Below are 56,840 nucleotides of genomic sequence, written 5' to 3' on the forward strand. Positions count from 1 at the left end.
ACCGATCTGGGCGGACATCGCGATCTCCGCGCCGGCGAGGTCGATCGAGGCGCAGGCGACGTCGATCTCGCGCTTGCGGATGACGTCGCGGATCGGGACGTGGTGGACGAGGACGTCGTACATCGACGTCTCGACCGTGTCGGGGTCGATGCCCTGGGACATGGTCAGGTTGCCCTGAGGATCCATGTCGATGCAGAGGACGCGGTTGCCCTTCTCGGCCAACGCGACGGCGAGGTTCAGGGTCGTCGTCGTCTTAGCGACGCCGCCCTTCTGATTGGCGAAGGCGATCACCTTCATGATGCTGCTGTCTCCCTCTGGGCGGAAGGCCGGAGTTGTGGGTCGAGTCCCATCGAGGCCGGTATTCGCAACGACCCGGCCGATTCCTCCCGGTTAGCATCGGCTGCGGATGGACCACCCGAACCTGATCCACTGGGATGACGTCGAGGTCGAGGAGGGCGTGGCGGGCGAGATCCGCGCGCGGGTCCGCGACCTCGGCAGCGCCGCCGGCTCGTTCCGCGCCGGCGTCGGGCTCTTCGAGCTGCCGCCCGGCGGCCGCGCCACGCCGGCCCACGTCCACGCCGACGAGGAGGAGCACCACTACGTGCTGGCGGGCGACGGCCGCTCCTGGCAGGACGGCCAGACCTACGCCATCGCCGAGGGCGACTGCCTGCTGCACCGCGTCCACGAGGAGGCGCACACGCTGATCGCCGGTCCCAACGGCCTGACGGTCCTGGCCTTCGGGCCGCGCGCGGAGTCCAACATCACGTGGCTTCCGCACGCGCAGGTGATGCGCGTCGGCCCGCGCTGGCTGCCGGCCGACGTCGAGTCGCCCTACGGCGCCGAGGCCGCCGCGGGCCCGCTCCCGCTCCCGGACGCCGACACGCCGCAGCGCCCGCCGACGATCACTGCGCTGGAGGACGTCCCGCCGTCCGAGGACCACCGCGGCAAGGTGCACCAGAAGACGCGCCGGATCGGCCGCATGCTCGGCGCCGAGACCACGGGCCTGCGCCACGTGCGGATCGCGCCCGACGCGCACGGCACGCCGCACCACTGCCACGGCGCAGAGGAGGAGCTGTTCGTCGTGCTCGGGGGCGCAGGCGACGTGCGCCTCGGCGACGACCGCTTCGCGGTCCGCCGCGGCTCGGTGATCGCGCGCCCGCCCGGCACCGGCGTCGCCCACTCCTTCATCGCGGGCGACCGCGGGCTCGAGCTGCTGACGTGGGGAACCAACGTGCCCAACGACATCGTGTACTACCCCGACAACGACAAGGTGTACTTGTGCGGCGTCGGGGTCATCGGCCGCATCGAGCAATGCGGCTATTGGGATGGCGAAGAGTGACGACCGGCGCTAAGCCGTTCGTCTAGACGCGGACGTCGACCCTTCCAGTCGTAGGGCCGCTGTCCGACGAAGGGGAAGAGGCGACGTCATCCCCGGATGTCGACTCCGGCTTCTTGCCGTCAGATGAATATGAGCCAGACGACTTCGCCGACTTGGCGACGGCGTCTGGAGAAGGCGCAGCATCCGACTCGCGGGTCGGATGGGCAAGGGCCTGCAGCAGCTCTGCGTCTGCGAACGGCTTGACAGGCCGGGCGAACGTCCGCGAAAGCAGGACTTCGGCCAGCGTCGGTGCTCCTTGCGGGATGCCGGGCGAAAAGGACATGGTCATCGCCGCATCGGCGTTTTTTCCATAGCCTTGAGCATGTCCACCCAACTCTGGACGCCAGTAGGGTCAAAGCCTCCGGATGCGGGATCTTTTAACCAAGCCGCTGGTCGTCGTGACCGGGAAGGGCGGCGTCGGCAAGTCGACCGTGGCGGCCGCGCTCGGGACCGCCGCGGCGGCGCGTGGGCTGCGCACGATCGTGGCCGAGGTCAGCGCGCGGGACGACGTCTCGCGGGCGTTCGCCCAAGACGGCGCCCACCCACCCTCCGCCGGCCCCCACCCGCCCTCCACCGGCACGTTCGTCGAACGCGACCTCGGCGACGGCCTGCACCACATCTCGATCGACCCCGAGTCCGCGCTGGAGGAGTACGTCAAGGACCAGCTGCCGCGCGGCGTCTCTGACGTCTTGGCCTCGTCGCGGATGTTCTCCTACCTCGTGGCCGCCACGCCGGGCCTGCGCGAGCTGCTGACGGTCGGCAAGGTCTGGGAGCTCGCCCAGCCGGACCGCCGCACGCCCGGCGCCCACCCCTACGACCTCGTGATCCTCGACGCGCCGGCGACCGGCCACGGCGTCGCGGTGCTCACCGCGCCCGGCACATTTGCCGACGCCGCCCGGATGGGCCCGATCGCGCGCCAAGGCGGGATCATCCACGCGATGGTCGCCGACCCAGAACAGACCGCAGTCATCGCGGTCTGCACCGCCGAGGAGATGCCGGTCAACGAGACGCTCGCGCTGCGCGACGCGCTGGACGATCAGCTGGGCCAGCCGCTGGCGGCGATCGTCGTAAACGGCGTGCTGCCGCAGCGCTTCCGCGGCGCGGAGGTCGCGACCCTCGAGACGGCGCCGCCGTCGCGGGCGGTCCGCGCCGCGCGCGCGGAGGCGGCCCGGGCGCGGGCGCACCGCTCCCAGCTGGCGCGGCTGCGACGGGCCGTCGGCGGGACACCGGTGCGGACGCTGCCGTTTGCCTTCTCGGCCGATGGGCTGGACGGGACGGCGATCGCGCGGCTCGGCGAGGAGCTGGTCCGATGAGCGACCTGGTCGATCGCCTCGCGGATCGCCGGGTGGTCATCTGCGCCGGTTCGGGCGGCGTGGGCAAGACCACCACCTCGGCCGCGATCGCGATGGGGCTGGCGGCGCAGGGCGCGCGGGTCTGCGTGGTGACGATCGATCCCGCACGGCGGCTGGCGGACGCCTTGGGCATCGAGCAGCTCGGGTCCGAGCCGCGGCGCGTGGATGATGCGCGCTTCGCCGGCCATGGCCTGGTGATGAACGGCCAGCTGTGGGCGATGATGCTCGACCCCAAGAAGACCTTCGACGAGCTGATCGCGCGGCTGGCGCCCGACGAGGCGACACGCGACGAGATCCTCGAGAACCGGATCTACCGCGAGCTGTCCAGCGCCGTGGCCGGGTCGCAGGAGTTCACCGCGGTCGCCAAGTTGTATGACCTGGAGCGCTCGGGTCGCTTCGACGTCATCGTGTTGGACACGCCGCCGTCACGCAACGCGCTGGACTTCCTCGACGCGCCCGACCGGCTGACCGGCTTCCTGGAAGGCCGCGCGCTGCGGGTGCTGTTGGCGCCGTCGGGGCTGGCGGCGCGGGTGGTCGGGCGGGGGACGTCGGTGGTCTTCAGCGTCCTGGGCCGGCTGACCGGCGTCGACCTGCTGAACGACCTGAAGGTCTTCTTCGCGGCGTTGTCGGTGGTCTTGGACGGCTTCCGCGAGCGTGCCAGCGGCGTCAAGGAGCTGCTCGCCGACCCGGCGACGACGTTCCTGATCGTGACCTCGCCCGAGCGCGAACCGGTCGCCGAGGCGGTCTTCTTCCGCGACAAGCTGCGCGAGGCGGGGATGCCCTTCGGCGGGCTGATCGTCAACCGCGTGCACCCGCTGGCCGCCGAGGAGCCGCCCGGGTCAGACGCCACAGCCGCCGTCCCCGGCCTGGAGCCCGCGCTGGCGCGCAAGGCCTTGAAGACGCTTGCGGAGTTCCGGGCGCTGGCCGCGCGCGACGCCGCGGCGATCGCCGGGCTGCGCGACGCGGTCGGCGACGACGATCCGATCCTCATCCCCCACCTCGACGGCGACGTCCACGACCTCGATGGGTTGGTGCTCGTACACCGCCACCTGTTCGCCACCGGCAAGGAGCGCGCGGAACTGCTGAACGAGGCGGCGTTCTGACCGGCGCGTCCCCCGATCCCCCGCTGGCCGTCATCGCGTGGCCCTTCGACCAGGGGATCCCAGACCACGGCATGGGCGCGGGCGCGTCGATGCTCGCCAGCGACATGGGCCTGCACGACGTGCTCGCCGATGCCGGCTGGGCGCCGACGCTGGAGCGCGTCGCGGCACCGGACCCGTCGCTCGGCGAGGTCGCGCGGACGTTCGACCTGCTGCGCGCGCACGCGGTCGCGGTCCGCGGGGCGGCATCGCGGGGCGCGTTCCCGCTCGTGCTCGCCGGCGGCTGCATCAGCGCCGCGGCGACGATCGCGGGCTGCGGCGCGCACGGCGTCGTCTGGCTCGACGCACACGCCGACTACGACACGCCTGAGAACAACCTCTCCGGCAACCTCGACGTGATGGCCTTGTCGATCGCGACCGGGCGCGCGTGGCAGGCCGCGGCCGCGACGATCCCTGGCTTCCGCGCCGTGCGCGAGGACGCCGTGGCGTTGTTGTACGCCAGGGACCTGGCGGACTACCAGCGCGACGCGGTAGCGGCCTCCGGGATCCACACCGACGCCGCCGCGCTGCCGCTGCTGGGTGACGACCTCTACCTCCACATCGACCTCGACGCGCTCGACGTCTCCGTCGGCCACGCCAACCGCTACGCCGCGCGCGGCGGCCCGTCGCTAGAAGAGCTGCTGGCGACGATCGACGCGACGTTCGCGTGCGCCACGGTCCGCGCCGTGGCCCTGACCGCCTACGAGCCGGAGTACGACCGCGGCCACCGCATCGGCGCCCTCGCGCGCGAGATCGCCGCGCACGTCGCGCGGCGGGCGCTCACCCAGCGAGGAACAGCTCGCGGCCGGAGCTGAGGTCGAGGCCCGCGGCAGTCGCGATCGCCTCGGGCGCCGTCGGTGCGTGGAACCAGCGCCCGTCCGGGAGGACACGCGCGAAGGACGTCTGCGAATGGCACGGCCCGGCATTCATGACGGCCAGCACACCGCCATCCGGGAGCCGGACCGGCCAGAGTTCGTAGGCGTCACCCGGCAACGCCATGTCCTTGACTTGTTCTCCCCACATTCGGATCGCTGACCGTACGCCGGTCCGTGGGGCGATTCCAGAGCCGAGCGGCCCAGGTTGAAGTTGTCCTACACGATGGTCCGCTGCCGCGCGTCCTCTTCGGCCAGCATCTCGTCGGCGACCGCGCGCAGGTCGGAGTCGAGGTGGCCGCAGAGCACGTCGCGCAGCAGCGCGCGCAGCCAGCCGGTCAGCTCGTCGACGAGCGGCAGCAACGCCTGGTCCTCGGGCGCGACGCCGGCGACGACCGAGCGCTCCAGCGCGACGAGGTGGGCGATCCGCTCGGTCACCTGCGCACGCGACTCGGGGATCGCGCAGAGCGCGGCGACGCGCCCGGGCAGACGACCGGTCTGCGGACCTTCGGGCTCCAGCAGCGCGCGCAGCGCGAGCAGGACGTCGGTCAGCGCATCGGACGCGCGCGGGCGCTCGTTGGCCAGCTCGAAGCGACCGAGCGCCCAGGCCAGCTCGCCGGAGCGCGGCGTGCGGCGGGCGATGAGGCTGAGGAACGCGCGCAGCTCGTCCTCCTGCTGGGCGGGCACGACGCAGACGCCGCGCGCCTGCGCGCCGGCCGCGATCGCGAACGGCTGCCACGGGTTGCCGCCGGTGCGCGTCCACGCCGTGCGCGCCAGGACGATCCCGGCCGTGTCGTAGAGGCGCAGGCCGGTCAGCAGGCGGCGCAGGCGGACCTGGGCGTGGCGCAGCGGGGCCTCGTCGCCGGGCGCGGCCTCCCAGGTCAACTTGGCCAGGACGACCTGGTGGCCGCCGTCGTCGGTGGCGCGGCGCGCCTCGGGCGGCGCCTCGCGATAGGCGTCGGCGCGAACGAGGCTGAGGCCGTCGCCGAGAGCGATCTCCTCGCTCGTCAGCGCCAGGCCCATGATCGGCGCGACGACCTCGGTCACCGCACGGCCCTCCATCACGAGCGACTCGAGCTCGTCGTAGGCGTAGGAGAGCCGGTCAGCGCTGAGCTGGAAGTCGGTGGACTCGTGGAAGATGCGCGTCAGGAAGTGGCGCAGGGCCTCCTCGGCACGGGCGCGCGGCTGGGCCGGGACCTGGACCTCGCCGCGGGCGACGAGGTAGGAGTCGAGACCGCCGCAAGCTGCGAGCGCGTGCACCGCGGGCAGGTAGGAGGCGAGGCGACCGAGGATCGACAAGCGCTCGTCGATGAACGACGCCGTCAGCGGGCGGTAGCAGTAGAGCGGGGCTTCCCGGCGGGTGCCGCCGAGCTCGACGACCTCGAACGGCACGTCGGCGCCGTCGGCGGTGTCGGCGGCGAGCTGGTGGGCGGCCTCCTCGGCGAAGGCGGCCAGCGCCGCGTGCAGCGAGCGGTTGCGCATGAGCCGTCGGTTCGCTGGTGAGGTCGTCTGTCCTGCGTGGCGCAAGGCGGCTTGCAGTCCGACCGAGGCGCGTGATGGAGGTTCCGGGCCGTTATGCCGTGCATGGCCGCGCCCAGAAGTGGGAGCCCCGCGCGGGCCGCCGAAGACCTGGAGCAGGATGTCCCGCCGTGTCGCTGTCGCGTTCCTGCTCGCCACGTTGATCGTGGTGTTGCCGGCGCGTGCCGATGCGGCTGGGACGTCATCAGCATCGGGCACCGGCGGTACTTCGTACTCGCCTAAGAGCTCGACACGCGGCGGCACCGCGGTACAGGCACAGGCGTCGGAACCGGCGCCTGTGCCGACCGCGACGGTCGATCCTGCTTCGGGGTTGGCAGTGGCGCCCGCGGGCGCTCCGGCCGAGGTCGTCGCGCTGATCGCCGCGGGCAATGTGATTGCCTCGACGCCGTATAAGTACGGCGGCGGCCACGGCGATTTCGAGGACACCGCCTACGACTGCTCGGGCAGCGTCTCCTACGCCTTGCACGGCGCGGGGCTGCTCGACGAGACCCTGGACTCCACCGCGCTCTCAAAGTGGGGCCTGGCGGGCGCGGGCGCGTGGATCACGATCTACGCCAACAAGACCCACACGTACTTGATCGTGGCGGGGCTGCGCTTCGACACCTCGGGCGCGAAGAAGGCCGGCTCGCGCTGGCAGGCCGCGCCGCGGTCCAGCAAGGGCTTCAAGGTCCGCCACCCCGCCGTCGCCGGACTGTAGGCTCGCGCCCGTAATGGGCCGCGTGCCACCGATGGATCCCGACGCACCGCGCTCACGGGTCTACCGCGCCTCCGAGGCGTTCGCGCAGACGCGTGGCGGTCGCTGGCTGGCGATCCACATCGCGCCGTCGCTCGACCGCGCGCTGAACCGCGCCACCGGCGGGAAGCTCGGCGCCTTCCCCGGCGCGCGCGTCGCCATCCTCACCGCGCCCGGCCGTCGCAGCGGCGAGCCGCGCACCACGCCGCTGCTGTACTTCACCGAAGGCGACACGGTGATCTTGATCGCCTCGTCCTACGGTCGCGAGAAGCACCCGGCGTGGTACTTCAACGCCGTGGCCGCCGAGACGGTGGACTTCCGCGTCGGGGCCCAGGGCGGCGAGTACCGCGTGGCCGAGATCGCCGACGACGCCGAGCGGGCGCGGCTGCTGGCGTGCGCCGCCGGGATCTTCTCCGGCTATCCGGGCTACCAGGAGCGCGCGGGCGCGGCCGGGCGGACGATCCCGGTCTTGGCGCTCACGCCGACGTCGCCCCGATGAGCGACGAGGCCTTGCGGACCGCGCGGACGTAGAGCGCGGAGGCCGAGGCCTTGGCGGTGCCGGAGCCGGTGCGCGGCGTCAGGCGGTAGAGGCCGGGCTTGGAGAGCGGCACCTTGGCGGTGAAGGCCGCCTTCTTGGGCGAGACCTTCTGGGTGCCGATCGTACGCCACTTGCCGTCCTTGCCCTGCTGCTCGATCTGGACGTGCACCGGCGCGAGCGGTCGGACGGTGCCGGAGACGGTCAGCGAGCGGCCGGCCTTGACGCGCGTCGTCTTCGCCTTGGCCAAGAGCAGCGGCGTGCAGCCGACGGCGACGCCGGAGGTCGCGCTCGTCCCGGAGCCGGTGACGGTCGCGCGGGCGCGGACCTTGCCGGCTGCGCGCCATGTGACCGGGACCGACCAGGCGCCATCGCCGTTGGTCTCTGTGCGCGCGACGGTGACCCAGCCGCTCGTGCCCTGCTTCTGGACCAGCACGCGCTGGCCGGCGATCCCGCTGCCGTCGCCGCGCTTCAACGTGCCGGTGACGGTCAGCTCGTCGCCGTAGACCACCGACTTGGTCGGTGCGTCCATCGCCAGCGCGGCCGCGCCCACCGGCGTCACCGCGGGCGCGATCTGCGCGGTGCGCACGCGGAGGTCCGGGAGCTGGGCGTACAACATGTTCCCCGGGCACTCGGTGGAGTCGCCGTCGCGGTGGCCGGAGATCCGCTGCAACGTGACCGGCGTGCCCGACTTGTAGCGGTTGGTCTCGCCGCCGGCGGAGGTGATGACGACCTGCCCGCTCACCGGCGCGCCATGCAGCGGCAGCTTCCAGGCGATCAGGCGCGCCATCGCGTTGAGTGCCGCGTCGGTCTGCCCCACGTCGGTGAACGTCCCGATGTTCGCGATGCCGGTCGAGTGCGCGTTGTAGCCCTGGGCCTGGGCGCCGATCACGGCCTGGTCGATCCCGCCCGCGCGGCCCTCGAAGATCTGCCCGAACTGATCGACCACGAAGTTGTAGCCCAAGTCGTTCCAGCCGTTGACGTCACGGTGGTACTTGGCCATCGACAACACGATCCCGGGCGAGTCGGCCGCGGTGTAGTTGTTGGCCGACACGGTGTGGTGGACGAACGCGACCTGCACGTCGCCGTAGGACGCCGCGGCGCGGGGCTTGACGCTGTCGCCGCCCCAGTCGGCGCGCGGGATGATCGCCGGCTGCGCGCCGGCCTGGGCCGCCTTCGCCTGCGCCGCGGCCGCTCGCGCGCCACGGCGCTTGGCCGCCGCAGGAACCGCCACGAAGTGCACGCGCAACGCGCCCTTCGGCTTTCCGCGCAGCTGCAGCTCGTCCGCCCCGCCGGCCCACACGGGGTCCGAGGCGTGCGCGCCGGTGCCGGAGTCCGGACGGTGGTCGTGCCCGGCCGCGAGCGGCACCCACGGCGACCACGCGCGACCGCTCTTGCGCACACGCACCTCCAGCGCGACGCCGGCCAGCCCGTCCTTGACGCCGAGCAGATCAAAGCGCCGCGGGGCGCGCAGGACGCCGGTGCGGCCGTCGGCACCGAACGCGTCGCGGGCGACGGTCAGCCCGAAACCCGAGGATGCCGAACGCGCCCACGCCGCAGGGACGGCACGGGAGGCAAGAGAGGACAGACCGGCGGCAGCACCCAGCGCGAGGGCACGCCGCCGCGTGAGCGACGGGGCGTCCACGCCTCCGAGGGTAACCGCGCGCCCCTCTCCTTCAAGGCTTGCAGGCTTCCGTGCCGACGGTCGCGAACGTCCCATCCAGAACCGGAACCCGGCACACGCGAGATCGATGCGAATGAGACCGCAAGTTCCGGGACACAAGGCCGTTGAAGCGACCAGATCTTCCCGAGAGCAGGACGACTAAGGGGTACGTCCAGCAGGTGGAGACGGCGACGGGTGCGGGCCCGTCGCCTGCCACCCGCGCTCTAGGCGATGGCGGCGATGACCGGCACGTCATCGGCGCCGGAGCCCGCGGCGACATCCGCGTCGCCGCACTGCCCACCGAGCCAGCGCTCGCCGTAGGCGCGCATGTCCTCGACGATCGGCAGCAGCGCCAGGCCCTTGGCCGTCAGCGCGTACTCGACCCGCGGCGGCACCTCGCCGAACGTCTGGCGCGCGACGATCCCCTCATCCTCGAGCGCGCGCAGCCGCAGCGACAACGTCCGCGGGCTGATCCCGCTCAACGACCGCTCCAGCTCACAAAACCGCGAGTGCCCCTCCGCGAGATCGCGGATCAGCAACAGCGTCCACTTCCCGCAGATGATGTCCGCCGTCTGGCAGACCGGACACGTGGGATCTACGGGCATCGGCCCATAACTATACCGACTGAAGCGCCCTTGCCGGTGCGGCTACCCGGCCGCTTCAGCGGGTCAAAGCCGCTAGTCGACGGCTACGCGAGTATTCGAATATTCGTCAACTCGCATGACGTGGTCGCATGCGCCGCAGCGACCCGGCCACCGGTGCCTGAACTCACCGGCGGCCAGGTGCGGCGCGGCTCAGGCGGGCTAGCCGCCGAGCAGGTTCCCCAGCGGGGAGTTGTTGGAGGTGGAGGGCGCGGCGGTGATGCGGCCTTCGGAGGGCTGGACGAGGACCCAGCCGGTGCCGGAGAAGGCCATCTGGACGGACTCGCCGGAGCTGCGGCCGATCAGGTTCTTCATCTTGAAGTCGGTCCGGACGGCGGTGCTGACGCCCTGGGACCAGGTGATAGCGGCCTGAGCGTCGGCGAAGGTCGGCGCGCTCGCCACGTTGAGCAGGACGGGCGGGCCGTCGCTGAGGATGGCGACCCAGCCGGTGCCTTGCAGCGAGGTGTTGTACAAGCCGCCGCCCATCATCGAGGAGGCGCCCTGGACGCGCTCGATGTTCCACTCGATGTCGGCGTCGAAGGCCAGCAGGTTGGGGCCGTTGACCGTGATCTTCTCGCCCTCCAGGTAGACCAGGTGGATGTCCTGGGCCTGGTCGGCCAGGAAGACCTCGCCGGAGCCGGAGATCTTCATCAGGTCCTGACCTTCGCCGGTGACCGCCTTCTTCAGCATCCGGCTCATGCCACCGGAGCCGGCGTGCTCGAAGCTCGCCTCGCCCTGGTAGGCGACCATCGACCCCAACTTGGCCTGGATGGTGTTGCCGGCGAGCGACACCTTCAGCAGCTTGGAGTTCTGAAGGGTGAAGCCCTCGGTGGACTGCGTCTCGTTGTACTGCGCCAGTGTCGTCTGCATCTCGCACGGCAGCGTCCCGGAACGCTGCCGCTGCGGCAAGGCGGTTAGCCGTACGTCGGACCCCAGATCGCCCCGCGCGCTAGCGCAGGACGCTGCCCTGCTGGGGCTCGGAGCGCTGGTCCTCGGCCTGCGTGAGGTCGTCCATCGTCGTGCCCTTGCGGCCGTCGGAGGCGACCAGCAGCTTGAAGTCGTGCGGCGAGGACGCGAAGTTCATCGCCTCGTCCATCGAGATCCGGCCGGCCTTCAGGTGGTGGAACAGCGCCTGGTCGAAGGTCTGCATGCCGTAGTAGCCGCCGTCGGCGATGACCTCGGGCAGCTTGCCGGTCTGCTGCGGGTCCATGATCATGTCCTTCACGCGGCCGGTCATGCGCAGGACCTCGCAGACCGCGACGCGGCCCTTGCCGTCGCTGGTCGGCACCAGGCGCTGGGAGACCGCGCCCTTCAGCGTGCCGGCGATCATCGCGCGCACCTGGTTGTGCATGTGCGGCGGGAAGAACTCGATCAGGCGGTTGACGGTCTCGGCGGCGTCCACGGTGTGGACGGTCGAGAAGACGAGGTGGCCGGTCTCCGCCGCGCTCAGCGCGGTCTGGACCGTCTCCTCGTCGCGCATCTCGCCGATCAGAATGACGTCCGGGTCCTGGCGCAGCACGCGGCGCAGGGCGGCCTTGAAGTTCTGGGTGTCCATGCCGACCTCGCGCTGGTTGATCACCGAGCGCTTGTCGACGTGCAGGAACTCGATCGGGTCCTCGACCGTCACGATGTGACGGGAGCGGGTCGAGTTGATGTGGTCGATCATCGACGCGAGCGTCGTCGACTTGCCGGAGCCCGTGGTGCCGGTCAGGAGCACGATGCCGCGCTCTTCCTCGGCCAGCTCGCGGATGACCGGCGGGAGGTCGAGCTCCTCGATCGTCTTGATGCCGTACGGGATCGCACGCATGACGATCGAGACGCTGCCGCGCTGGCGGAAGGCGTTGACGCGGAAGCGGGCCAGGCCGGCGACCGCGTACGCGAAGTCGCACTCGCCCTCGGAGTCGAACTCGTTGAGCTTGACCTGGTCGTCGCCCAGCATCATGCGGACGGCGCCATCGGTGTCTTCGGCCGACAGCGGCTCGGCGCCCGGGATCGGGACGAGGTCGCCGTCGACGCGGCAGAGCGGCTGCGACGGCACCTTGAGGTGCAAGTCGGAGCCGTGCAGCTCGATGAGCTTGGTCAGCGCACGATGAAGATCGAAGGACACGGTCTGGTGATCGGTCATCCCTCGATCGGGTGAAGGGCGCAGAGCGGTCCCTGGACGAAACGCCCAAAAGGTGTCCATAACGCCCGAAGGGCCCGCCAACTGTGGCGGGCCCTTCGGGCAGTGTTCGGGCGCGGTGCCTAGCGCGTGCTAGGCGACATCGCGGAGCTTCTGAGCCTCCGCGAGGGACTGCAGCTTCTTCAGCGACTGGTTCTCGATCTGGCGGATGCGCTCGCGCGTCACGTTGAACGTGCGGCCCACCTCGTCGAGCGTGCGGGGGTGCTCCCCGCCGAGGCCGTAGCGGAGCTCCAGGACGCGGCGCTCGCGGTAGGAGAGGTTCTCCAGAGCCTCGCGCAGCGCTTCCTTGGTGAGGATCTCCGCAGCCCGCTCGTACGGCGACTCGGCGCGCTCATCGGCGATGAACTGGCCGAACTCCGACTCCTCCTCGTCGCCGACCGGCTTCTCCAGCGAGACCGGCGCCTGGGCGGAGCGCTTGATCGAGTCGACCTCCTCCGGATCGATCCCCGTGACCTCGGCGATCTCCTCGGCGGTGGGCTCGCGGCCCAGCTCCGTGACGAGCTTGCGCTCGGCGCGGCCGATCTTGTTCAGCTTCTCCACGACGTGGACCGGGATGCGGATCGTGCGGGCCTTGTCGGCCAGGGCGCGCGCGATCGCCTGGCGGATCCACCAGGTCGCGTAGGTCGAGAACTTGAAGCCCTTGCGGTAGTCGAACTTCTCCGCCGCGCGGACCAGCCCGAGCGTGCCCTCCTGGATCAGGTCCAAGAACGGCAGGCCCTGGTTGCGGTAGTTCTTCGCGATCGAGACGACCAGGCGCAGGTTGGACTCCACCATCTTCTGCTTGGCGTCCAGATCGCCGCGCTCGATGCGCTTGGCGAGGTCGACCTCCTCCTGGGCGGTGAGGAGCCGGACCTTGCCGATGTCCTTGAGGAACAGCTGGAGGCTGTCCGTCGTCATGTCCGGACGCAGATCCAGGGCCTTGGCCTTGGTGCGCCGGCCGCCGCGCTTGTCGGGCGCGCGCTCAACCTCGTTGGCGGCGGTCGAAGCCGGGTCGATCTCCTCGACCAGCTCGATCTCGCTCTTCTCGAGGAAGCCGTGCAGATCCTCGACGTCAGATTCGTCCAGGTCGAGCTCTGAGACCGCCGTTGCGATCTCGGCAAAGGTCAGCACGCCCGTGACCTGGCCGCGAGCCAGAAGGCCCTTGATCTCCTCGAGTTCCTGCAGTTCAACTACTGACATCGACGTCCGTTCGGTTCACCGGCGAGGCGCCGCCGGCTGGGGATTATCGGGGTACGGAGGACGCGTATCGGAATACAGCCGGGCGTCAGCTATAGCGACGCTACTGTCCGAGCGTAGATCCAAGGGTAGTCGCTGTTTTCGGTTGCAGCAACGGAATGTGACCGCCATCACACAGTGACGGCGCTCCTATGGAGGATCTACGCGCGGAGTCCTCGTTCGTTTCGCGGTTTTGGTGTGTTCGCCGGAACATCGGCGTACTGGGTTGGCTCCTGGAGTCGCGGGAGCGCTCTATCAAACGGTGGACGAGCCGTGAACTTGCGCCCCTCTGCGTAGGATTGGCGCATGAGCCCCGCGGACCGCGACGTCCTGTCGAGCCTCCCGAGCAAGCGACCGACGCGGCGCAGCGCCAAGCGCGCCAGCGCGACGGGCGCCGAGCCGGCGGCCAAGAAGGCGACGCCCGCGAAGGCAAAGCCGAAGGCGCCGGCGGCCAAGAAGGCGACCGCGAAGGCGCCTGCCAAGGCCGCGGCGACGAGCAAGGCCGCGGCGAAGGCGACCGCCAAGCCGAAGGCGCCGGCCGCCAAGAAGGCGACCGCGAAGGCCCCGGCCAAGGCCGCTCCGGCACGCAAGGCGGCGGGCGCAGCGAAGGCCGCGGCGAAGCCGAAGGCTCCCGCCACCCCGCGCAAGCCGCGCGCGACCGCGTCGCGAAACGGCGCCAGTGCCGCCGCGCACGAGGCGCCGCAAAGCACGCCGCCCACCGCTCCGCCCCCGCCGCCGGCCGGCTGGGCGACGCCGCGCGACGAGCGGTCCGGCGCTGAGGGCGGCGACTTGATCGCCACCGCCATCCAGGCCGTCGGCGAGATCGCCCAGATCGGCCTGACCTACGGCGGCCAGGCGCTCAAGCAGGCGCTCTCGCGTCTGCCCAAGCCGTGAGAAGCCTCGCCTAGCGGCTCGCCTTCTCATTGCGCGAGCTCGCCAGGGGCTCCCTCGCGCGTGCGAAGGAACCCCCGGCGCACCGCTACTTCACCTTCTGAACGACCTTGCCGTGCTTGTCGAGCACGGTCAGCTTCAGCGTCTTCTGGCTCGTGATCGGGCCAGGGCGGAACGCGCGGTAGGCCAGCACGATCCGGCGGCTGTCGAGGTTCAGCGGCAGGATCAGCGTGAGCCGCCCGTCGCTGCGGGTCTTCAGGCCGGTCTTGCCGAGGCGGCGCAGCTTGCCGCCGACCAGGTGGTAGACGTCCAACCGCGCGCCCGTGACCGCCTTCTTGGCCTTCGTGCGCAGGATCCCGCGCACGACGACGCGGTTGCCGTAGTGGTTCGTGTAGCTCGTCTTGCCGTTCTTGACGAAGTACGCGGTCAGCCTGGCGTCCTTGCCAGTCGCGGGCGTGGTCGAGGCGCCGCCGACGCCGGTCGTCGAGTCGCCGGAGCCGGTCGACCCCGTCGCGCCCGGGACCGAGCCGTTGGCCTTCGGCAGCACGACCGGGCCGTAGACCGCGGTCGAGTTGCCGGCCGCGTCTTCGACGTCGATCTCGACCGAGTGCTCGGCCAGCGGGAGCTTGAGGACGTCGTAGTCGACCGTGCGGGTCGCTGACGCCGGGCACGGCGCGGGCGCCGCGAACTCGTAGGCGTCGTCGTTGGAGCCGTCGACGTCGGCGCAGGTTCCGCCGACCGGATCGACCGCGGCGACCTTGCCGTCCACGCGGATGACCGTGCGGTAGACGCCGCCACCCACGTCGCCCGCGACGTACGACAGCCTGATGCGGCCGGTCGACGCGCCGCTGTCGGCGACCGTCTTGGAGGCGATCGTCGGCGCCGCCGGATCGCGCAGGACGACATGCGGGTCGGTGATCGTCGCGCTCGGCGTGCCCAGCGCGGCGGCGCAGGTGTTCGGGTCATCAGCGCCGCAGCCGAACGAGAAGAGCACGGATGCCGCGTCCAGGCCGACCGCGTCGAACGGACCGGCGAGGTTGCCTGTGCACGTGTCGGTCGGGCCAGGGGCGCACGCCTCGAGCGTCTTGCCGTCCGCGCTGAGCGTGTAGGAGAACGTGCGGACCGTGCCGACGGGCATGCCGGTCGTGACGCGGCCGAGCGTCACGCGCGCGATGCGCGTGCCCGCGGGCGCGGTGAAGCGGTGGTAGGCGAATGTGCCGCCGTCCCACGGGCCGGGGCCGACGAGCGCGGCGGTCAGCCCACCGCTGGCCGCGCACGTGTCGGTCGCCGCTGAGCCGGTGTCCGCGTGGGCCTCCCAGCCCGCCGCGCACCCGCGCACCGTGTAGGTGTCCGCGGTCGCGCTCCCCGACGCGCCGAGGACGAGGGCCGTTGCCGCGAGGGCGACGGCCTTCCCTGCCTGCCTGATCAATGTTCCTCCGAAAATCTGGGTGGTGATGAGCCGGAAATGCCGCATCGTCGGCCTCCGGCAGCGCCCGTGCTTCGAGCCAGGCGGCAGCATTCCTGCGAACGCGGGTTCGCCGAATCGCCCGTACGTTGTTATGCTCCCGCGCCGTCAGCCGAGTCCGTTTGCCACCTCGGGCAAATGGAGCGGGGGAACCACCTGTGGAACGCGTGTTGGTTGCGATCCACCGGGGCGAATCGGTCCTTTTTCTGAGCCGTAGCGCCGTCATCCGGCGCGAGCCCGTCAGCTCACCCCGTAGGCCGTTGGATGAGGACCTACAGAGAACGTGCATCTTTCGAACCTTTCGAAGCTGGGCGCCGCCCTGGGCGCTTTCGCGATCGCTGCTCCCGCGGCGGCCGCTGATACGCCTGCCGTGGCCACCGCGCCCACGCCGGGCGGGATGACCTACGTCGACCCGTCGGCGCCAACGGTCTTCGCCGACGGCTCCACGCTGACTGCCCCACTGGGCCAGCTGCTCGGCGGCCGGGTGTCGGTGACCGGGACCGTCGCGGGCTCCAAGCCGGGCGACGCGATCGCCGTGCTGACCTTGGACCAGGCCGGCGCTTGGTCCAACGCGGCGGCTTCGACCGTGGCGCCCGACGGGACGTACACCGCGACCTGGAAGCCCGCCCACTCCGGCCACCTGACCATCAAGGCCGTGCTCGCCGCGCAGGCGACCGCCGCGACGCGCGTCGTCGGGACTTCGGTCAGCGGCACCGCCGAAGGCCGCGCCGTGACGCTCTACAAGCGCGCCCGCGTCACCTGGTACGGCCCGGGTTTCTACGGCCGCAAGACGGCGTGTGGCAAGCGGATGTCCAAGAGGCTCTTGGGCGTCGCCCACAAGACACTGCCCTGCGGAACGCTGGTCGAGTTGTACAACAACGGCAATGTGGTGACGGTGCCGGTCGTCGACCGCGGACCGTTCCGCAAGGGGACGTCGTACGACCTGACGTCGGCGACGGCGGGCGCGCTTGGCGTGACGGCGACGGCGACGATCGGCGCGGTGCGCGCGGTTGTGCCGACGGCTGTTTCGGCTGCGGCATCGCGCTAGGGGCCTGGGGCGCGCCGGGTGGCGCGGGCGTTGGTGGTGTTCAGCTCGCGGCGTTGATGGTGGTGCTCCGCGTTGGAGAGGGGCGGCGAGGGAGTGAAGCCGGATGGGCGTGGCCGCCGCTTGGTGTCGTCCTCGGGCCGCCTCTCGGGCTCGGGGGAGCGTTCGGGGCCGAAAGGATGGGTCCGGGTCGAGTAAGCACCAACTATTCGTCATAACGCGACCCGCATCCCGAATCTCGGCCCTTATGGAGCGCCACCGGGGATCCGGGTCGAATAAGCGTCGTATATCGACCATTAGGCGACCCGGATCGACCCGTTCGGCCCCGAACCGCCCTCCCGAGCCCGGCCACACGCCCGAGGACGACCGACAGCGGTCGCCACGCCACAACGCTCTCACTCCCTCGCCGGATCCTCTCCAACGCGACGCACCACCACCAACGCCCCGAACTGAACGCCACAAACGCCAGCGCCACCCCGCGCCCACCGCCGCCCCCGCCCTCAGGCCAGCGGAACCCCCGCCGCCCGCGCCGCGAACATCCCCTCATCCGCCCGACCGGCCAGCGCGTCAATGGTCTCTCCATCCTGCGGGCAGACCGCAACGCCAACGGACGCCGCCAGCGGCGCGCCCCCCAGCTCGGCCGCAGCGATCGCGCCCGCCACACGAACGCCCAGATCGCGCGCACCAGCCGGATCGCGGTCCGGGCTCGTCAGCCACCAGCGCCCAAGGCGCTCGCGCACGATCAGGTCGGCAGGTGCGAGCTGCGCGGTCAGGCCGCGCTCGGCGGTCTCCAGTGCGATCGCGACCTCGCGGCCGCTCTCGGCGGCGAGTAGGCGGTCGAGGTCGTCGACCTCCACCACGAAGACCGCGAACGAGAGGCCGTCCTGCTCGCGGCGCTCAAGCCGGCGGGCGATCGCGGCCAGCCACGGCGGACCGGAGTCCCGCGAGGCCTCCCAGGAGGTGTCGACCCGGCGCAGGCGCGTGACCGACGGCGCGTCCGCGGGCAAGGCGTACATCTCGTCCGTCAACCCACCGACGACGCCGGCCGGCGGTGCGGAGGCCAGCTCCTCAGCAAGTGTGGAGAGCGGATCGGCGTCGACGGAGACCGGCGACGGCGGCAGGTCGACGACCTCCACGCCAGCTGGCGGCGGCGCGATCGGCTCATCGCCCTCCGGCACGTGCGACGGAGCCGGCGCGGGCGCGTCTCGCCCCGCGGCCGTGAAGCGCACCATGCGACCGCCCTCGGCCGCCTCGCGCACCGCATCCGCCGCGTCGGGCGCGAGCGGGCGCCGCTCACTCCCGTGCGCGGCCGGAGCGGCAAAGGGATCGCCGTCATGCGACGCGTCGTCGCTCGGTGCCGGCGCGACAAAGGCCTCTGCCTCGTCCGGCACCGCAGGCCGCAGGCCGCCGCCCCCACGCGTACCCGGCGCGGGCGCGTAAGCGCGGATGCCCGAGGTACGCGGCGGTGAAGCAGGCGTGGGCGTCGCGAGCGCCTCGGCGAGCGGGCCGTCGGCGCGGGAGGTCTCGGCCGAGGGCGACGTGAGCGCGGTCTCGACGACGCGGGCGCAGACGAAGGCGAGGCGGTCGGAGAGGTCGGCGACGACATCGGGATAGGCGTCGTGCAGCTCGCGGCGCAGCGCATGCCAGGTCACGCCGCGCAGCGACTCGATCGCCGCCGCCAGCGCGGCCGGGGTGCGAGCGCCGGTCAGGCGCGCGGCCGAGGCGGCCAGCGGCGCGCGGCCGTCGGCGCCGCCGACCAGCCGCTCCAACTCGACATCAGAGCCCAGGGCCGCGAGGATCCCGCTGCAGAGCGCCGGGCCGCCCCGAGCCAGCTCGGCGGCCGGCACGTTGCCCGCCTGCGCGAGCGGTGCGTCCGCGACAAGCGATAGAAGCCAGGCCTTGGCCACACCCGCGGCGTCGACCGTGGGCGCGTCCGCAACTGGCCGCGGCCGGCGGCTAAGTGGGACAGCTCCGTCCATGGAGCGCGCATCTTTGCACCAGAAGATGACGGTTTGGTGAAGGACCACCGACGAACTGGTCGGTCGGATGGGCACAATGCGGGCCGTGCCCCCGCTTCCGTCCGTCGACGAGGCGCGCGCGACGCTGCTGAACGCCGTCCGCCCGCTTACCCCCGTCAACCTCCCCGTCGCCGAGGCGCTCGGCCTCGTCCTGGCCGAGGAGGTCACCGCCGGCTACGACTCCCCCGCCTTCGACAACAGCGCCATGGACGGCTTCGCCACGCGCAACGGCCGCGCCGGCGACCGCCTGCGCCTCATCGGCGAGTCGCGCGCGGGCGTGCCGTACGACGGCACGCTGAACGACGGCGAGGCCATCCGGATCTCGACCGGCGCCGCGCTGCCCGACGGCGCCGACGGCGTCTTGCAGCAGGAGCTGGTCGATGTCGAGGGAGACACGATCGTCTTGCGCGAAGACGTCCCCGCCGGGCGCAACCTCCGCACCGCGGGCGACGACCTGCGCAAGGGCACGCGCGTGCTCACCAAGGGCACGCGGATCGGCCCCGCCCAACTCGGCGTCGCCATCGGCGCCGGCCGCATGCACCTGCTCGTCGGGCCGCGCCCGCGCCTGGCGGTCGTCACGACCGGCGACGAGCTCGTCGCGCCCGGCACGCCGCTGCAACCCGGCCAGATCCACGACTCAAACGGCCCGACGCTCACCGCGCTCGCGGCTCGTGCGGGCGCCGAGGTCGTCGGCTACGGCCACGCGACCGACGACCCCGAAGCGACGCAGGAGATCGTCAGCGAGGCGCTCGACGCCGCCGACGTCGTCGTCATCGCCGGCGGCATCTCGGTCGGCCCGCACGACCACGTAAAGCCCGTCCTTGAAGCCCTTGGCGTCCGCCAGCTCCTCTGGCGCGTCGCGCTGAAGCCCGGCAAGCCGACCTGGATCGGGATCCGAGACCAAGACGGCAAGATCGTGCTCGGCCTGCCCGGCAACCCGGTCTCCGCCTACGTCACGTTCCTGCTCTTCGCCCGCCCAGCGCTCGCCGCGCTCCAGGGCGCCGACGGCTCGGTGCCGCGCACCGAGGCCACGCTCGCCACCGCCGTCCCGCGCAACGCCGACCGCGACGAGCTCGTCCGCGTCCGCCGTCTCCCCGACGGCACCGTCGAGCCGACCGGCCCGCAGGGCTCGCACGTCCTCTCGTCCCTGCTCCACGCCGACGCGCTGGCGATCATCCCGCGCGGCGATGGCGCCATCCCGCAAGGCGCCACCGTCGACCTAGAGCCCGTCTAGGTACTCGATCATCCGGTTGGTCAGCGCGGTCAGCGCCGGCGCGGGCTCCTCCAGCGCCAGCGGCCGATCCGTCAGCAGCTCGCCGATCCGCTCGCCGACCTCCGGATCCACCCGCCCCACCAGCCGCGCCGCGACCTGCGCCGCGCGCCGCGTCGCCTCCGGGTCGATCGTCCAGATCGCCTCAAAGCGCCGCTCGCTGTCGGCCGACGCCCCCGGCTGCTCCCACGCCAGCAGGCAGGCCGCGTAGCCCGGCGCGTCGATGATCACGGCCCACTCGTTGCCCAACGCATCGTCGGGCCCGATCGGGATCTCGACCGGCCCGCCCGCCGGCGCGCGCAACCCGTCCGGGAAGTCGGCGAAGACCGCCGCCGCGTCGGCGTGCACCGCCAGCCGCCGGTAGCGCCGCTCGACCTGCCGGTAGAAGCGCTCCTCCTGGAAGGCGCCGAACACGACCGGCGCCGCCGCCAGCGCCAACGCCTCGTGCTCGATCGCCCGCGACAGCGCGACCAGCGACGCCTTGCGCAGCACCCGCGGGCGCGCGGCCGTGTCCTGGGCCGCGACCGCGGCGTAGATCGACGGGTGGTCCGACGGCCCACCGGTGTCCTGCGCACGGGAGATCGCGGCCGGCACCGACAGCCCACGGTGGCGCAGCGCGAGCACCTTGCGCAGAGTGTCGACGTCGTCCTCGGTGTAGCGCCGATATCCGGATGGCGTCCGCCCCGGGACGGGGAAGCCGTAGCGCTGCTCCCACATCCGGATGGTTCCGGCGGCGATGCCGGTGCGCTCCGCGACGTCCTTGATGGCGAGATCGGTGCTCATGAAGTGTGCGACGAAGGTTCAACGACCTGTTGAGCGTTCCCTGCATCGCCCAACGCATGTACGGAGATGAACGTTGCGGAGTTCATCGACTTGACGCCCGGGCCTCGTACCCGTCACGTGACCGCTCCGATCACCAAGACGATCCTGCTCACCGGCGCCACCGGCTACGTCGGCGGACAGCTCCTCCCCCGCCTCCTGGAGGCCGGCCACGACGTCCGCTGCCTCGTGCGCGACAAGCAGCGTGCCGCGCAGAAGCTGCCGTCCGAGGCGACCCTGATCCAGGGCGACGTCCTCACCGGCGACGGACTGGACGAGGCCGCCGAGGGCGTCGACGTCGCCTACTACCTCGTCCACTCGATGGGCGGCGACGACAAGGACTTCGCCAAGCGCGACCGCGACGCCGCCCAGGCGTTCGGCGACGCCATGGCCCGCCACGACGTCGAGCGCACGATCTACCTCGGCGGCCTGGAGGGCGAGGACGACGAGACGGAGTCCGAGCACCTGCGCTCCCGCGCCGAGGTCGCCAAGGTCCTGGCCGACACCGCGCCCCAGGCCGTCCACGTCCGCGCCGCGATGGTCGTCGGCGACGGCTCCACGAGCTTCCTGATGCTCAAGGGCCTGGTCGAGCGCCTGCCCGCGATGATCACCCCGAAGTGGCTGGAGACCCACTCCCAGCCCGTCGCGATCCAGGACGTCACCAAGACGCTCGCCGCGCTGGCGACCTACGACGACCCGCCGCAAGAGGTCCAGCTCGGCGGCGCCGACGTCCTCACCTACCGCGACATGATCCGCCGCTACGCCGAGGTCACCGACCGCCGCCAGCCGCTGCTGGTCAAGGTCCCGCTCTTCACGCCGCGCCTGTCGTCCTACTGGGTCGCGCTCGTCACGCCCGTCAAGCTCGGCCTCGTCCAGCCGCTCGTCGAGGGCCTGAACTCCGAGACCGTCGTCCGCACGCCCCCGCCGTCAGGCCTCAACGACGACCCGCTCGGATTCGACGAGGCGGTACGTGCGGCGCTCGCGGGGTAACGTCCGCAGCAAGATGCTGTGGATCGTCCTCGCGGCCGTCGTGGCCCTGCTGGTCGCGCTCGTCGCCACCCTGGTGCATCGCCTCGGCGGTGCCGGGAAGGTGGCCGACGTGATCGTCCGCGACCCGACCGACGACACGCGCACGGACGAGAACGGCGCGGTCCGCTCGGTCCAGGGCGCCGACATCGTCCTCACCGACCAGCTCTTCAACGAGCTCTGGACGCCCGAGACGCTGGAGCGCCTGGCCCGGACCTACTGGTCGTATCTGACCTACGTGACGCTCGGCCTGATCCGCGTGTACTACACCGAGGGCGAGCGCTACGTCTGCCTGCTGGTCCGGCCGCTGAAGCTGCTGACCTTCCAGGCGCCCGAGTACGAGACCGAAGACGACCGCGGCATCGTGCGCTGGCGGATCGACAAGGGCCTGCTCGTGGCCGCGGCCGGCCGCGGCGGCGACGGCTACCTGGAGATCGACGTCCGCCGGCTGGACTGCGACGACCCCGGCCATGAGCGCATCAACGTCGAGGTCGAGATCGCGAACTTCTACCCGCAGATCGCGAGCCGCCTCGGCCGCTGGTTGTACACCAACACGCAGTCGCGGATCCACGTGCTCGTCACCCATGGCTTCCTGCGCCGCCTGGCGCGCCGCGAGCTGGACGAGTCGGTGACCGGCCGCTACCGGCGCGGCGAGGGCCGCAGCGCCGGCGTCACGTCGTCTTAGACCTAGCCGTAGCGCGCGTCGGAGACCAGCGCGCGCAGCTTGGTGCGGTCGTGGCGCGCGTGGATGCGCCGGACCGTGCCCGAGCGCGAGCGCATGACCAGCGACTCGGTCGTCGCGGCGCGCGCGCCGAGGTAGCGGACGCCCTGGAGCACGTCGCCGTCGGTCACGCCGGTCGCGGCGAAGAAGCAGTCGTCGCCCTTGACGAGGTCGTCCTGGGTGAGCTGCTTGTCCAAGTCATAGCCCTCGTCAAGCGCCGCCTGGCGCTCAGCGTCGTCGCGCGGCCACAGCTTGCCGACCAGCCCGCCGCCCAGCGACTTGATCGCCGCCGCGGAGATGACGCCCTCCGGCGTGCCGCCGATGCCCCACAACAGGTCGACCGGCGAACGGTCGGAGACCGCCAGCATCGCGGCCGACACGTCGCCGTGCTGGATCAGCCGGACGCGGGCGCCGAGGTCGCGCACCTGCTGGAGCACCTCGGTGTGGCGGTCGCGCTCCAAGGACACGATCATGATGTCGCCCACGTCGACCCCGCGGCGCTCGGCGACCAACTCGATGGTCTTGGTCAGCGGCCGGTCGAGGTCCAGCAGGTCGGCGATGTCGTCCGCGCCCGCCAGCTTCTCCATGTAGACGATCGGCCCCGGGTTGAACATCGTCCCGCGCTCGGACAGCGCGATCACCGCGAGCGCGCTCGGCATGCCCTTGGCCGCCAGCGTCGTGCCCTCCAGCGGGTCGACCGCGATGTCGACCTCCGGCGGCGTGCCGTCGCCGATGTGCTCGCCGTTGTAGAGCATCGGCGCCTCGTCCTTCTCGCCCTCGCCGATCACGACGATGCCGTCCATCGCGACCGTGCCGAGCACGAGGCGCATGGCGTCGACCGCGGCCTGGTCGGCGCCGATCTTGTCGCCCAGCCCGACCATGCGGGCGGCCGCCAGGGCGGCAGCCTCGGTCGTGCGGACGAGCTCGAGGGCGAGGTTGCGATCGGGATGGTTGCTCGAAGCCATGGGCGCGGAGCCTATGGATTCAGCCCACCGATTGCGCAATCGAGACCAGGACCGAGATCGCCCACGGGCCTTGCGCGGTCAGGCGCAGGTACAGGCCGTCGCGCTCCCACGTCAGCTCGTGGACCGGACGCAGCGAGTCCTGCGCCTCACTTAGCGGCGCTTCGCGGTGCGTGATCGCGACGTCGCCCTCGGCCACGCGCTCCGGCACGCTCGCGTCGGGCAGCTCGCGCGGCGGCGCCGGCGCGGCGCCGGCGTACAGCGCGACCCGTCCCGGCTCGCCCGGGCGCGAGTCGTCGAGGTTCCACGCGACCTCGACCGCGTGCTCGCCCACGGCGTGCACGTCAACCCACCGCGTCAGCGGCAGCGCGACGCGCGGCAGCGGCATCGCGCGCCCCAGGTGCGCATCGGCCTCGGCGATCCCTTCCAGCGGTTCAGGCTCCATCGAGCCTGAAAGGGTGACGGTGCTACCGGCGGCTGTCGAGGACGGCGTCCCGCAGCCGCCCGAGACCTGTGGCGATCTCCGCCTCGGTGTGGGTCGTGAACGACAGCCGCAGCGTCGCGCGATCCGGCACCGCCGGGAAGAACGGCCAGCCCGGGACGAACGCGACCTCGCGCTCCAGCGCCCGCTTGAGGAGGTCGTCCGCGTCCCACCCGTCCGGCAGCCGGACCCAGACGAACATGCCGCCGTCGGGCCGCGTCCAGCGCGAGCCCTCGGGCAGGACCTCGGGCAGCGCGCCGAGGAGCGCGTCGCGCCGCGGCGCGTAGACCGCGCGCAGCCCCGCGATGTGCGCGTCGAGGTCACAGGCGCCGAGCCAGTGGGCGGCGGCGGCTTGGTCGATCGTCGACGTGTGCAGGTCGGCCGCCTGCTTGGCGACGACCAGCGCGCGGCGCAGCGCCGCGGGCGCGCGCAGCCACCCGATCCGCAGGCCCGGGACCAACACCTTCGACAACGTCGACAGCGCGATCGTCCGGTCCTCGGCGCCCGGCAGCGAGGCGACCGGCGGCAGCGGCTCGCCGGAGTAGCGCAGCTCGCCGTAGGGGTCGTCCTCGACGATCCAGAGCCCGAGCCGCCCCGCCGCGGCGGCCAGCGCGCGGCGGCGCTCGGTCGGCAGCGTCCGGCCGGTCGGGTTGTGGAACGTGGGCACCGTGTACAACAGCTTCGGCTGCTCGCGGCGGACCAGAGCGGCCAGCGCGTCGGGGTCCAGCCCGTCGTCGTCGCACGGCACGGGCACGACGCGCGCGCCCGCCATCTGGAAGCACTGCAACGCCGCCAGGTAGGACGGCTCTTCGACCAGGACCGCGTCGCCCGGCTCGATCAGGACCGCCGCGATCAGCGTCAGCGCCTGTTGCGAGCCGGAGGTGACGAGCACGTCGTCGGGATCGGTCGGCAGCCCGCGCGCGAGCATCCGCTCCGCGATCGCGCGCCGCAGCGCCGGGTCGCCCTCGGTCGTCGAGTACTGCAGCGTGGACCCGAAGCGCTCGTCGCTGAGCGCGTGCGCGAACGCCTCGCGCAGCCCGGGCGCGTCGAACAGCTCCGGTGCCGGCAGCCCGCCCGCGAACGAGATCACGCCCGGTCGCTGGGTCAGCGCGAGGATCTCGCGGACCGGCGAGGAGGCGACGTCACGCAGCCGCGCCGCGGCGGGCGGCGGGGCCGTGGAGATCTGCGGGAGGCCGGCGCCGTTCATCGGCGTGCCCTCGCCGAGCGTTCGTCGGCCTCTTGGCTCCGATGAGCCTTCATCAGCGCACCGGCCGCGCGGCCAGCACGCCGGACACCACGAGCCCGTCCTCGACCGCCAGCAGCTGCGCCAGCTCCTGCGCGCACGGGCCGACGACGCACGGCAGCGGCGCCGCGTCCATGCCCTCCAGCCGCAGCCCGTCGGCGAGCTCGGCCAGCGCAGTCGTGCGCAGCGACCCCGCCGCGCGGCCGAGCAGGACGAGGTGGACCGGCGCCTCGTGCAGGTTCAGCGCGAACGTGTCGGCGTTGCGCAGGTCGCGCGCCTGCCGCGCCGGAGCGTCGGCGGCCAGGATCCGCGCGCCGCCGGTGTCGGCGAGGTGGCGGCGCCAGTGCGGCAGGTGCGCGTCGCGGATCGCGAGGCGCATGGCCGGATCGGTGACCGTGACCATCCGCCACGACGCGAGCTTCGCGCGCTCCAGGGCGGCGGCCAGCACGGCGGGCTGGACCGGGTCGGGGCGGAACGGGCGGAACGTGTTGGACGCGGTCCGCAGGTCGTCGGCGTACGACAGCGTGGACATCAGGGGTACCTCCGAGGGGGAAGATCGAGTGCGAAGCAGGAACGGCCAAACGCCGGACCCGCATTCGGCGGGCCGCTAAGGGGCGCTGGCGATCGTTACTCGGAGGACCTGCATGTGCCGGCGGATCGTACCGGACGATCTACTCCCGCGCCAGCATTGCGGCGGCCGTGCGCTCGAGGTCGATGTACTGGTCGTCGCCGAGCACGACCTCGACCTGGTGGATCTTCCCGCCGGTGAACGGCGCCGGCGCCGTGTAGAGCGCGGTCACCGGATCCGACGAGTCGCGCCCGACGCAGAGTCCGTCGCCCGCCAGCGTGAAGTTCGCGATCTGGGTGCGGATGTCGTCGTCGGCGACCGCGTGGTCGTCGACGTAGAGCGTCGCGGTCCCGTGCGTCTCGCCGTACTCGCCGGTCGTCTTGCGGTCGAACGCGACGCCAACCACGTGGCGGCCGGGCGTGATCGGCTCGGGCGCGACGAGCACCTGCTCGGGCGGGATCCCGAGGAAGTTGTAGACGTAGTGCAGCCGCTGGTCGCGCAGGAAGAGCGCGTGGCCGCCGAAGCGCGCGCCCTGGGCGAAGATCACGCCGTCGGCCTCCGGCGTCGCGATCTCCACGTCGGCCAGGATCCGGTAGGAGCGCCCGCGGATGTTCGGCGCGACCGCCTCGGGAATCTCCGCCGTGCCCGGGAAGTAGATGTAGGTGTCGCGCGGCGGCTCGGGCTGCGGGCGCGGGTCGGTGAGGATCTCGGCCGGATGGCGGTCGTCGAGCGGCAGCACGTCGAACTTCTCGGCCTCCTCGAACCAGATCCGGACCATCTCATCCAGCTTCTCCGGCTGCTCGGCGGCAAGGTCGTGGGCCTCGGAGTAGTCCTCCGCCAAGTGGTAGAGCTCCCACGCGTCCTTGTCGAAGTTGCCCAGCCCGGAGGTCGGGCCGTGCACCGCGACGGCCTTCCAGCCGTCGGCGTAAATCCCGCGCGTGCCGAGCATCGCGTAGTACTGGCGCTCCTTGCGCGACGGCGCCTGCGCGTCGTCGAACGTGTAGCGCATGGAGACGCCCGGCAGCGGGTCCTGCTCGACGCCCGCGACCGCCTCCGGCATCTCTAGGCCCAGGCAGTCCAGTAGCGTCGGCACGATGTCGGTGACGTGGTGGTACTGCGAGCGCACCTCGCCGCGTGCCGCGATCCCCTTGGGCCAGTGGATGACCAACGGGTCGCACGTGCCGCCCGCGTAGGAGTAGCGCTTGAACATCTTGAACGGCGTCGAGAAGGCCGCCGCCCAGCCCGTCGGATAGTGGTTATAGGTGTTGGGCGAGCCGAGGTCGTCGAGATGGGACAGGTTGTCCTCCATCTCGTCCGGGAAGCCGTTGAAGAACTTGTTCTCGTTGACCGACCCGTTCGGCGAACCCTCGCCGGAGGCGCCGTTGTCGGCGCAGTAGATGATGATGGTGTTGTCGAGCTGGCCGGTCTGCTCCAGGTAGTCGACGATCCGGCCGGTCTGCGCGTCGGTGTACTCACTGAACCCCGCGTAGACCTCCGCCATCTTGGAGAACAGCCGCTTCTCGTCGTCGCTGAGCGAGTCCCACGGCCGCACGTCGTCCAGCGGCGAGTGCGTGCCCTCCGGCATCGGGTTCAGCGGCGTCAGCTCGGTGCCCTCGGGCACGATCCCGCGCTCCACCATCCGCGGCAGGACCCACTCGCGATAGGCCTCGTAGCCGTCGTCGAACTGCCCCTTGTACTTGTCGATGTACTCCTGCGGGGCGTGATGGGGCGCGTGGTTGGCGCCCGGGCAGAACCACATGAACCACGGCCGCGACGGCGCCGACTGGCGCGTGTCGCGCAGCATCGCCAGCGCTTGGTCGGCGAGGTCCTTGGACAGGTGGTAGCCGTCCTCGGGCAGCGCCGGCTGCTCGACGAAGTGGTTGTCCTCGACGAGCGTCGGATACCACTGGTTGGTCTCGCCGCCCAAGAACCCGTAGAAGCGGTCAAAGCCTTGCGCCAGCGGCCAGTTGCGCTTCGGCGCGCCGGCATGGACCTCCTCGGCGGGCACGTTGTGGTTCTTGCCGACCCAGTACGTGTTCCATCCCTTGCCCTGCAACACCTTGGCCATCGGCGCGCAGCTCTCGGGCAGCCGCGCGTTGGCGCCCGGGTAGCCGATCGCGCCCTCGGTGATGCACGCGAAGCCGTTGGTGTGGTGGTTGCGCCCGGTCAAAAAGCACGAGCGCGTCGGGGAGCAGAGCGCGGTCGTGTGCCACTGCGAGTAGGTCAGCCCACTGTCGGCCAGCCGCTGCATCGTCGGCATCTGGATCCCGCCGCCATACGGCGACCACGCGGCCAGGCCGGTGTCGTCGTACAACACGATCAGCACGTTCGGCGCGCCGTCGGGCGCGTCCTCGGGGAGGTACGGCGTCCAGTCGGGGGTCGAATCGCGCACGTCGAGCGCGATCACGCCGTTGAAGGGCTTCCGGCTCATGCCCGGAACCCTCACCGCGCCCCGGGTGGTGCCGCCTCACCCGCCGCGGGCGATCCGACGGGCCGGCGGGCCGCTCAGCCCCAGCGCCGCACCCGGCGGCGCAGCGGCGCGCTGCGGTAGTTCTCCTGCGCGAGCGCGGCGTTGACCGCCACGAGCGCCGCCTCGGCGACCAGCGACGCCGCGCCGAGCACGTTGAGCGAGCGCTTCATCCGGGCCGCGCGCGGCGACGCGTTCGGCGCCGCCGTCGAGCCGTCGGTCAGCGGCACCGCGCCGCCGGGCGCCTGGCGCGCGAACCGCACGCCCTCGACCGCGGACGCCGCGCCGGTGAGGAAGACCGCCCCGACCAGCCCGTCCTTGACCCGCGCCAGCGCGCGCTCGCGACCGGTGAGCTTCCCCGGTCCGCGCGCCTCCTCGGCCCGTGTCCCCAACCACCCGACGGTCACCGCGACCAACCCGATGGAGTTGATCGTCCCGTACCGCCGCCACGCCGCGTTGACGACCGCGCCGCGCTCGCGCGGGTCGCTGATCTTCTCGACCGACGGATGCAGCGCCAGCCGGCCGAACAGGTTGCCGCCGAGCAGCGCGGCCATCCCGAGCTCGTGGGCGGCGCGACCGGCCTGGCTGACGTGGTCGTTGGAGGGGACGAGGACGCTCATGCCCTCGGCCTACCCGGGATCAGCCCCGGGCGATGCGCACGCGCAGCAGCACCCAGACCGCGCGGAAGCCATCACGCCACGTGATGTTCTTGCCCTCGTCGTAGGTCCGCCCGTAGTAGGAGATCGGGACCTCGTAGATGCGCAGATGGCGCCGGCAGATCCAACCGGTGATCTCCGGCTCGATGCCGAACTCATCCTCGGTCAAGGGCAATGACTTGAGGATCTCGGTGCGGAAGGCCTTGTAGCCGGTCTCCATGTCGCTCAACGTGGTGTTGAACAACAGGCCGGTCAACAGCGACAAGAAGCGGTTGCCGACCATGTGCCAGAACAAGTAGGCGCGCTGGGCGCGGCCGCCGCTCAGGCGCGAGCCGTAGACGACGTCGGCGACGCCGGCCTCGATCGGCGCGACCAGCTGCGGGATCTCGGCCGGGTCGTACTCCATGTCGGCGTCCTGGATCACGACGACGTCGCCGTCCAGGTGCGGGATCCCGTGTCGCAGCGCCGATCCCTTGCCGCCGTTGGGCTTCTCCAGCAACAGCACGCCGTCGTGCTCGGCCGCGTAGGCGCGAACGATCGCCGCGGTCTCGTCGCGCGAGCCGTCGTCGACGACCACGATCTGCCGGTCGAGCCCGAGCGCGTCGATGCGCTCCAGCACGTCCCGGATCGTCGCGGCCTCGTTGTAGGCGGGGACCAGGAAGGCGATCTTCATGTGGGGGCGCCGGACCCTACAGCCCGTACGCCTCCAACAACTTCAGCCAGACCTCGGACCGCGTCGGGAACGCGGGGATCGCGTGCCACAGCGTGTCGATCGGGACCTCGGCCACCACCGCGATCGTCGCGGCGTGCAGCCACTCGGCGACGTCGGGCCCGACGAACGTCGCGCCGACGATCACGCGGCGGTCCTCGTCGACGACGATCCGCGACGTCCCGCCCGCGCCCCTGCCGTGGAACGACGCGCCCGCGGTGGCATCGGTGCCGACGTCGACGGCGCGTACGCGCAGCCCGGCGGCGATCGCGGAGTCCAGCGTGTGCCCGACACCCGCGACCTGCGGCTCGGTGAACGTCACGCGCGGCGGTGGTCCGGTGCGGTCGCGGATGCGCGCGTCGGCGTGGCCGAGGATCTGGTCGGCGGCGGCGCGCGCCTGGTACTTGCCCTCGTGGGTGAGCAGCGACTTGCCGTTGGCGTCGCCGACGACGTACAGCCACTCGTGGCCCTCGACGCGCAGGTCGTCGCCGACCTCGATCGACTCGCCCGCGATCTCCCCCAGCCCGATCGCGTCCAGCCCGATGTCGCCGGTCAGCGGCACCCGCCCCGACGCCACCAACAACTCGTCCGCCTCGATCACGCCGTGCGTCGAGGTCGTCACGGTCACGCGCCCGTCGCCGCCACGCTCGACGTTCTCGGCGACCACGTCCAGCAGCACGTTGACGCCGGCGCGCGTCAGCCCCTCCTGCACCAGCGCAGCGGCGAACGGCTCGTCGCGCCCGAGGATGTGCGACTCGCGCTCCAGCAGCGTCACGTCGGCGCCGAGCGTCGCGAACGCCTGCGCCAGCTCCGCGCCGACCGGTCCGCCGCCGATCACGACCAGCGACCCCGGCACCTCGCGGACCTGCGACGCGTCGCGGTTGGTCCACGGCTCCGCGTCGGCCAGACCGTCGATCGGCGGGATCTTCGGCGCGGTCCCGACCGCGACGACGACCGCGCGCCGCGCCCGCAGCTCCAGGTCGCCGACGTGGACGACGCGCTCACCGGCCAGGTGCCCGTGCCCGCGGAACAGCTTGATCCCGCGCGACTCCAGCCACGGCAGCTGCGACGAGTCGTCCCAGCCGTGCACGACCTCGGTCCGGCGCGCCAGCGCGGCCTCCACGTCCAGCTCGCCGGTCACCGCCTCCGCCGCGCCCGGCACGCGCCGTACCTCGGCCAGCGCCTGCGCCGGACGCAGCAGCGCCTTGGACGGCATGCACGCCCAGAACGAGCACTCGCCGCCGACCAGCCGGTCCTCGACGATCGCGACCTCGACGTCGTCATGCTCGCCCAGCCGCCCGGCGATCACCTCGCCCGCCGGCCCGGCGCCCAGCACCACCACGTCGACCTCGACAACCTCGCTCAACCCTCGGCGTCCTTCCTCAGCTCTCGGTACAGGTCCAGGAGCCCGCGCTCGACGGCGGGGTCCACGGCCTCCGGCGGAAGGTCTCCAACGACGCGCAGTGTGATGCGGATCTGGCGCAAGTAGGCACCGCACCAGTCACAGCAGGACAGGTGCGCCTCGAAGGCCACGCGGCGCTCGGCGTCCAGCGTGCCTTCGACGTACTCGGTGACGAGCTCGACGACTTCACGGCATGGGATGGGGGTCGGGACAGAGCTCATGCGGCGATCCAGTCCTCCAGCGCCTGGCGCACTTTGGTGCGCGCCCGGTGCAGCAGGACGCGTTGGTTGGTCTCGCTGACGTCGAGAACGTTGCGCACCTCGTCCGACGACAGCCCTTCGAGGTCGCGCAGCGTGATGACGATCTTCTGGCGCTCGGGCAGCTGGTCGATCGCCTCGCGCGCGATCCGCAGCGCCTCGTCGGACTCCAGCGACAGCTCCGGGTCGTCGTGCCAGTCGGGCGGCGCGCTCGTCCACGCGCCCTCGGACGTGAACCGCGCCGGATCGACCGTCGGGCCCTCGCCGTCCTCTTCCGATGCGCTGCCGGCGACCGACGCGAACGGGATCGAGCGGTGCTCGCGCACGCCGCGCGTCTTGGCGCGGTTGACGAGGATCCGGAACAGCCAGGTCTTGAACGACGACCGTCCCTCGAAGCGCTCCAGCCCGCGCACGACCGCGACCCATGTCTCCTGGACGACGTCCTCGGCGAGCGCGTCGGTCGGCACGTACATGCGCGCCAACCGCATCAACATCGGCGTATAGCGCCGGACGAGCGCGGCGAAGGCCTCCTCGTCGCCGTCACGTGCGCGCTCGACCAGGCTCTCGTCGTCGCTGGGCACGCGGGACGGCATCCGTCGCGACAATAGTCTAGGTCTGAGATGACGCAGCGATTCATCGGGGTCGATGTCGGCGGGACCAAGGTCTCGGTCGCGGTGCTGGACGGCCACGACCTCAGCGAGCCAACCCTCCAGCCGACCGAGCTGAGCAGCAGCGACGCGCTCGTGGACCAGCTCTCGACGCTGATCGAGGCGGCCGGCCCGGCCGACGCGGTCGGCATCGGCGTGCCGTCGGTCGTCGACTTCGCGACCGGCACCGCGCGCCACTCGGTCAACGTCCCGCTCCAGGACGTTCCCCTGCGCCGCCTGCTCACCGAGCGCCTCCAGATGCCCGTCTTCGTGGACAACGACGCGACGGTCGCCGCGCTGGCCGAGGCCCACGACGACGACCTGCACCAGATCGCCCAGTCGCTCGTGCTGTTCACGATCGGCACCGGCGTCGGCGGCGGGATCGTCATCGGCGGCCGGATCTACCGCGGCGCGACGGGCGGCGCGGCCGAGCTCGGCCACCAGCTCATCGGCGCCGACCTGTCCGCGGGCGAGCCGCCGCACTCCGACGAGGCGCCGCAACCCGGGTCGCTGGAGCGCCTGGCGGCGGGCCGCGCGCTGGACGCGCTGGGCCGCGAGCGCGGGTTCACCGACGGACCCGCCGTGGTGACCGCGGCCCGCGCCGGGGATGCCTCTGCACTGGAGGCCGTGCACATCCTCGGTGAGCGCCTCGGCGTCGGCATCGCCAATGCCATCAACGTGTTCGATCCAGAGCAGGTCGTCATCGGAGGCGGCGTCAGCGCCGCCGGCGAGCTGCTGCTCGAGCCCGCGCGCCAGGTCGCGCGCCGCTTCGTCCTTCCGGGCGTGGGCACACGAACGGAGATCCGCCTGGCCCGTTACGGACCACGCGCCGGCGTGCGCGGAGCAGCCCTATTGGCTGGTCAAGAAGTGCTCAACTCGTGAATTGACCGGTTGCCCCTGCTAACACGGTCGTAGGATCGAGACAGAGAAGAAACCAGGAGGCAACCACATGAGCAACGCAGCATCCGTCAACGAGCGCCTCGCGCGACTCACCGCGCTGGGCACGAGCATCTGGCTGGACCAGATCGAGCGCAAGCTCGTCGAAGGCGGTGAGCTGGCCCGGCTCATCGAGGAGGACTCCCTTCAGGGGATGACCTCCAACCCCGCGATCTTCGAGAAGGCGATCCTGGGCTCTGAGGAGTACGACGACCAGATCTCCTCGCTGGCGTCGCAGGACGCGCGGTCGATCTACCAGGCGATCGCCATCCAGGACGTCCAGGGCGCCGCCGACGTCCTGCGCGGCGTCTACGACTCCACCGACGGCGTCGACGGCTACGTCTCGCTGGAGGTCGATCCCGACCTGGCGTTCGACACCGACAAGACGATCGCCCAGGCCCAGGAGTACTGGGAGCGCGTCGATCGCCCCAACCTGATGATCAAGATCCCGGGCACCGACGAGGGCCTGCCCGCGATCACCGCCACGCTGGCCAAGGGCATCAACGTCAACGTCACGCTGCTGTTCAAGGTCGAGCAGTACGAGAAGGTGATGGACGCCTTCCTCTCCGGCCTGGAGCAGGCCGCCGAGAACGGCCACGACGTCGCCCGCATCCACTCGGTCGCGTCGTTCTTCGTCTCGCGCGTCGACACCGAGGTCGACAAGCGCCTCGAGGAGGCTGGCAACACCGAGCTTCAGGGCAAGGCCGGCCTGGCCAACGCCCGCGCCGCCTACCAGGCGTACTTGAAGGCCATCAAGAACTCCGACCGCTTCGCGGCGCTGGCGGCTAAGGGCGCGCACGTCCAGCGGCCGCTGTGGGCGTCGACCGGCGTCAAGAACCCCAAGTACTCGCCGGTGCTCTATGTCGACGGCCTCGCCGGCCCGGAGACCGTCAACACGATGCCGGTCGCCACGCTGGACGCCGCCCGCGAGAGCAGCGAGGTCACCGAGCCGCAGGTCACGGTCGACCCGACCGAGGACCTCAAGGCCCTGGCCGACGCCGGCATCGACATGACCGACGTCACCGACAAGCTGCTCAAGGACGGCGTCGACGCGTTCGTCACGCCGATGGAGAAGCTGCTCGACGCGCTGGACGAGAAGCGAAAGGCTGTCGCGTGAGCGCCACGGAGAGCGCGGGCGTCACCGCGTCGATCCCAGACCTCTACGCCGGCGCCATCGAGCGCCGGCTGGAGCGCGCCGAGCGCGAGGACGTCGCCAAGCGAATCTTCGATCGCGACGACACGCTCTGGGGCGAGGCCGGCCAGCCGGAGGTCAGCAACCGCCTCGGCTGGCTGGACATCCACGATCGCCTGGCGGCTGAGGCCGACGACCTGGAGGCCTTCGCGGGCGCCGCGCACGACGACGGCCTGACCGAGGCCGTCGTTCTGGGCATGGGCGGCTCGTCGCTGGCGCCGGAGGTCTTCCGGCGCTCGTTCGGCACACGCGCCGACCGCTTCATCCTGCACGTGCTCGACTCGACCGACGCCGACGCGGTGCGCGATGTCGAGGCGCAGATCGACGTGTCCAAGGCGCTGTTCGTGGTGTCGTCGAAGTCCGGCGGCACGGTCGAGACGCTGTCGGCCTTCCACTACTTCTGGGAGAAGACGGGCGGCAACGGCTCGCAGTTCGTGGCCGTCACCGATCCGGGGACCTCGCTGGAGGCCCTGGGCGGCGAGCGCGGCTTCCGCCGCGTGTTCGTCAACGACCCCAACATCGGCGGCCGCTACAGCGCGCTGTCGTACTTCGGCTTGGTCCCGGCGGCGCTGCTGGGGGCCGACCTGAAGGGGTTGCTCGGCAGCGCCGTCGAGCTGGGCACCGCGCTGCGCACCGCTGACGCGTCCGCCAACCCCGGCCTCTGGCTGGGCTCCGTGCTCGGCGAGCTGTCGCTGGCCGGCCGCGACAAGCTGACGTTCGTCGTCGACCCGCCGATCGAGTCCTTCGGGTTGTGGGTCGAGCAGCTGATCGCCGAGTCCACGGGCAAGCACGGCAAGGGCATCCTGCCGGTCGCTGATGAGCCGGTCGGCGCGCCCGAGGCCTACGGCAACGACCGCGTCTTCGTGCACCTGCATGACGCCGGCGGCCATGGTGTGGGCCCCGACAACGACGCGGCGATCGCGCGGCTGACCGAGGCCGGCCAGCTGATCATCACGATCCCCACGCACGGCGCGAACGACCTCGGGCGCATCATGGTGCTCTTCGAGTTCGCGACCGCGGTCGCCGGGTGGGTCCTGGAGATCAACCCGTTCGACCAGCCCAACGTGCAGGCCGCGAAGGACAAGACCAAGGAGGTCCTGTCGCTCGGCTCCCCGCCCGACATCGCCGAGGCGGACGCCGACGCGCTGCGCGCCCTCCTCGACGCCGGCCCGCCCTCCTACCTCGCGATCCAGGGCTACGTCGCCCCGTCGCCGGAGTTCGACGGTGAGATCGAGGCGCTGCGCGAGCAGCTCCGCGACCGCACGACCATGGCCACCACCTTCGGCTACGGCCCGCGCTACCTGCACTCGACCGGGCAGCTGCACAAGGGCGGCAAGCCCGACGGCCGCTTCCTCCAGCTGTTGCACGTGGCCGACGACGACCTGACGATCCCGGGTGGGGATCCATCGTCCTTCGAAGTCCTCAAGCGCGCCCAGGCGGACGGCGACCTGCTCATCCTGCGTGAGCACGGCCTGCCCGCCGAGCGCATCGTCCTGCGCGGCGACCCCACCACGGCGCTGCGCACCCTCAAGGAGAACCTCTAACCCATGGCCCAGATCGGCTTCATCGGCCTCGGCAAGATGGGCGGCAACATGGTCGCCCGCATCAAGCGCGACTCCGACCACGAGGTCGTCGCCTTCGACTTCGACGAGAAGGCCATCGCCACCGCCGGCAAGAAGGGCGCGGTCGGGGCGAAGTCGCTCGCCGACCTCGTCAAGAAGCTCGAGGCGCCGCGCATCGTGTGGATCATGGTGCCGGCCGGCGACCCGACCCAGCAGACGGTCGACAAGCTCGCCAAGCTGCTGGACAAGGGCGACACGATCGTCGACGGCGGCAACTCCAAGTGGACCGACGACATGGCGCGGGCCAAGGAGCTCAAGAAGCTCGGGATCAACTACGTCGACGTCGGCACCTCCGGCGGCGTGTGGGGCCTGGAGGTCGGCTACTGCATGATGGTCGGCGGGCCGAACCCGGCGATCAAGCGGCTGAAGCCGTTCCTCGACATCCTGGCGCCGCCGCCCGACGAGGAGCACGGGCCGGGCTGGGGCCACATGGGGCCGACCGGCGCGGGCCACTACGTCAAGATGGTGCACAACGGCGTCGAGTACGGGATGATGCAGGCCTACGCGGAGGGCTTCGGGCTCTTCGACGCCTCGGAGTTCGACCTCGACAACGCGAAGATCGCCCACCTCTGGATGCGCGGCTCGGTCGTGCGCTCGTGGCTCTGCGAGCTGGCCGCCAACGCGTTTGACCAGGAAGGCAATGACCTCGAGGCGTTGGAGCCGGTCGTGGCCGAGTCCGGCGAGGGCCGCTGGACGGTCGAGGACGCGGTCGAGAAGCGCATCCCCGTGCCGGTGATCACGGCGGCGCTGTTCGAGCGCTACAACACGCAGGGCCGCGGTGACTTCGCGGCCAAGGTCAACGCCGCGCTGCGGGCCCAGTTCGGCGGGCACGCCGTGCAGCGGCGGGCCGACGGCTAGGGATCGATGGCGACCACGGACATCAAGGTCGGCGGGGACGCGCAGGACAACCCGCTGGTCGAGGGGCTGGAGCGGCTGCCGGTCCACCCCACCACGTTGGTGATCTTCGGCGCGACGGGCGACCTGGCCCGTCGCAAGCTGCTGCCGGCGATCTACAACCTGGCCCACGAGGGTGCGCTGCCCGAGCGCTTCAACCTGATCGGGTCCTCGCGGTCGGAGATGTCCCACGAGGAGTTCGCCCAGCATGCGGCGGAGGCGATCCGCCAGTTCTCGCGGCGGGAGCCCAGCGAGCAGGTGCTGGACGTGTTGTTGTCCAACATGCGCTACGTGTCCGGATCGTTCGACGACGACTCGGTCTACACGCAGCTCGACGGGTTGTTGAAGGAGTTCGACGACGCCGCCGGGCAGCCGCTCAACCGCGTGTTCTACCTCTCGACGGCGCCGGAGTTCTTCCCGGTGATCATCGAGGAGCTGGGCAAGAGCGGGTTGAACAGCCACGAGGGCTCCGAGGTCCGGGCGGTCATCGAGAAGCCGTTCGGGACGACGCTGCAAGAGGCCAAGGACCTCAACAAGCGCGTGCTGTCGGTCTTCGCGGAGAAGCAGCTCTTCCGCATCGACCACTACCTCGGCAAGGAGACCGTCCAGAACGTCATGGCGTTCCGCTTCGCCAACGGGCTGTTCGAGCCCGTCTGGAACCGGAACTACATCGACCGCGTGGAGATCACCGCGGCCGAGGACCTGACGATCGGCACGCGGGCGGGGTATTACGACCAGGCGGGCGCGCTGCGCGACCTGGTGCAGAACCACATGCTCCAGTTGCTGTGCAACGTGGCGATGGAGCCGCCGGTGCACTTCGAGGCCGACGAGATCCGCGACGAGAAGGTCAAGGTGCTGCGGTCGGTGATCAAGCCGACGCCGGAGACCGTCGACGACATCGCAGTGCGGGCGCAGTACGGGCCGGGCACGATCGGCGGCGAGACCGTGCGCGGCTACCTCCAGGAGGACGGCGTGCCGGCGGACTCGAACACCGAGACCTACGCGGCGATCCGACTGGAGATCGACAACTGGCGCTGGGCCGGCGTGCCGTTCTACCTGCGGACGGGCAAGTCGCTGGCGCGCAAGGTCACCGAGATCGCCATCACCTTGAAGCCGGTGCCGCACCTCGCCTTCCAGCAGGAGGGCTCGGTCGGCGTTCGACCCAACCAACTCATCTTGACCATGCAGCCCAACGAGGGCGTGTCGCTGTCGCTCGGGGCCAAGATCCCGGGCACGCGGATGCGCATCCGGCCGGTCAACATGGAGTTCTTGTACGGCACGTCGTTCATGTCGCAGTCGCCGGAGGCCTATGAGCGACTGATCCTCGACGCGATGCGCGGCGACGCGACGTTGTTCACGCGCAACGACGAGGTCGAGGCGCAGTGGGAGATCTGCGACCCGATCGTGCAGAAGTGGGAGGCGACGCCCGGCCCGCTGCCGCAGTACGAGGCGGGAACCCAAGGGCCGGCCGAAGCGGACAGGCTGCTCGAAGACGGCGCGCGCTGGCGCGCGATCTAGGCGAGTTGTAGTCATGGCCACGATCGACACCGTCTGGCGCGCCCGCGACACCAAGCCCGGCGACATCGACGCCGCGCTGCGCGCGTCCTTGGCGCAGATCCACCGCGACAACGCCGGCTACGTCCCGGCGCGGGTGCTGAACCTCGTTTGCGTCGTGGACAAGCAGTACTCCGGCGAGATCGCCAACCGACTGCGGCGCGTCGGGCGCTACCACCCGTCGCGCACGATCGTCTGCTCGGTCGACCCGCGCCGCACGACGCTCGACGCGGTCGCGACGATCGCGGCGCCGAGCGAGGTCCGCGACGGCGAGATCGGGCTGCTGCGCGAGACGATCGTCGTGGAGTGCGGCCAGAAGCACCTCAAGAACCTCGACCGCATCGTGGACCCGCTGGTCGTCACCGACCTGCTCACCTGCGTGTGGGCGCCGCACGGGCACACCGAGGCGGTCGACTCGCTGCTGGACCTGTCGCAGATCGTGCTGCTGGACAGCGTCGACGAGCCCGAGCCGGTCGACGCGCTGCGCCGCGCGCGGGATCTGAGCGAGCAGGTCTACGTCGTCGACCTCGCCTGGCTGCGCTCCACGCCGTGGCGCGAGCGCCTCGCCGCGACCTTCGATCCCGACACCGTCCGGCCCGAGCTCAACACCATCGACGGCATCACCATCAGGCACCATCCGGATTCCACCGCCGCCGCGTTGCTGCTCGTCGGCTGGCTCGCGTCGCGACTGGACTGGCGCGTCGACCCGCTCTTCGCCTCCCAGAGCGGAACCGTATTGGAGGGCAAGGTCCACGGCCGCCGCCAGGACGTGAAGGTGCGCCTGGAGCCCGACCCCCGCCTCCAGGTCCGCGGCCTCGCCGGCCTGACCATCTCCACCGCCTCCGGCCGCACCTATTCGTTGGACCGCGGCCCCGGCGGCCTCCGCGCCCACTTCCAAAACCGCCGCGGCGAGACCCGCGACTGGACCATCCTCGGCGCCTCCCGCGGCGAGTCCGGCATCCTCGGCGAAGGCATCCGCCAAGCCCTCCTCCGCGACGGCACCTACGGCCCGGCGCTCGCCTGCGCCAACGGCCTTTTGCGCTAGCCCCTCGCCGCGCGACCTCTCCGTTCACGCGACCTCCTCGCCGCGCGAAACCTGACGGTTCGCATCTAACCCGCGCATATGGCGGGTTAGATGCGAACCGTGAGGCTTCGGGGCCGAATCCTCACCTCGGGCGCTCTCGCCCAACGTCAATCCGGCTACGGCGTCAGCACCGCCATCGGCAGCACCCGATCCGTGAACTCCGCGTAGTGGCCCGCCGGCGGATAGGCCGCCACGAACGCCTCGAACAACCGCGAGCGCTCGTCGCCGACCGCTTCGCGCCAGCGCATGCGGCGCCGCTCGCCGTCGACCAGCACGTCAACCGTCTCAGCCGCCGTGAGGTTCCACCACCAGCCCGGCGGGTGGTCGTTGCCGGCGTTGGCGCCGAGCAACGCGATCGCGCCGTCCTCTCCCGCCGGGACGTAGATGAGCGCGGTCTGCCGCACGATGCCGCTGCGCCGACCGATCGTCTCCAGGACCAGGACGCGCGCGCCGAACCAGGAAGCGCCGACGCGGCCGCGCGAGCGGCGCAGCGCCGCGGCCTGCAGCCGGCCGACCGCGGGGCCGAGGATCGGGATCTGGGTTGCGTAGTGGGTGAACGACGCGACGGCCCGTTGCATATGGCCCGACCGTATTCCTCGGACCGGATTTGGTGAGCGCCTTTGTGTCGGATCGCACACTCCCGGCGGCTTTCGCCGAGTTGTGCGGTAGCTTGCCCCGACGATGCGCCAGATCGTCACCGGGGACGTCACCGTCGGAGGCAGCCCGTTCCCTCCGATCGCGGAGTACGGCTTCCTCTCGGACTGCGAGACCACGGCCCTCGTCGCTCCCAGCGGCGCGGTCGAGTGGATGTGCCTGCCGCGGATGGATGACCCGTCCGTGTTCGGGTCGATCCTCGACCGCGACGCGGGCACGTTCCGCCTCTCGCCCACCGACCAGACGGTGCCGGCCGGTCGCCGCTATCTGCCTGGCACGATGATCCTGGAGACGACCTGGGGCACCAGGACCGGCTGGGTCATCGTCCGCGACGTCCTGCTGGTCGGCCCGTGGCACCACGAGGACGAGCGCTCGGTCTCCCACCGCCGCTCCCCCACCGACTACGACGCCGACCACGTCCTGCTGCGCACCCTCAGATGCGTCAACGGCTCCGTCGAGATGAACCTCGAGTGCTCGCCGGTCTACGACTACGGCCGCGTACACCCGTCGTGGGAGTACACGGACTCCGGCTACCACCACGCGATGTCCAAGGCGCCCGGCTCGAAGCTGGAGCTGCACCTCACCACCGACCTCCGGCTGGGCTTCGAGGGCCACCGTGCCCGCGCCCGCACCACGATGCGCGACGGCGACACCGCCTTCGTCGCCCTCTCCTGGTCCTCCCACGGCGCGCCCCAGACCTACGACGAGGCCTACAACCACCTCGTCCGCACCGCGGACTACTGGCACGAGTGGCTCGCCCGCGGCGAGTTCCCCGACCACCCGTGGCGCGGCTACCTGCAACGCAGCGCGCTCACGCTGAAGGGGCTCTCCTACTCCCCCACCGGCGCCATCGTGGCAGCGGCGACGACCAGCCTCCCCGAGACGCCCCAAGGCGAGCGCAACTGGGACTACCGCTACTCGTGGATCCGCGACTCCACCTTTGCGCTCTGGGGCCTCTACACGCTCGGCTTCGACTGGGAAGCCAACGACTTCTTCTACTTCATCTTCGACGCGATCCGCGACAACGACTCCGACCTGCAGATCATGTACGGGATCGGGGGCGAGCGGGAGCTGCACGAGCAGACCCTCGACCACCTCCAGGGCTATGAGGGCGCCCGTCCCGTCCGCATCGGCAACGGCGCGTTCGACCAGAAGCAGCACGACGTCTGGGGCGCCGTGCTGGACTCGATCTACCTCCACACGCGCTCACGCGACGAGCTGCCCGAGACCGTCTGGCCGCTGCTCACGCGGCTCGTCGAGGCGGCCATCGCCAACTGGAAGCAGCCCGACCGCGGCATCTGGGAGGTCCGCGGCGAGCCTCAGCACTTCGTGTCGAGCAAGGTCATGTGCTGGGTCGCCTGCGACCGCGGCGCCCGCCTCGCCCGCCTGCGCGAGGACCACGAGAAGGCCGCGCGCTGGCAGGCCGCCGCCGACGAGATTCGCGACGACGTCTGCACCAACGGCGTCGACGAGCGCGGCGTCTTCGTCCAGCACTACGGCACGACCGCGCTGGATGCCTCCAACCTGCTGATGCCGCTCGTCCGCTTCCTCCCCGCCGACGACCCACGGATCGTGGCCACGGTCAACGCCATCTCCGAGGAGCTGACGGAAGAGGGCTTGGTGCTCAGGTACCGCACCGACGAGACCGACGACGGCCTCGAAGGCGAGGAGGGCACGTTCGCGATCTGCTCGTTCTGGCTGGTCAGCGCGCTGGCCGAGGTCGGCGAAAAGGCCAGGGCCCGCGAGCTGTGCGAGAAGATGCTCGGGTACGCCTCTCCCCTGTTGCTCTACGCCGAGGAGATCGATCCCCGATCCGGCCGGCACCTGGGCAACTTCCCGCAGGCCTTCACCCATCTCGCGCTGATCAACGCCGTCATGCACGTGATCCGCGCCGACCAGGAGCTCGCCGCCCAGTAATGCCCCTTCAGCTCGTCCGCCAGCCCGATCCGGAGTCGCTCGCCCGCCACGCGGCGCGCGACCTCATCGCGTCCATCCAGCAGGCCCGCGAGGCCCGCGGCGTCGCCCACGTCTGCCTGGCCGGCGGCTCGACGCCGATGCGCTGCTACGAGCTGCTGGACTCCCAGCTCGACGACTGGACCAACGTGCACCTCTGGTACGGCGACGAGCGCTGCGTCCCCTACGACGACCCCGAGTCAAACCACGGCCAGGTCAAGGAGCGCCTCCGCGCCCGCGGCGCGACGTGGCATCCGATGCCCGGCACGCTCGGCCCCGCCGAGGGCGCGCTGGAGTACTCCAAGGAGCTCGGCCCGACGGTCCTCGACATCACGCACTTGGGCATGGGCCCGGACGGGCACACCGCCAGCCTGTTCCCCAACCACCCGCTGCTGAGCGCCCACGGCGTCGCGGCCGGGATCACCGACTCGCCCAAGCCGCCGCCGCAGCGCATCACGCTGACGCTGCCCAAGCTCAACGAGTCGCGCCGGATCGTCCTGCTGGCCACGGGCGAGGGCAAGTCCGAGGCGCTCGCGCGCGCCGGCGCCGCCCCGGACCGCGCGATCCCCGTCTCGCTGCTGGACCGCTCCAAGCTGTTGGTCATGGCCGACTACGCGGCCGCGCCGCCGTCGTAACCGACCCCTCTAACGTCTTACGACGTGCCCCACGACATCTGGCTCATCCGCCACGCCGAGACCGAGTGGTCGAAGGCCGGCCGCCACACCGGCCGGACCGACATCCCGCTGACCGACGAGGGTCGCGCGCACGCCGCGACGCTCCCGCAGCGCCTCGGCGGCCAGCAGTTCGCCGCGGTCTTCGTATCACCGCTCATGCGCGCCCGCGAGACCGCCGCGCTGGCCGGCCTGGGCGACCAGGCCCAGATCCGCGACGACCTCGCCGAGTACGACTACGGCGACTACGAGGGCATCACCACCGACGAGATCCGCCAGGATCGCCCCGGCTGGTACCTCTGGAGCGACGGCGTCCCCAACGGCGAGCAGCCTGACGACGTCGGCGCCCGCGTCGATCGCGTCATCGAGGAAGCCGCGCGCGTCGACGGCGACGTCGCGCTCGTCGCCCACGGCCACGTCCTGCGCGTGCTCGGGGCGCGCTGGGTCGGCGAGCCGGCAGCTTTTGCCGGCCGTCTCGCCCTGAGTACCGGCGCGTTGTGCAAGCTGGGGACCGAACGCGACGTTCGCGTCATCCGCGCCTGGAACTTCTGAGCGACCTTCAGTGTGAGAGGCGCCACCTTGGTGGACGTCCGTTCGACTCGATATGTCCGGCTATGGACACTGTGCGGCGCTCATGCCCACCGTCCACGCCGCGAAGAAGAAGCGCAAGCCGGTCAAGGCCAAGGCCAAGGCGAAGCCCAAGACCACGTGCAAGGTCGTCACCAAGAAGGTGCACGGCAAGAAGAAGCGCGTCAAGGTCTGCAAGCCGGTCAAGGCCAAGAAGAAGACCACGCGCAAGCCCGCGGGCAATCCCGTCGGCTACACGCCGACCGCGCCCGCGTTCCCGGCGTCGGTCCCGGTCCCGGCAAGCCCCTCGCCGAACCCGCCGGCCAACCCGAGCGGCACGTACACCCCGCCGCCAGTCCCGATGACCGAGGCGCGCGCCGTGCGCCTGCTGTGGCGCGCCGGCTTCGGCCCGCGCCCCGGCGACGTCCAGCGCTTCGCGGCGATGGGCCTGGACAACGCGATCGCCGAGCTCGTCCACCCGGTCGGCGAGCCGGTGCTCAACGGCCCCGCCCCGCGCGACGACGGCGGCAACGCGCTGCAGCCCTACGACCTCTACGGCCACGACCACGTGTGGTGGCTGGACCGCATGGTGCGCTCGTCGCAGCCACTGGTCGAGCGCATGGCCTTGGTCTGGCACGACTGGTTCGCGTGCTCGCGCGACAAGGTCCAGATCGACCTGATGCTGGGCCAGAACGCGCTCTTCCGCCGCGCGGCGCTCGGGTCGTTCGCCAACCTCCTGCGCGACGTCACCGTCGACCCGGCCATGTTGTTGTTCTTGGACGGCGTCGACAACCGCAAGGGGTCGCCGAACGAGAACTACGCCCGCGAGGTCATGGAGCTGTTCACGCTCGGCGCCGACCGCGGGGCGTACACCGAGAACGACATCCGCGCCGCGGCCAAGGCGCTGACCGGCTGGACGGCCGACTACGTCAACGGCGTCGGCATGACGAACTTCCGCTTCGTCGCCTCCCGGCACGACACCACCAACAAGACGATCTTCAACCGGACCGGCAACTGGTCCTGGCAGGACGTCTGCCAGCTCTGCCTGGAGAACCCCTACCACGCGTCGTTCTTCGTGACCAAGTTGTGGTCCTACTTCGTGCCGGTGCCGCCAGACCAGGCGACCCAGGCGACGCTGCAGAACGCCTACGTCACCAGCGGCTACCAGGTCGCGCCGGTGCTGGAGCTGATCTTCCGCCACCCGGTCTTCCTCGACGGGCCGGCGATGGTCAAGCCGCCGGTGGTCGCCAACGCGGGCCTGCTGCGCGCGATCGGTCGCTCGATCGACACCGACGACTGGGCCTACCTGAGCAACGAGACCGGCCAGACGCTGTTCTACCCGCCCAACGTCTCGGGCTGGGACGACGACCGCTGGATCGACACCAACACCTGGCGGGGCCGCTGGCACGTGACCGGCGTGGCGCTGGCGCCGTCGCAGGTGCCGACCAGCGCGCCGAGCACCTACCCCGACACCGAGGACGGCACGACGGCGGTCAACAGCGCGATCGCCGCGGTCGGCTCCCCGGCGCTGACCAGCGAGACCCGCAGCAAGTTGGTGGCCTTCGCTGACTCGGCCCTGCCGGGGACGATGAACGCCACGCAGAAGCGGACGTACCGGGCGATGCGCCAGAACGCGCTGCGCCTCTTGATCCTGACCTCGGCCGACGCCCAGACCTGCTGAAAGCACCTTCTCCATGGCTCCCCGCAACTGCTGCAACGAGTTCACCCGCGCGCGCTTCATGCAGCGCGGCTCCGCCGCCGCCGGCGCCGGTCTGCCCGCGATCGAGGCCGGCATGCCCGCGCCCGCGGGCACCGGGCTGTCGCGTCGCACGTTCTTGTCGCGGTCGCTCGGCGCGGCGCTGGCGGTCTACGGCGGCTCGCGCCTAGGGGTCGACGCCTTCGAGGCGGGGATCGCGCAGGCGGCCGGCGGGAGCGACCGCGTCCTGGTCAGCGTCTTCCTCGGCGGCGGCATGGACGGGCTCAGCGTGCTCGCCCCGACCGGCGACCCCAAGTACGCGACGCTGCGCCCAACGCTCCTCACCCCGATCGACGGCACGCGCACGTTCGCCGAGGACCCCACCTTGCAGTGGACGCAGCCCGCGGACGCGCTGCGGACGCTCTACGGCGAGGGCAAGGTCACGGTGATGCCGGCGATCGGCTACGACCACCCCAACCAATCGCACTTCACCAGCCGCCACTTCTGGGAGGTCGGCCAGCTCAGCGTCGACGGCAACTTCGGGTGGCTGGGCCGCTACCTCGATCAACATGGAGTTGCCGACAACCCGCTGCAGGGCTTGTCGATGAACTCGTACCTGTCGCCGGGGTTGGCCGCGGCCAGCGTGCCGGTCGCCGCCGTCTACCGGCCCGACCAGTTCGGGTTGTACGTGCCAGGCGTCGGCAACCCGGTGCTCGGGCCGATGTACAGCGCGATCGGCGGCCTCGGCGCGCTGCCGACCTCCGACGCCGCGGTCGGCCAGGCGCGTCTGGTCGCCACGGAGGTGGACTCGATCCGCACCACCTTGCTGCCCTTCCAGGGCACGTCCGGCGTCCCGCACTCCACCTCCTACCCGGCCGGCGACTTCGGTCGCAAGTTGGAGGTCTTGGCCGCGATGCTCGCCGCCGGGATCCCGGTCCGCGCGGTCACGGTCGACGCGCCCGGCTCCTGGGACTCGCACGCCGACCAGGCCAACTCGATCCCGCGCGACGTCAAGGCCGCGTTCGACACCATCTTGGCCTTCCAGCGCGACCTCGAAGCTCGCAACCTCGCCGACCGCGTCCTGATCCACGTCTGGACCGAGTTCGGCCGCCGCCCGCAGGAGAACGACGGCGGCACCGACCACGGCGCCGCGGGCGCGTCGTTTCTGATCGGCAGCAAGGTGAAGGGGTCGATGATCGGCGAGTTCCCGGGCCTGACGTCGTTGGACAGCGGCTCGAACCTCAAGGTCACCAGCGACTTCCGCGGTGTCTACTGCTCGCTGCTGGAGCAGTGGTACGGCGTCGACGCGGCGCCGATCATCCCGGGCGCGTCGGCCTTCACGCGGCCGGAGCTGATCGCGGCGTAGCGCCACGCGGCGGGCGCGCCGGCGCGCCAGGTCCGACCAAAGACGGAACGCTCTAGTTCCGGTTGCGTCGGCCGACGACCCGGAGAAGATGGCCTGCGTCGCAGCTGACCCGCCCATCGTTCCGTCGTTGATGGACACGCGCCCCAGAGGCCCTCGCTCACCCGAGGTCCGGGCGCTCACCGCACTGCTGTGCGGGGCCGCGGCATGCCTGTTGGCGGCCGTGCTGTTCCCGATGAGCGAGCGCGCGCCGGTCACGATCGGTTGGTGGACGCTCGGTCTGGCGGTGCTGCTCGCGGGCGCGACGTTCTGGTGGGGCGACCGCGTGCCCCGCTGGGTGCTGTTCGCCGAGAACGGCGTGATCACGGTCATCAACAGCTTCCTCGTCACGCAGGCGGCGACTACCGGCGGCGCGGTGATCGACGCGTTCGCCTACATCTGGCTCAGCGTCTACACCGCCGCGTTCTTCCCGCGGCTGTGGCTGCCGTTCGCGACGCTGGTCTCCGCGGGCTTCGGCGTCGCGCTCCTGATCAACGACCTGCCCGGCATGTTCACCGCCTGGCTGCTGCTGACGATCAGCGTGATGACCGCCTCCGGCGTCGTCAGCCAGGTCAGCCGCATGATGCTGGGCCGCATGTCCACCGACTCGCTCACCGGCGCGCTGAACCGCAGCGGCCTGGCCGAGGCGGCACGGCGCCTGAGCCTGCGCGGCCGCCGGCGCGATGCCCGCCAGGTCACCGTCGCCGCGCTCGACCTCGACGGCTTCAAGGCGGTCAACGACGAGACCGGCCACGCCGCCGGCGACCGCCTGCTCGCCGACGCCACCGCCGCCTGGCGCGCCGTCCTGCGCCACGACGACGTCCTCGCCCGCGTCGGCGGCGACGAGTTCATCGTGTTGATGCCGGACACCACTGCCACCGAGGCAACCTCAGTCCTCGACCGCCTGCGCGACTCCCACCCCGTCGCCTGGTCCGCAGGCCTGGCCACGTGGCACACCGACGAGCCGATCGAGGCGTGCATCCAGCGCGCCGACCGCGAGCTCTACGCGGTCAAGCACGCACGCGCCGCCTGAGTCGCCAGACCGCGCCACGGCTGCGACCATGGGTCGCATGTCCCGCCGCGACCTCCTCCACGTCCTGACCGCGCTCGCCGCCCTGGCCGACGATCGTCCCGACGTGCCGGTCTCCGTCACGGCACTGGACGAGCAGGTTGGCCGCGGCCGCCAGGACATGCGCACGCCCCTAGACCTCGCCAACCTCGCCGCCGACGGCCTCGTCACCGACCACGGCGACGGAACCTGGTCGCTCACCGAGGCGGGCGCCCAGCGCCACCGCGAGGACGAGGACTACGCGGGACGCTGAGCCTCGGCGCCGTCCTCCTCCAGGAACGTCACGCGCTCCCTGATCATCGCCGCGGAACCTTCGAGCTTGGACGCCATCGGTTCGCCGCCGGAGCCGAGGTCGCCACGCACCACCTCCGCCCCCAGCTCCAGCGATCGTGCCAGACGCAGGATCGGGAACTGACGTGATTCGAGGATCCGGGCCAGCCAGGCGACCTGGTCGTCCAGCGTCGTGTGGCCGGCGACGTCCAGCGCGGCCCAGTTGAGCAAGTGCTGGAGGTCGTGCTGGCACCAGAGCCGGCCGACCTCGCCGTAGACCGCGTCCTCGTCGGTGAACTCCGCGTAGTAGCGCTTTACGGTCGCGGCGGCCAAGGCGTACAGGTCGATCTCGGAGCCGTCACCGGACGGCGATGGCGCCGCGGTGGGCGGCGCCATGCCGGACGGCGGATCGACGCGGCGCGGGGGTGGAAGCTCGCTGCTCATCGCAGTGAGCGACCGTACCCCGCGCCGCGTCGCGCTGTCACACCGAGACCAGCTCGCGGTCCTCGCCACGGCGGCGCGCCGCGTCGTCGTCATCACCGGGGACCGGCCGGGCCGCCTCCTCGTGGCCGAGCGACGGCAGCCACTCCAGCCACGTGGGCAGGTACCAGTTCCAGTCGCCCAGGAGCTTCATCGTCGCCGGCAGCAGGACCGCGCGGACGATCGTGGCGTCGACCAGGATCGCCGTCGCCAGGCCCACGCCCATCATCTTGAAGTCCAAGTACGAGAGCGTGGCGAAGATGCCGAACACCGCGACCATCACGATCGCCGCGCTGGTCACCGTCCCGGCCGTGGTCTTGATCCCGTGCGCGACCGCGTCCTCGGTCTTCATGCCGCGATCGAACGCCTCGCGGACCCGGCTGAGGATGAACACGTGGTAGTCCATCGACAACCCGAAGAGGATCACGAACAGGAACATCGGCAGCCAGCTCGTGACCGACCCGGTGGACTCGAAGCCCAGCAGCTTCTCGCCGTGGCCGTCCTGGAAGACCCAGGTCAGCACGCCGTACGCCGCCCCCACCGACAGCAGGTTCAACACGATGGCCTTGATCGGGATGACGATTGAACGGAACGTCATCAGCAACAAGATGAAGGCCAAGGACAACACGAACCCGAACACGATCGGCCAACGGGACTTCATGAGGTCGTTGAAGTCCTTGGACCCGGCCGTCATGCCCGTCACGTAGGCGTCAACGCCCGCGCGCTTCTCAAACGCCGGCACCACGTCGCCGCGCAGCTTGGCCAGCGCCGCGTTGGACGCGTTGTCCGTGCCCGTGCCGACGATCGGCAGCGAGATGTCCATGACGGTCTTGTCGGCGCTGATCGAGACGTCGATCGGCTCCTTGACCTTCCCGGACGCCAGCGCGTCGCTCTTCAGCTTGGCCACCGCCGCCGTGATCTTCGGCGACGTCACGTCGTCGGCCTTGAGCACGACGCTCGCCGGGATCTCGCCGCCGGGGAACGCGGCCTGCATCTTGTCGTAGACCTTCATGATCTCGAGATTGCGCGGGATCGCCTCGGTGCCGGAGTCGGCCGTGTGCATATGCAGCAGCGGCGCGCTCAACACCAACAACAACCCGGATGCCGCGACGACCGCCACGACCGGGTGGCGCAGCACGCGGTCCAGCACGAAGTTCCAGCCGCGCGAACCGGAGTCGATGTCCCGCGCGCGGTTGGCGGCCATGCGCTTGCCCAGGAACGGGATCTTGCCGCGCTCCAGCCACTTGCCCGACCCGGACAACAACGCCGGGATGACCGTGACCGAGCCGATCATCGCGACCAGCACCACCAGCATCGAGCCAATGCCCAGCGCGGTGAACGTCGAGTCGCCGGCGAACATCATGCCCGCCATCGCGACCATGACCGTCACGCCGGAGATCAAGACCGCGCGGCCGGAGGTCGCGGCGGAGATCGCCACCGCGTCCTTCGGGGAATGGCCGCGGGCCTTCTCTTCACGTTCACGCCGGAGGTAGAACAGGGAGTAGTCGACGCCGACCGCCAACCCCACCAACAAGACGACCTCGTTGATGAACTCATCAAGAGCGACCAGGTGGGAGATCGGGCCGAGCAGGCCGATCGTGCCGACGACCGCGGTCACGCCGAGCAGCAGCGGGACGCCCGCGGCGATCAGCGCGCCGAACGTCACGACCAGGATGATCAGCGTCACCGGGACCGAGAGCATCCCGGCCTTGCTGAAGTCGTCGCCGAAGGCCTTCGACAGCGCCTTGTCGGCCGACGCGTCGCCGAACTGGCCGACGAACACCTCGTCGTGCTTGGCGCCCGCCGCCTTGACCGCGGCCTCGACCGCGTCGACGCGCTTCTCGGTGACTGTGTCGTCGCCGTCGATCTTGAAGGAGACCAAGGCACTGCGACCGTCATCCGACAGCTGGCCCTGGTTGCCCTTGGCGTAGGGCGACTGGACCTCGATGACACCGGGCTGCTTGGAGACGCCGGAGACGACGTCATTGACGGCCGCCCGGAACTCGGGTGACCGAGCGCGCAGCTTGGATCCATCCTTCGCTTGAACAAGGACCGTCTCGTCGGCGCGGTCCGGATAGGCCTTGTCGACGATCGCGTCACCGGTCTTGGAGTCGCCGTGCTGGCTGCCGTCACCGCTGGGGCTGACGGTGCCGACGGCGCTGCCGATGAACAGGGCGGCCAGCACGAAGGCCAGCCAGCCGATGATGGCGGTGCGGCGGTGCCGGGTGCTCCAGCGGCCGATGCGCGCGGCCAGCGAGGGGGAGTGCTGCGCGTTTCTGGGGGTCATGGGCAGGAGCATCGCCGCGACGATGCGTCCGCGCCATGCGGGGGGCTGCCGTCTGCACGTGGGGGAATCCCCACCCCTAAGGGTTCGTCTGGGGCTGGACCCTTAGGCAGGTCCCTAGGGGAGCATTCTTGCTGGAGTTCAAGGAACCGCCGCTACTCTGGCGCTTCGGAGCCCATGGACCCCAACCTCGACCTCGCATCCGCGCCCGACCAAACCGCCGCCAACGGCCATCCGCCGCGTGCCGGCGCGATGGACCCCGGCTTCGTCGAGGTCCGCGACACCACCCCGTTCGTTGAGCGCACGCCGGTCAGCTCCGCGTTCCCGCCGATCGCTGACTATGGCTACCTGAGCGACTGCCACACCGGCGCGCTCGTGGCGCCGGACGGCACGATCGAGTGGCTCTGCCCGCCGCGCTTCGACTCGCCCTCTGTCTTCGGCGCGATCCTCGACCGCTCCGCAGGCGGCTTCCGCCTCGGTCCGAGCGCCATGGGCGTTCCGGCTGGCCGTCGCTACGAGCCGGGCACGATGATCCTCGAGACCACGTGGATGACCCCCACCGGATGGGTGGTCGTCCGCGACGCGCTGGTAATCGGGCCGTGGCGCGAGCGCACACAGGGCTCGACGACGGCGCACACGCGCCCGCCGACCGACTACGAGGCCCATCACGTCCTGGTCCGGACGATCACCTGCATCCACGGCCAGGCGCAGATCGAGCTGCTGTGCGAGCCGATGTTCGACTACGGGCGCGTCCCCGCGACTTGGTCGACTGTCCCGAACGACCCCTACGCCTTCGACGCCACCGACGGCGGCCGCACGCTGCGGCTGATGAGCGACCTCAACCTCGGCATCGAGGGCGGGCTCGCCCGCGCACGTCATCGCCTGGAGAAAGGCGAGACGCGGTTCTGCGCGCTGTCCTGGTCACGCCTGCTCGACGGCCCGCGCACGGCGCAAGAGGCCGAGGACGCGCTGCAGTCGACGAGCGAGTATTGGCGCGGCTGGCTGGCCGACGCGGACTTCCCCGACCACCGCTGGCGCAATCACCTGGAGCGCAGCGCGCTCACGTTGAAGGGGTTGACCTACGCGCCGACCGGCGCGCTGGTCGCGGCGCCGACGACGTCGCTGCCCGAGACCCCGGGCGGCGTGCGCAACTGGGACTACCGCTACACGTGGATGCGCGACGCGACGTTCACGCTCTCCGGCCTGCACTCCCTCGGCCTGAACTGGGAGGCCGACGACTTCATCCAGTTCGTCGCCGACCTCGGTCGCAACGAGGACGGCGCGCTGCAGATCATGTACGGGATCGGCGGCGAGCGGGTGCTGGAGGAGGAGACGCTCGACCACCTCACCGGCTATGAGGGCGCGCGGCCGGTCCGGATCGGCAACGACGCCTACCGCCAGCGCCAGAACGACGTCTTCGGCGCGGTGCTCGACAGTCTCTGGCTCCACGCCAAGGAGTACGGGCACAACAGCGCGCGCCTGTGGCCGGTCATCCACGACCAGGTCGAGCAGGCGATCGTCTCCTGGCGGCTGCCCGACCAGGGCATCTGGGAGTCCCGCGGCGACCCCCAGCACTACGTGTCGAGCAAGTTGATGTGCTGGGTCGCGCTGGACCGTGGCGCCCGGCTGGCCTCACGGCGCGGCAAGGACGACCTCGCCGACCGCTGGCGCGAGGTCGCCAACGAGATCCACGCCGAGATCCTGGCGCGCGGCGTCGACGAGCAAGGCCGCTTCACCCAGCACTACGGGTCCGACAACCTCGACGCGTCGCTGTTGTTGATCCCGCTCGTCCGCTTCCTCCCCCACGACGACCCGCGCGTGCGCAACACCGTGCTGGCGATCGCCGACGAGCTGACCGAGTCCGGCCTGGTCCTGCGCTACCGCACCGACGAGACCGATGACGGCCTCACTGGCGAAGAGGGCACGTTCCTGATCTGCTCCTTCTGGCTGGTCAGCGCCCTGCTGGAGATCGGCGAGCGCAAGGCCGGCCGCCAGCTCTGCGAGCGCCTGCTCTCCCTCGCCTCCTCGCTGGATCTCTACGCCGAGGAGCTCGAGGCCTCGACCGGCCGCCACCTCGGCAACTTCCCGCAGGCCTTCACCCACCTGGCGCTCATCAACGCGGTCATGCACGTGATCCGCGACGAGCAGGCCAACCCAGTCGGTTAGCGGCAGCTCGGGTTCCCGGGCGACGCGTTGGCGTTGGCGTTGGCGTTTCAGCGCGGGCGTTGGTGGCGTTCGGTGCGCGGCGTGGGTGGTGGGTGCGTTGCGTTGGAGAGGGGCGGCGAGGGAGTGAAGCCGGGTGGGCGTGGCCGGCGCTTGGTGTCGTCCTCGGGCTGCCTCTTGGGCGCGGGGGGAGCGTTCGGGGCCGAAGGATCGGTCCGGGTCGCGCTGACCGGAACTATTCCGGCTCACGCGACCCGCATCCCGAAACCGGCCCTCATGGAGCACCGAATGGGATCCGGGTCGAATAAGCGTCGTATATCGACTATTAGGCGACCCGGATCGACCCTTCGGCCCCGAACCGCCCTCCCGAGCCCAGCCACACGCCCAAGGACGACCAACAGCGATCGCCACGCCACAACGCTCTCACTCCCTCGCCGGATCCCCTCCAACGCGACGCACCACCACCAACGCGCCGAACTGAACGCCACCAACGCCAGCGCCACCCACCAAGCGCGAGCGCCAACGCGCCAACTAACGCCGGCGAATCGCGCACCCACCACCCCGCAAGAGACCCGGCTCGACCCCGCCCGCGCGACCCTGACAGAAGGTCAACCCATCGCCCTTCACCTAGCCCCTTCGCGCCACCCCGCTCAACCACTCGAACCCACACGCCCCACGCGCGGACACCGAAGTTGTCGTCCTCGGCACAACCCCTTGCGCCGGCGGGCAGAACACGGCGTGTGACGCCGATCACTTTCGTCCACACACCGCTGTCGGCTACCGCCGCGACCGACCCAATGGCCTTGCCCGGACCACCCATCGCCAGGGCGCCACCGCCGGCCCACGCGACACCACCCGCGCCCCAGGCCTCCCCCAGCCCAGGGACACCCGCAACCGCCCACATCGCCATGTGAAGCTCGCAACAAGCCGCACTTGACAAGTCCATGTGTGTTCGTGTCTGATCGTTCTTGTTCGGTTTTGCCCGGGTCGGAGGGTCAATGGGGTCAGGTCAAACAGAAGGGCGCACAATCGCCCATGTGCGTCGGCAGGAGATTGCCGACGTCCTACGTGCCGAGGGATCGGTCACGGTTGCTCGTCTGGAGGAGCGCTTCGGCATCTCCTCGATGACCGCACGCCGTGATCTGGCCGAGCTCGAGCGCCGTGGCCTCGCGCGCCGCACGCACGGCGGCGCCGTCCTGCCCACCGCCGCCGGCCACGAGGACTCGTTCCTCTCCCGCCTCACCCGCGCCGGCGACGCCAAGCTCGCGCTGGCCCGCGCCGCCGCCGAGCTGGTCGCCGAGGAGGACAGCGTCTTCCTGGACTCGTCCTCGACGGCCTACCACGTCGCCCGCGAGCTGCTGGAGCGCAACCTGCGGCTGACGATCATCACCAACTCGCAGCCGATCATGGAGCTCGTCGCGTCGCACCCGACGAGCACCGCCGACCTGATCGCCATCGGCGGCACGCTGCGCCGCCTCACGCGCTCGTTCGTCGGCCCGGTCGCCACCCAGGCCGTCCAGTCGCACTACGCCGACCGCTTCTTCTTCTCCGTCAAGGGCGTCACGCCCGACGGCGTCCTCACCGACGCCGACAGCCTCGAGGCCGAGGTCAAGCGCACCATGTTGCGCCGCGCCTCCGAGCCGATCCTGCTGATCGACCAGTCCAAGCTGGAGTCCCGCGGGCTCTCGGTGATCGCCCCGGTCAACGAGGTCACGCGGATCCTGACCTGCGGCGTCGACGAGGAGGAGCTGGCGCCGCTGGTCGCCCTCGGCGTCGCGCTCGACACCGTCCCCAACTCCGAGGAGGCCGCGTGAGCGACTCCACCACGACGCCCGCGGCGGCCACGCCGCTGCTCGCGCTCGACCAGGCCGAAAAGAGCTACGGCGCCGTGCGCGCCCTGCGCAACGGCACGTTGTCCATCGGCCCCGGCGAGGTCCGCGCGCTGATGGGCGAGAACGGCGCCGGCAAGTCCACGCTGGTCAAGGTCCTCGGCGGGGTCGTGCAGCCCGACGCGGGCACCGTCCTCATCGACGGCGCCCCGGTCGAGTTCCACAACCCGACCGACGCGCGCGACGCGGGCATCGCGATCATCTACCAGGAGCCCACGCTGTTCCCCGACCTCAGCGTCGCGGAGAACATCGCGATGGGCCGCCACCCGCTCGGCTCGCTGCGCCGCATCGACAAGCGCAAGATGCACGAGGAGGCGGCCGAGCTGCTCAAGCGCCTCGGCGTCCGGCTCGACGCCGAGCGCCCCGTGCGCGGCCTCTCGATCGCCGACCAGCAGGTCGTCGAGATCGCCAAGGCCTTGTCCTTCGACGCCAAGGTCCTGATCATGGACGAGCCGACCGCGGCGCTCTCCGGCCCCGAGGTCGCCCGCCTCTTCGGCGTCGTCAACACGCTGAAGGAGCGCGGCGCCGGCATCCTGTTCATCTCGCACCGCCTCGAAGAGGTCTTCGCGATCTGCGACACGGTCACGGTCATGCGCGACGGCGCGGTCGTCTCCGACGAGAAGACCACCGACTTGACCGAGGACGACCTCGTCCGCCGCATGGTCGGCCGCGACCTCGACGCGCTCTTCCCCAAGACCGACGCGACGATCGGCGCGTCGCTGCTGAACGTCCAGCGCCTCACGCGCGAGGGCGTCTTCACCGACGTCTCCTTCGAGGTCAAGGCCGGCGAGATCGTCGCGCTGGCGGGCCTCGTCGGCGCCGGCCGCAGCGAGGTCGCTCGAGCGATCTTCGGCATCGACAAGGCCGACGGCGGCCATGTCGAGGTGGAAGGCAAGAAGCTCCCGAACGGCAAGCCGACCGCCGCGATGGCCGCCGGCATCGCGTTCGTCCCCGAGGACCGCCGCCAGCAGGGCCTGGTCATGGAGCTGTCGATCAAGCGCAACGCGACGATCACCTCGCTCGCGCGCCTGACCAAGTTGGGGCTGATCGCCGGCAAGGCCGAGCGCTTGATGGCCGAGGAGTGGGCGCAGCGGCTCCAACTCAAGTTCCACTCCTTGAACGACAACGTCGGCACGCTGTCGGGCGGCAACCAGCAGAAGGTCGTCCTCGCCAAGTGGCTGTCGACCGAGCCCAAGGTGCTGATCGTCGACGAGCCCACGCGCGGCATCGACGTCGGCACCAAGAGCGAGGTCCACCGCCTGCTGAGCGACCTGGCCGGCCAGGGCATCGCCGTGTTGATGATCTCCTCAGAGCTCCCGGAGGTGCTCGGCATGGCGGACCGCGTCCTGGTGATGCACGAGGGCCGGATCACCGGCGAGATCTCCCGCGCGGAGGCCAACGAGGAGCGCATCATGCGCGCCGCGACGGGCCGCGCCGAGGTGGCGGCGTGAGCGCGCAGACCGCGGCGCCGGACGCTCCGGTCGTCGAGGCCGGCGCCGAGGCCCGCCGCCGCACCGACGTCATCTTCCGCGTCCGCGAGCTCGGCATCGTCGGCGCGCTCGGCCTGCTGATCCTCGTCACCGCGCTGATCGAGCCGCGCTTCGTCGAGGCCGACTCGCTGCGCAACCTCGCGCTCAACGCGTCCATCTTCGCGATCCTCGCAGCGGGCCAGACGCTCGTGCTCATCACGCGCAACGTGGACCTCTCCGTGTCCTCGGTCCTGGCGCTGAGCGCGTTCATGGCCGGAACGCTGCTGAGCGACCACCCGTCGCTGCCGATCCCCATCGTCTTCCTCCTCGGGATGGGGCTCGGCGCGGCGGCTGGTGCGCTGAACGGCTTCTTGGTGACCTTCGGCCGCGTCCCCGCGCTGGTCGTCACGCTGGGCACGTTGTACGCCTTCCGTGGCCTCGCGTTCTTGTGGACCGACGGCCGCCAGGTCAACGCCGAGACGCTGCCGGACTCGTTCCTGAACATCGGGACCGGCACGATCCTCGGCATCCCCACGCTGGCGCTGATCGCGTTGGTGGTGGTGTTGATCGTCGGCCAGTACCTGCGCGACTTCCGCTCCGGTCGTGAGCTGTACGCGATCGGGTCGAGCCCCGAGGCCGCGCGCCTCGCAGGCGTCCGGACCGACCGCCGCGTGCTGAGCGCGTTCGTGATCGCCGGCGCGCTGGCCGGCCTGGGCGGCGTGCTGTTCACCGCGCGCTTCGGCACCGTCGACGCGACCGCAGGCAATGGCTATGAGTTCACGGTCATCGCCGCGGCGGTCGTCGGCGGCGTGACCATCAACGGCGGGTCGGGCTCCGTGTACGGGGCCGCGATCGGCGCTGTCTTGCTCGGGACGATCACCTCGTCCCTCATCGTCCTGAAGGTCGACTCGTTCTGGCAGCAGGCCGCCGTTGGCGCCCTGCTGATCACCGCGATCGCCTTCGACCGCTGGATCGGGCTGCGCCTGGACGCCGCCCTGCGACAGAGGAGCGCCCGCCGTGCCGGCTGAGTCCCGAACCCTCCCCCAGCGCCTGATGCGCTGGGAGACGCTGATCCTCGGCCTGATCGTCGTCGCC

Annotated in this window: 52 protein-coding genes and 1 riboswitch (2 of these 53 running past the window's edge); of the genes, 29 read left to right on the top strand and 23 right to left on the bottom strand. The window is 71.2% G+C overall.

The window, feature by feature from the left end:
• Nucleotides 1-297 carry the beginning of a ParA family protein gene (locus tag ACT01A_RS09040; RefSeq protein ID WP_445151913.1) on the bottom strand. 459 nt of this gene lie to the left of the window's left edge, so only the first 297 of its 756 coding nucleotides appear in the window; its start codon is at nt 295-297; the stop codon falls past the left edge of the window.
• 109 nt (nt 298-406) lie between these two features.
• Between ACT01A_RS09040 and ACT01A_RS09045 the strand changes: the two genes are divergently transcribed.
• From ACT01A_RS09045 to ACT01A_RS09060, 4 genes are all read left to right on the top strand, one after another.
• The gene (locus tag ACT01A_RS09045) at nt 407-1,339 is read left to right on the top strand and encodes a cupin domain-containing protein (protein ID WP_445151914.1); all 933 of its coding nucleotides are present in this window, start codon (nt 407-409) and stop codon (nt 1,337-1,339) included.
• Nucleotides 1,340-1,743: 404 nt separating this feature from the next.
• Entirely contained in the window at nt 1,744-2,691 is a 948-nt protein-coding gene (locus ACT01A_RS09050) for an ArsA-related P-loop ATPase (RefSeq protein WP_445151915.1), read from the top strand.
• Nucleotides 2,688-3,833: an ArsA family ATPase gene (locus ACT01A_RS09055; protein WP_445151916.1), complete on the top strand. Its 1,146-nt coding sequence runs from the start codon at nt 2,688-2,690 to the stop codon at nt 3,831-3,833. Before ACT01A_RS09050 ends, ACT01A_RS09055 begins: the two co-directional genes overlap by 4 nt.
• Before the next feature lie 71 nt (nt 3,834-3,904).
• Complete coding sequence (locus ACT01A_RS09060; RefSeq protein WP_445151917.1) at nt 3,905-4,684, top strand: arginase family protein; 780 nt, start codon at nt 3,905-3,907, stop codon at nt 4,682-4,684.
• 276 nt (nt 4,685-4,960) lie between these two features.
• Here the strand turns inward: ACT01A_RS09060 and ACT01A_RS09065 are convergent, their stop codons facing one another.
• Nucleotides 4,961-6,223 carry a hypothetical protein gene (locus ACT01A_RS09065; RefSeq protein ID WP_445151918.1) on the bottom strand — a complete coding sequence of 421 codons (1,263 nt, stop codon included), beginning with the start codon at nt 6,221-6,223 and terminating at the stop codon, nt 4,961-4,963.
• A gap of 334 nt (nt 6,224-6,557) precedes the next feature.
• Between ACT01A_RS09065 and ACT01A_RS09070 the strand changes: the two genes are divergently transcribed.
• The gene (locus tag ACT01A_RS09070) at nt 6,558-6,977 is read left to right on the top strand and encodes a peptidoglycan endopeptidase (protein WP_445151919.1); all 420 of its coding nucleotides are present in this window, start codon (nt 6,558-6,560) and stop codon (nt 6,975-6,977) included.
• Between the two features lie 31 nt (nt 6,978-7,008).
• A complete protein-coding gene (locus ACT01A_RS09075) occupies nt 7,009-7,512 on the top strand; it encodes a nitroreductase/quinone reductase family protein (RefSeq protein WP_445151920.1) in 504 nt (167 codons plus the stop codon).
• Here the strand turns inward: ACT01A_RS09075 and ACT01A_RS09080 are convergent.
• From ACT01A_RS09080 to ACT01A_RS09100, 5 genes are all read right to left on the bottom strand, one after another.
• On the bottom strand, nt 7,490-9,193 hold the full coding sequence (locus ACT01A_RS09080) for a peptidoglycan recognition protein family protein (protein WP_445151921.1): 1,704 nt from the start codon (nt 9,191-9,193) through the stop codon (nt 7,490-7,492). The genes ACT01A_RS09075 and ACT01A_RS09080 overlap by 23 nt on opposite strands.
• Nucleotides 9,194-9,435: 242 nt before the next feature.
• Entirely contained in the window at nt 9,436-9,816 is a 381-nt protein-coding gene (locus ACT01A_RS09085; protein ID WP_445151922.1) for a winged helix-turn-helix transcriptional regulator, read from the bottom strand.
• 198 nt (nt 9,817-10,014) lie between these two features.
• On the bottom strand, nt 10,015-10,722 hold the full coding sequence (locus ACT01A_RS09090; RefSeq protein WP_445151923.1) for an AIM24 family protein: 708 nt from the start codon (nt 10,720-10,722) through the stop codon (nt 10,015-10,017).
• A gap of 79 nt (nt 10,723-10,801) precedes the next feature.
• Complete coding sequence (locus ACT01A_RS09095; RefSeq protein ID WP_445151924.1) at nt 10,802-11,959, bottom strand: type IV pilus twitching motility protein PilT; 1,158 nt, start codon at nt 11,957-11,959, stop codon at nt 10,802-10,804.
• A gap of 147 nt (nt 11,960-12,106) precedes the next feature.
• Nucleotides 12,107-13,213, bottom strand: a complete 1,107-nt coding sequence (locus tag ACT01A_RS09100; RefSeq protein WP_445151925.1) for a sigma-70 family RNA polymerase sigma factor — start codon at nt 13,211-13,213, stop codon at nt 12,107-12,109.
• A 342-nt stretch (nt 13,214-13,555) separates the two neighbouring features.
• On the opposite strand from ACT01A_RS09100, the gene ACT01A_RS09105 reads away from it, so the two are divergent.
• Entirely contained in the window at nt 13,556-14,143 is a 588-nt protein-coding gene (locus ACT01A_RS09105) for a hypothetical protein (RefSeq protein WP_445151926.1), read from the top strand.
• A gap of 85 nt (nt 14,144-14,228) precedes the next feature.
• Here the strand turns inward: ACT01A_RS09105 and ACT01A_RS09110 are convergent, their stop codons facing one another.
• The gene (locus ACT01A_RS09110; RefSeq protein WP_445151927.1) at nt 14,229-15,569 is read right to left on the bottom strand and encodes a hypothetical protein; all 1,341 of its coding nucleotides are present in this window, start codon (nt 15,567-15,569) and stop codon (nt 14,229-14,231) included.
• A gap of 136 nt (nt 15,570-15,705) precedes the next feature.
• A riboswitch (cyclic di-AMP (ydaO/yuaA leader) is annotated at nt 15,706-15,879 on the top strand.
• Between the two features lie 96 nt (nt 15,880-15,975).
• Here ACT01A_RS09110 and ACT01A_RS09115 point away from each other — a divergent pair.
• A complete protein-coding gene (locus ACT01A_RS09115; protein WP_445151928.1) occupies nt 15,976-16,653 on the top strand; it encodes a septal ring lytic transglycosylase RlpA family protein in 678 nt (225 codons plus the stop codon).
• 497 nt (nt 16,654-17,150) lie between these two features.
• On the opposite strand, the gene ACT01A_RS09120 is transcribed toward ACT01A_RS09115, so the two are convergent.
• Nucleotides 17,151-18,629 carry a hypothetical protein gene (locus ACT01A_RS09120; RefSeq protein ID WP_445151929.1) on the bottom strand — a complete coding sequence of 493 codons (1,479 nt, stop codon included), beginning with the start codon at nt 18,627-18,629 and terminating at the stop codon, nt 17,151-17,153.
• An 85-nt stretch (nt 18,630-18,714) separates the two neighbouring features.
• Between ACT01A_RS09120 and ACT01A_RS09125 the strand changes: the two genes are divergently transcribed.
• Nucleotides 18,715-19,902 carry a molybdopterin molybdotransferase MoeA gene (locus ACT01A_RS09125; protein WP_445151930.1) on the top strand — a complete coding sequence of 396 codons (1,188 nt, stop codon included), beginning with the start codon at nt 18,715-18,717 and terminating at the stop codon, nt 19,900-19,902.
• On the opposite strand, the gene ACT01A_RS09130 is transcribed toward ACT01A_RS09125, so the two are convergent.
• On the bottom strand, nt 19,888-20,721 hold the full coding sequence (locus tag ACT01A_RS09130; RefSeq protein ID WP_445151931.1) for a DICT sensory domain-containing protein: 834 nt from the start codon (nt 20,719-20,721) through the stop codon (nt 19,888-19,890). The genes ACT01A_RS09125 and ACT01A_RS09130 overlap by 15 nt on opposite strands.
• Before the next feature lie 117 nt (nt 20,722-20,838).
• Here ACT01A_RS09130 and ACT01A_RS09135 point away from each other — a divergent pair, with 117 nt between their 5' ends.
• Together ACT01A_RS09135 and ACT01A_RS09140 are read left to right on the top strand one after the other, a co-directional pair.
• On the top strand, nt 20,839-21,747 hold the full coding sequence (locus ACT01A_RS09135) for an NAD(P)H-binding protein (RefSeq protein WP_445151932.1): 909 nt from the start codon (nt 20,839-20,841) through the stop codon (nt 21,745-21,747).
• A gap of 13 nt (nt 21,748-21,760) precedes the next feature.
• The gene (locus ACT01A_RS09140) at nt 21,761-22,468 is read left to right on the top strand and encodes a hypothetical protein (RefSeq protein ID WP_445151933.1); all 708 of its coding nucleotides are present in this window, start codon (nt 21,761-21,763) and stop codon (nt 22,466-22,468) included.
• Between the two features lie 2 nt (nt 22,469-22,470).
• On the opposite strand, the gene glpX is transcribed toward ACT01A_RS09140, so the two are convergent.
• The 10 genes from glpX to ACT01A_RS09190 form a co-directional block, all read right to left on the bottom strand.
• Nucleotides 22,471-23,469 carry a class II fructose-bisphosphatase gene (gene glpX, locus ACT01A_RS09145; RefSeq protein ID WP_445151934.1) on the bottom strand — a complete coding sequence of 333 codons (999 nt, stop codon included), beginning with the start codon at nt 23,467-23,469 and terminating at the stop codon, nt 22,471-22,473.
• A 19-nt stretch (nt 23,470-23,488) separates the two neighbouring features.
• On the bottom strand, nt 23,489-23,911 hold the full coding sequence (locus tag ACT01A_RS09150; protein ID WP_445151935.1) for a hypothetical protein: 423 nt from the start codon (nt 23,909-23,911) through the stop codon (nt 23,489-23,491).
• A 22-nt stretch (nt 23,912-23,933) separates the two neighbouring features.
• Nucleotides 23,934-25,154, bottom strand: coding sequence for an aminotransferase-like domain-containing protein (locus ACT01A_RS09155; RefSeq protein WP_445151936.1), 1,221 nt, complete (start codon nt 25,152-25,154; stop codon nt 23,934-23,936).
• A 52-nt stretch (nt 25,155-25,206) separates the two neighbouring features.
• Entirely contained in the window at nt 25,207-25,722 is a 516-nt protein-coding gene (locus ACT01A_RS09160) for a hypothetical protein (RefSeq protein WP_445151937.1), read from the bottom strand.
• 139 nt (nt 25,723-25,861) lie between these two features.
• Nucleotides 25,862-28,189: an arylsulfatase gene (locus ACT01A_RS09165; RefSeq protein WP_445151938.1), complete on the bottom strand. Its 2,328-nt coding sequence runs from the start codon at nt 28,187-28,189 to the stop codon at nt 25,862-25,864.
• Between the two features lie 74 nt (nt 28,190-28,263).
• Nucleotides 28,264-28,845 carry a hypothetical protein gene (locus ACT01A_RS09170; protein WP_445151939.1) on the bottom strand — a complete coding sequence of 194 codons (582 nt, stop codon included), beginning with the start codon at nt 28,843-28,845 and terminating at the stop codon, nt 28,264-28,266.
• Between the two features lie 19 nt (nt 28,846-28,864).
• Nucleotides 28,865-29,554 carry a glycosyltransferase family 2 protein gene (locus ACT01A_RS09175; protein WP_445151940.1) on the bottom strand — a complete coding sequence of 230 codons (690 nt, stop codon included), beginning with the start codon at nt 29,552-29,554 and terminating at the stop codon, nt 28,865-28,867.
• A 16-nt stretch (nt 29,555-29,570) separates the two neighbouring features.
• Complete coding sequence (locus tag ACT01A_RS09180) at nt 29,571-30,956, bottom strand: dihydrolipoyl dehydrogenase family protein (protein ID WP_445151941.1); 1,386 nt, start codon at nt 30,954-30,956, stop codon at nt 29,571-29,573.
• Nucleotides 30,953-31,213, bottom strand: a complete 261-nt coding sequence (locus ACT01A_RS09185; protein WP_445151942.1) for an anti-sigma factor family protein — start codon at nt 31,211-31,213, stop codon at nt 30,953-30,955. The genes ACT01A_RS09180 and ACT01A_RS09185 overlap by 4 nt, the downstream gene beginning before the upstream one ends.
• The gene (locus ACT01A_RS09190) at nt 31,210-31,842 is read right to left on the bottom strand and encodes an RNA polymerase sigma factor (RefSeq protein WP_445151943.1); all 633 of its coding nucleotides are present in this window, start codon (nt 31,840-31,842) and stop codon (nt 31,210-31,212) included. The genes ACT01A_RS09185 and ACT01A_RS09190 overlap by 4 nt, the downstream gene beginning before the upstream one ends.
• Nucleotides 31,843-31,869: 27 nt before the next feature.
• Here ACT01A_RS09190 and ACT01A_RS09195 point away from each other — a divergent pair, with 27 nt between their 5' ends.
• From ACT01A_RS09195 to ACT01A_RS09220, 6 genes are all read left to right on the top strand, one after another.
• Nucleotides 31,870-32,778 (top strand): ROK family protein, encoded by a 909-nt coding sequence (locus tag ACT01A_RS09195; protein WP_445151944.1) that lies wholly within the window; start codon nt 31,870-31,872, stop codon nt 32,776-32,778.
• A 67-nt stretch (nt 32,779-32,845) separates the two neighbouring features.
• Complete coding sequence (tal, locus tag ACT01A_RS09200) at nt 32,846-33,949, top strand: transaldolase (RefSeq protein ID WP_445151945.1); 1,104 nt, start codon at nt 32,846-32,848, stop codon at nt 33,947-33,949.
• A complete protein-coding gene (locus ACT01A_RS09205; RefSeq protein WP_445151946.1) occupies nt 33,946-35,568 on the top strand; it encodes a glucose-6-phosphate isomerase in 1,623 nt (540 codons plus the stop codon). The genes tal and ACT01A_RS09205 overlap by 4 nt, the downstream gene beginning before the upstream one ends.
• 3 nt (nt 35,569-35,571) lie before the next feature.
• Nucleotides 35,572-36,504, top strand: a complete 933-nt coding sequence (gene gnd / locus ACT01A_RS09210; RefSeq protein WP_445151947.1) for a phosphogluconate dehydrogenase (NAD(+)-dependent, decarboxylating) — start codon at nt 35,572-35,574, stop codon at nt 36,502-36,504.
• 6 nt (nt 36,505-36,510) lie between these two features.
• Entirely contained in the window at nt 36,511-38,058 is a 1,548-nt protein-coding gene (zwf, locus tag ACT01A_RS09215; RefSeq protein ID WP_445151948.1) for a glucose-6-phosphate dehydrogenase, read from the top strand.
• A gap of 13 nt (nt 38,059-38,071) precedes the next feature.
• Nucleotides 38,072-39,139, top strand: a complete 1,068-nt coding sequence (locus ACT01A_RS09220) for a glucose-6-phosphate dehydrogenase assembly protein OpcA (protein ID WP_445151949.1) — start codon at nt 38,072-38,074, stop codon at nt 39,137-39,139.
• Between the two features lie 155 nt (nt 39,140-39,294).
• Here ACT01A_RS09220 and ACT01A_RS09225 read toward each other — a convergent pair whose 3' ends face one another.
• Nucleotides 39,295-39,756: a nitroreductase/quinone reductase family protein gene (locus tag ACT01A_RS09225; RefSeq protein WP_445151950.1), complete on the bottom strand. Its 462-nt coding sequence runs from the start codon at nt 39,754-39,756 to the stop codon at nt 39,295-39,297.
• 103 nt (nt 39,757-39,859) lie between these two features.
• Between ACT01A_RS09225 and ACT01A_RS09230 the strand changes: the two genes are divergently transcribed.
• The 7 genes from ACT01A_RS09230 to ACT01A_RS09260 all read left to right on the top strand — a co-directional run bounded on the left by ACT01A_RS09230 (nt 39,860) and on the right by ACT01A_RS09260 (nt 47,443).
• Complete coding sequence (locus ACT01A_RS09230; protein WP_445151951.1) at nt 39,860-41,749, top strand: glycoside hydrolase family 15 protein; 1,890 nt, start codon at nt 39,860-39,862, stop codon at nt 41,747-41,749.
• The gene (pgl, locus tag ACT01A_RS09235; protein WP_445151952.1) at nt 41,749-42,420 is read left to right on the top strand and encodes a 6-phosphogluconolactonase; all 672 of its coding nucleotides are present in this window, start codon (nt 41,749-41,751) and stop codon (nt 42,418-42,420) included. The genes ACT01A_RS09230 and pgl overlap by 1 nt, the downstream gene beginning before the upstream one ends.
• Nucleotides 42,421-42,444: 24 nt before the next feature.
• Entirely contained in the window at nt 42,445-43,008 is a 564-nt protein-coding gene (locus ACT01A_RS09240) for a histidine phosphatase family protein (protein ID WP_445151953.1), read from the top strand.
• A gap of 82 nt (nt 43,009-43,090) precedes the next feature.
• Nucleotides 43,091-44,704: a DUF1800 domain-containing protein gene (locus ACT01A_RS09245; RefSeq protein WP_445151954.1), complete on the top strand. Its 1,614-nt coding sequence runs from the start codon at nt 43,091-43,093 to the stop codon at nt 44,702-44,704.
• A gap of 13 nt (nt 44,705-44,717) precedes the next feature.
• Nucleotides 44,718-46,085 (top strand): DUF1501 domain-containing protein, encoded by a 1,368-nt coding sequence (locus tag ACT01A_RS09250; protein WP_445151955.1) that lies wholly within the window; start codon nt 44,718-44,720, stop codon nt 46,083-46,085.
• 232 nt (nt 46,086-46,317) lie between these two features.
• Nucleotides 46,318-47,154 (top strand): diguanylate cyclase domain-containing protein, encoded by an 837-nt coding sequence (locus ACT01A_RS09255; RefSeq protein WP_445151956.1) that lies wholly within the window; start codon nt 46,318-46,320, stop codon nt 47,152-47,154.
• 37 nt (nt 47,155-47,191) lie between these two features.
• Entirely contained in the window at nt 47,192-47,443 is a 252-nt protein-coding gene (locus ACT01A_RS09260; protein WP_445151957.1) for a hypothetical protein, read from the top strand.
• Here the strand turns inward: ACT01A_RS09260 and ACT01A_RS09265 are convergent.
• Nucleotides 47,428-47,904 carry a hypothetical protein gene (locus ACT01A_RS09265; protein WP_445151958.1) on the bottom strand — a complete coding sequence of 159 codons (477 nt, stop codon included), beginning with the start codon at nt 47,902-47,904 and terminating at the stop codon, nt 47,428-47,430. The genes ACT01A_RS09260 and ACT01A_RS09265 overlap by 16 nt on opposite strands.
• 37 nt (nt 47,905-47,941) lie before the next feature.
• Nucleotides 47,942-50,227, bottom strand: a complete 2,286-nt coding sequence (locus ACT01A_RS09270; protein ID WP_445151959.1) for an MMPL family transporter — start codon at nt 50,225-50,227, stop codon at nt 47,942-47,944.
• A 249-nt stretch (nt 50,228-50,476) separates the two neighbouring features.
• Here ACT01A_RS09270 and ACT01A_RS09275 point away from each other — a divergent pair, with 249 nt between their 5' ends.
• The 5 genes from ACT01A_RS09275 to ACT01A_RS09295 all read left to right on the top strand — a co-directional run.
• Entirely contained in the window at nt 50,477-52,390 is a 1,914-nt protein-coding gene (locus tag ACT01A_RS09275) for a glycoside hydrolase family 15 protein (protein WP_445152816.1), read from the top strand.
• Between the two features lie 1,034 nt (nt 52,391-53,424).
• Nucleotides 53,425-54,201 carry a DeoR/GlpR family DNA-binding transcription regulator gene (locus ACT01A_RS09280; RefSeq protein ID WP_445151960.1) on the top strand — a complete coding sequence of 259 codons (777 nt, stop codon included), beginning with the start codon at nt 53,425-53,427 and terminating at the stop codon, nt 54,199-54,201.
• Complete coding sequence (locus ACT01A_RS09285; RefSeq protein ID WP_445151961.1) at nt 54,198-55,727, top strand: sugar ABC transporter ATP-binding protein; 1,530 nt, start codon at nt 54,198-54,200, stop codon at nt 55,725-55,727. The genes ACT01A_RS09280 and ACT01A_RS09285 overlap by 4 nt, the downstream gene beginning before the upstream one ends.
• Nucleotides 55,724-56,773 carry an ABC transporter permease gene (locus tag ACT01A_RS09290; protein ID WP_445151962.1) on the top strand — a complete coding sequence of 350 codons (1,050 nt, stop codon included), beginning with the start codon at nt 55,724-55,726 and terminating at the stop codon, nt 56,771-56,773. Before ACT01A_RS09285 ends, ACT01A_RS09290 begins: the two co-directional genes overlap by 4 nt.
• Nucleotides 56,763-56,840, top strand: the 5' end (the start) of a protein-coding gene (locus ACT01A_RS09295; protein ID WP_445151963.1) for an ABC transporter permease. The gene runs 972 nt beyond the window's last position; 78 of the gene's 1,050 nt are visible here — the first part of the coding sequence; its start codon is at nt 56,763-56,765; its stop codon lies beyond the right edge, outside the window. The genes ACT01A_RS09290 and ACT01A_RS09295 overlap by 11 nt, the downstream gene beginning before the upstream one ends.

The sequence above is a fragment of the Baekduia sp. Peel2402 genome, from assembly GCF_052567285.1.

Excerpts from the sequence above, each read along its gene's own strand:
- ACT01A_RS09105 (WP_445151926.1), top strand. The coding sequence starts at position 13,556 with ATGAGCCCCGCGGACCGCGACGTCCTGTCGAGCCTCCCGAGCAAGCGA.
- ACT01A_RS09160 (WP_445151937.1), bottom strand. The coding sequence starts at position 25,722 with ATGTCCACGCTGTCGTACGCCGACGACCTGCGGACCGCGTCCAACACG.
- ACT01A_RS09270 (WP_445151959.1), bottom strand. The coding sequence starts at position 50,227 with ATGACCCCCAGAAACGCGCAGCACTCCCCCTCGCTGGCCGCGCGCATC.
- ACT01A_RS09195 (WP_445151944.1), top strand. The coding sequence starts at position 31,870 with ATGACGCAGCGATTCATCGGGGTCGATGTCGGCGGGACCAAGGTCTCG.
- pgl (WP_445151952.1), top strand. The coding sequence starts at position 41,749 with ATGCCCCTTCAGCTCGTCCGCCAGCCCGATCCGGAGTCGCTCGCCCGC.
- glpX (WP_445151934.1), bottom strand. The coding sequence starts at position 23,469 with ATGGCTTCGAGCAACCATCCCGATCGCAACCTCGCCCTCGAGCTCGTC.
- ACT01A_RS09075 (WP_445151920.1), top strand. The coding sequence starts at position 7,009 with ATGGATCCCGACGCACCGCGCTCACGGGTCTACCGCGCCTCCGAGGCG.
- ACT01A_RS09165 (WP_445151938.1), bottom strand. The coding sequence starts at position 28,189 with ATGAGCCGGAAGCCCTTCAACGGCGTGATCGCGCTCGACGTGCGCGAT.
- ACT01A_RS09230 (WP_445151951.1), top strand. The coding sequence starts at position 39,860 with ATGCGCCAGATCGTCACCGGGGACGTCACCGTCGGAGGCAGCCCGTTC.
- ACT01A_RS09265 (WP_445151958.1), bottom strand. The coding sequence starts at position 47,904 with ATGAGCAGCGAGCTTCCACCCCCGCGCCGCGTCGATCCGCCGTCCGGC.
- ACT01A_RS09220 (WP_445151949.1), top strand. The coding sequence starts at position 38,072 with ATGGCCACGATCGACACCGTCTGGCGCGCCCGCGACACCAAGCCCGGC.
- ACT01A_RS09250 (WP_445151955.1), top strand. The coding sequence starts at position 44,718 with ATGGCTCCCCGCAACTGCTGCAACGAGTTCACCCGCGCGCGCTTCATG.
- ACT01A_RS09100 (WP_445151925.1), bottom strand. The coding sequence starts at position 13,213 with ATGTCAGTAGTTGAACTGCAGGAACTCGAGGAGATCAAGGGCCTTCTG.
- gnd (WP_445151947.1), top strand. The coding sequence starts at position 35,572 with ATGGCCCAGATCGGCTTCATCGGCCTCGGCAAGATGGGCGGCAACATG.
- ACT01A_RS09085 (WP_445151922.1), bottom strand. The coding sequence starts at position 9,816 with ATGCCCGTAGATCCCACGTGTCCGGTCTGCCAGACGGCGGACATCATC.
- ACT01A_RS09275 (WP_445152816.1), top strand. The coding sequence starts at position 50,477 with ATGGACCCCGGCTTCGTCGAGGTCCGCGACACCACCCCGTTCGTTGAG.
- ACT01A_RS09065 (WP_445151918.1), bottom strand. The coding sequence starts at position 6,223 with ATGCGCAACCGCTCGCTGCACGCGGCGCTGGCCGCCTTCGCCGAGGAG.
- ACT01A_RS09225 (WP_445151950.1), bottom strand. The coding sequence starts at position 39,756 with ATGCAACGGGCCGTCGCGTCGTTCACCCACTACGCAACCCAGATCCCG.
- zwf (WP_445151948.1), top strand. The coding sequence starts at position 36,511 with ATGGCGACCACGGACATCAAGGTCGGCGGGGACGCGCAGGACAACCCG.
- ACT01A_RS09170 (WP_445151939.1), bottom strand. The coding sequence starts at position 28,845 with ATGAGCGTCCTCGTCCCCTCCAACGACCACGTCAGCCAGGCCGGTCGC.
- ACT01A_RS09175 (WP_445151940.1), bottom strand. The coding sequence starts at position 29,554 with ATGAAGATCGCCTTCCTGGTCCCCGCCTACAACGAGGCCGCGACGATC.
- ACT01A_RS09260 (WP_445151957.1), top strand. The coding sequence starts at position 47,192 with ATGTCCCGCCGCGACCTCCTCCACGTCCTGACCGCGCTCGCCGCCCTG.
- ACT01A_RS09245 (WP_445151954.1), top strand. The coding sequence starts at position 43,091 with ATGCCCACCGTCCACGCCGCGAAGAAGAAGCGCAAGCCGGTCAAGGCC.
- ACT01A_RS09090 (WP_445151923.1), bottom strand. The coding sequence starts at position 10,722 with ATGCAGACGACACTGGCGCAGTACAACGAGACGCAGTCCACCGAGGGC.
- ACT01A_RS09055 (WP_445151916.1), top strand. The coding sequence starts at position 2,688 with ATGAGCGACCTGGTCGATCGCCTCGCGGATCGCCGGGTGGTCATCTGC.
- ACT01A_RS09045 (WP_445151914.1), top strand. The coding sequence starts at position 407 with ATGGACCACCCGAACCTGATCCACTGGGATGACGTCGAGGTCGAGGAG.
- ACT01A_RS09130 (WP_445151931.1), bottom strand. The coding sequence starts at position 20,721 with ATGAGCACCGATCTCGCCATCAAGGACGTCGCGGAGCGCACCGGCATC.
- ACT01A_RS09140 (WP_445151933.1), top strand. The coding sequence starts at position 21,761 with ATGCTGTGGATCGTCCTCGCGGCCGTCGTGGCCCTGCTGGTCGCGCTC.
- ACT01A_RS09190 (WP_445151943.1), bottom strand. The coding sequence starts at position 31,842 with ATGCCGTCCCGCGTGCCCAGCGACGACGAGAGCCTGGTCGAGCGCGCA.
- ACT01A_RS09120 (WP_445151929.1), bottom strand. The coding sequence starts at position 18,629 with ATGGACGGAGCTGTCCCACTTAGCCGCCGGCCGCGGCCAGTTGCGGAC.
- ACT01A_RS09150 (WP_445151935.1), bottom strand. The coding sequence starts at position 23,911 with ATGGAGCCTGAACCGCTGGAAGGGATCGCCGAGGCCGATGCGCACCTG.
- ACT01A_RS09255 (WP_445151956.1), top strand. The coding sequence starts at position 46,318 with ATGAGCGAGCGCGCGCCGGTCACGATCGGTTGGTGGACGCTCGGTCTG.
- ACT01A_RS09185 (WP_445151942.1), bottom strand. The coding sequence starts at position 31,213 with ATGAGCTCTGTCCCGACCCCCATCCCATGCCGTGAAGTCGTCGAGCTC.
- ACT01A_RS09155 (WP_445151936.1), bottom strand. The coding sequence starts at position 25,154 with ATGAACGGCGCCGGCCTCCCGCAGATCTCCACGGCCCCGCCGCCCGCC.
- ACT01A_RS09060 (WP_445151917.1), top strand. The coding sequence starts at position 3,905 with ATGGGCGCGGGCGCGTCGATGCTCGCCAGCGACATGGGCCTGCACGAC.
- tal (WP_445151945.1), top strand. The coding sequence starts at position 32,846 with ATGAGCAACGCAGCATCCGTCAACGAGCGCCTCGCGCGACTCACCGCG.
- ACT01A_RS09050 (WP_445151915.1), top strand. The coding sequence starts at position 1,744 with ATGCGGGATCTTTTAACCAAGCCGCTGGTCGTCGTGACCGGGAAGGGC.